We start from the raw sequence: 57,671 nt of genomic DNA, 5'->3' as shown, positions 1-57,671 counted from the left end.
CGTTCTCTGCGCCGATGACCGGAGCCTAACCGGATTGCGGCCTCTCCCACTGCGCCCCCGATGCCGCCGTTTCGCTGGCCGACAGCTAGGCGCCGCGCCAACGCATCACTGCCTCCGCATCGAACGGCCAATCCAGTTCGCGCCCGGTGTTCCCGTCCCGCAGAACCGGCACACGGATTCCGTATTCGGCCTCCAGCGCTTGGTCTTCGTCGATGAAGACGCTTTCGAAGTCGGGCACCCGCGCCGCAGCCAGCACTTCCAGCGCAAGGTCGCAAAGGTGGCAGTCGTCGCGTTGGTAGAGGATCAGGGGCAAAGGCGCATTCCCAAAGACTGTGTTGCGACGCAGGACATCGCGGTAGGACGGACGGCATAGAATAGCGCCCATGGCAGTCAGCACTTTCGACCTTTTCAAGATCGGCATCGGTCCGAGCTCTTCCCACACCGTCGGCCCCATGCGGGCCGCGGCGCGTTTCGTCGCGCGCTGGCTGGAAGAGCCCGGGCGGCTGGACGAGGTGGCGCGCATCAGGGCCGAGGTCTTCGGCTCGCTGGCGTTGACCGGGCGCGGCCACGGCACCGACAAGGCCGTGTTGATGGGCCTGGAAGGCCACATGCCCAACCTGATCGATCCGGACGTCATCCCCGCCGCGCTCGCCCGCATCCGCGGCGAGAAGAAACTGCTGCTGTCGGGCCGGCATGCGGTCGCCTTCGACGAAAAGCGCGACCTGGTGATGAACAAGCGGCAGAAGCTGCCCTTCCACACCAACGGCATGCGCTTCACCGCCTTCGGCGCCAACGACGAAGTGATCGCCACCCGCGACTACTACTCGGTCGGCGGCGGTTTCGTGGTCAACCAGGACGATGCGGCTTCGGACCGGATCGTCGCCGACGAAACTCCGCTGCCTTACCCGTTCCACAGCGGCGACGAACTGCTGGAGCAATCGCGCGTGAGCGGCCTGAGCATCGCCCAGTTGATGTTCGAGAACGAGAAATCCTGGCGCAGCGAGGAAGAGATCAAGGCCGGCCTGCGCGAAATCTGGAACGCGATGCAAAGCTGCGTGGCACGCGGCATCCGCCAGGAAGGCACCCTGCCCGGCGGCCTGCATGTCACCCGCCGCGCACCGGCATTGTTCAACGAGCTCTCCAGTAAGCCGGAAGCGGCGATGCGCGACCCGCTCACCACGCTGGACTGGGTGAATCTGTACGCGCTGGCCGTGAACGAAGAGAATGCGGCCGGCGGCCGCGTGGTCACCGCGCCCACCAACGGTGCGGCCGGCATCATTCCCTCGGTGCTGCACTATTACGACCGCTTCTGCCCCGGCGCGAACGAGCAAGGCGTGTTCGATTTCCTTCTGACCGCCGCTGCCATCGGCATTCTCTACAAGGAAAACGCATCGATCAGCGGTGCCGAAGTCGGCTGCCAGGGCGAGGTAGGCGTAGCGTGTTCGATGGCGGCCGGCGGCCTGGTCGCCGCATTGGGCGGCACCAGCAGCCAGATAGAGAACGCAGCCGAGATCGGCATGGAACACAACCTTGGCCTGACCTGCGACCCGATCGGCGGGCTGGTGCAGATTCCCTGCATCGAACGCAACGCGATGGGCGCGGTCAAGGCGATCAACGCCAGCCGCATGGCCGCGCGCGGCGACGGCAAGCACAAAGTGAGCCTGGACAAGGTCATCAAGACCATGCGCGACACCGGCCGCGACATGCAGGACAAGTACAAGGAAACTTCCCGCGGCGGACTGGCGGTAAACGTCATCGAGTGCTGACGCAACCCGTGCCGTTGTAGGAGCGACGCGAGTCGCGAAGCACTCGGCCGGTCAGACGCGACGTGCTTCGCGACTCGCGTCGCTCCTACATCAAGATGCCCACGGTGGAATTTTCCACCCTCAAAAAATAAAGCGTCCGGGATATCCCGGACGCGTATCTGGTCGCATCGCAAGGAACGGGATCGCTCCCGTTCCTTGCGCGTTTCCATCAGTACAAACCCAGCACCGACACGTTGGCGAACGCGGTCTCGCCGACCACGGTCATGTAGTACGTGCCGGCAGCCGGGCTGGTGATCACCACGGTTTCGGCGTTACCCGACTTGGCCGACTTGCGGTCGTAGTTGGAGGCCGTCGGGATGCGGTCGCGGGCCACGTACAGCGAGACATCGCCGGTGCCGCCATAAGTGCGCAGGTTGACGCTGGTCCTGCCTGCCGGCACCACGATCTTGTACACCAGCGCCTCGCCAGCCGTGCCGCCCTGGCCGGCGAGCACCACGCGATTGGCCAGCAGGGTGCTGGTATCGGCCGGAATGTCCTGGGTCGCGGCATAGACGGCTGCGGCCGCATCCAGGATGCCGGGGCCCTGCGGCTTGCCGAGCGGCGGCAGCACCGTGAACGGCTTGACGGTATTGCGCAGCATGGTCTTCACCTCGGCCGGAGTCAGCGCCGCCTTGCCGGCGGCGACGCGGGCGGACTGCATAAGCGCGACCGTGCCGGCCACGTGCGGGCTGGCCTGCGAGGTGCCGATGTAGCCCATCAGCACATCGCCCGCCGGACTGGCGACCGGCGTGGTGGTGCCGCTGTTGCCGGTCGACCAGATCCAGCGATTGTCCGGATCGGACATGCTGGTGGCATTGCCGCCCGGCGCCGACAGGGCCACGGTTGGACCATAGTTGGAGAAGTAGGAACGGCCGCCGTCGACCCCGCTGGCGCCGACCGTGATCACGCCCCTGCAACTGGCTGGCGAATGGAAAGCGGCATCGTCGTTGTCGTTGCCGGCCGCAACCACAATGGTGGTACCGCGAGCGATCGCGCCATCGACCGCGGCCTGGGTCACCGGATCGTCGCTGCAGGCGCCGTAACCGCCGAGGCTCATGTTGATCACATCGGCCACATTGGCCGGATCCAGGCTGGCCACCCCGGCGACGGTGCCGCCCGAAGCCCAGATGATGGCGTCGGCGATGTCGGAGGTGTAGCCGCCGCCATGGCCGAGCACGCGCACCGGCATCATCTTGGCGCCGAAAGCCACGCCGGCCACGCCCTTGGCGTTGTTGGTCACCGCCGCGACCGTGCCGGCGACGTGGGTACCGTGCCAGGAGCTGGTGCCGCCGCCTTCCCAGTCGCCGGGATCGTGCGCATCGGCATCGCGGCCGTCGCCATCGCCGGCGACCGTGGTGTCGATGATGAAGTCGTAGCCCGGCACGACGTTGCCGTCCAGATCGGCGTGATCGACATAACCGGTGTCCAGCACCGCCACCACCACGCCCGTACCGCTGGAAGTGTCCCAGGCCTTGGGCGCGCCGATACCCACCGACAGATCGGTGAAATCCCATTGCAGGTCGAAACGGGTGTCGTCGGGAATGAAGTCCAGGCGCTGCTTGAGGTAGTCGGGCTGCGCGTAGACCACGTTCGGATCGGCGCGCAGCTGGGTCAGCAACGCCGTGCTTTCGGTCGGGGTCAAGCGGCGCGAAGCGCGCACCAGGTCGGCGCCGATGCCCAGCGTGCGCATGTGGCTGAAGCCCAGGGCGGCAGGCGCGCCCCTGCTGGCCGACGACGTGACCACACCGGCCCGGACCCCGGCGGCGGTGATATTGCCCATCAACGTATTGCGGTTGAGCCTGGCGGTGCTGCCGTCCTTGTACTTGACGATGAATCGATCGAAGCCGGTTTGCGCCGGCGCTGCGGACAGCAGGCTCTTCTTGCGGGTTTGTGCGGCCGTCGCTCGCAACGGAACGCCGACCGAACTGCTGGCGGCGGCGCCGAAGCCAACGCCGATGGTGCCGCTGGTGTTGGCCGCATAGGCGGTGACGGCGGCGATGACGGAAGCGGCGAGGACGCTGGCGGTGAGATTGCGCTTGTTCTTCATGGGTACTTCTCCGAAAGATTAGGGTGATGGACGGGCGTCGTCGGCGACGGCCCGCCGTGCATGGGATCGAGGAAAGAAGTCTGGAATCAGAGGTCGACGCCGAAACCGACGCCCGCCGATTTCTCATCGCTGCTGAAAGCGCCGCCGATGCTGAAGGAAGCGCGGGTGCCGATCTGTTTCGAATAACCGACCGACAACGCGCTCTCGCCGTTCTGCCAACCGGCGCCGACCGCGATGCGGCCGCGCGGACTGCGGCTGCCGGCGGCGTTGATCGACATGTTCATCATCGCCGAGCTCATCGCGCCCATCTTGTCGATGCGGCGGTCCTGCTGGCTGAAACGATGGTCCACATCGTTGCGCAGCGCGGTGAAGTCGTCGTCGAAAGTCTGGAAGCGGCTGTCGGTGTAGGCGTTGGCGGCCGACAGCGTTTCGGTCGCGGTAGCGTCGGTGTAGTCGTTGGCCGAGGCCAGCGTTGCGGCATCGCCGGCCTGCATCTGGCCCACGTTGGCCGCATCGGTGGCGGCGACGCCCGCAGCGACATTGGTGACGCGACGCTCGTTGCCGGCGCTGCCCACCGAGACCGTATTGGCCTGATCGGCCACCGAACCCTGGCCCAGGGCGACCGAACCTGCGCCGGTCACCGTGGCGCCCTGGCCGATGGCGGTACCGGAAGCCGCGGTCACGCTGGCATCGGCGCCTATCGCGACCGAATCGGTGGCGCTGGCGGCGATGCTGCTGTTGTTGCCCACCGCGGTGCCGTTGTCGGCGCCGACATTGGCGCCGTTGCCCACTGCGGTGTCGGTGGTGTCGGTCGCGTTGCTGCCGGTGCCGATGGCCAGACCGTCGCCGGTGCCGGTGGGCGGACCGCCGATACCACCACCGTTGCCCAGATTCTGTTCGATCTGGGTCAGGCGTCCGTTCAATCCGCTGAGCATGCCGTCGACCGCAGCGAACGCATCGCCGACACTGGCGTAGCCGCCGCCCTGGATCGAATAGGTCGGCGCGATCAGCATGCCGTTCGGGCCAAGACTCGCGCCACCGCCGAAAGCGGCGGCGACCGAGTTCAGCTGCTCCACGTTCACCGCGTCGCTGGCCTGGGTGCCGGCGGCCAGGTTGGAAATGGTGCTGCCGTCCGCACCGTCCAGAGTCAGCGTGCTGTGACCGTCGTCGTCGTAGGCGACCGCGTTCTGGGTGAATTCGCCCAGGCTGTCCGCCACTTCGTTCAACTGCGCCAGGTTCACCGCATCGGTGGCTTCGGTGCCGGCGGCCACGTTGGTGATCTGACGGTCGATGGCGGCATGCACGTTGCCGCCGGCATCGGTCCATGCCTGGGCCGCGCCTACCGAAACCGTATTGGCGCGATCGGCCAGCGAGCCTTCGCCCAGCGCGACGCTGTTGCTCGCCTCGGCCGTGGTCCAGGCGTTGGCGCCCAGCACGGTGGCGTGGTCGGCCTGGGCGAAACTGTTGTAGCCCAGCGAGGTGGCCGAACCGCCCACCGCCCAGCTTTCCGCACCGACCGCGGTGGTGTAGTCGCCGACCAGGGTACTGTCCCAGTAAGAGCCGGCATAGGCGCCGGCGCCCAGCGCGGTGCTGTACATGCCGGCAGCGCTCGCCGAAGCGAACGAGCCGTCCGAGAAGCCGCCCAGCGCGGTGCCGAACATGCCGGTGGCCGAAGCGTTCTGGCCTACCGCCGTGCCCGATGTGCCGATGAAGGTGTTCTCACCGGTGGTTTCGTCGTAGAACCAGTAGCCCGACGTAGCGCCTGCGCCGATCGCCACGCCGCCATCGCCGGCGGTAGCGCCGGCGCCGGTGGCGGTGGCGTTGAAACCGGTCGCGTACGCGCCCGAACCGATGGCCGTGGCCTGCCAGCCCGATGCGGTGGAGAATCCACCGATGGCGATCGAGAACGGACTGTCGGCGAGCGCATTGCCGCCGATCGCGGCGGCGAAGAAGCCGTTGGATTCGGCGCCCGCGCCGACGGAAACGCCGTTGGAACCGTTGGCGATACTGCTGGCGCCCAAGGCCACGCTACCGCCGCCATTGGCCTGCGCGCTATCGCCGCCGGCGAAGCTGTCGTTGCCGGCCGCAAATGCGTTGCTGCCGAATGCGCTGCTGTTGGAGCCTTCGGCGATCGCGCCATAGCCATTGGCGCTGCTGTAGTCGCCGATGGCGCTGGCGCCGGTGCCGACGGCCGACGAGCCCGTGCCCAACGCCAGACTGCCGCCGCCCATCGCGGTCGAGTAGTCGCCGACGGCGTTGCTCTGGTAACCGAACGCGCTGCTCTCGACGCCGATGGCCACCGCATTGGCGCCCACCGCACTGGCGTTCTCGCCCTCGGCGATGGCCGCGTCTGTGCCGTCGCCCAGGCCGTTGACGGAGAGATAGTCGTTGGCGTCGCCGACGCTATCGGCTACCGCATTCAACTGCGCCAGGTTCACCGCATCGTTGGCTTCGGTACCATCGGCCACGCCGGTGATCTGGCGGTTCATGCCGGTCCACTCGCTGCCCACCGTCACCGTGTTGGCGCGCGAGGTGACAGAATCGGCGCCGAGCGCGACCGAGTTGTCGCCCATCGCATAGGTGCGGGCGCCGATGGCGGTGGAGTTGTTGGTCCATGCCCTCGAATCCATGCCGATCGAGATCGAATCGATGCCGCCTGCCTGTGCGCCGCTGCCCAGCGCGGTGGCGCCGTCTGCTTGGGTCGTCGCGCCGGCACCCAGCGCGACGCTGTTGATGCCCCAGGCCAAGGTGTTCTCCTCGATGCACATGAAACCGGTGCAGGCTTTGGTGCCGCCGATCGCGATTGCGCCATCGGCACCCGCGGTAGTCCAAAGACCACCCATGGCGATCGAATTCTTGCCGTTCGCCATCACCAGGTTACCTATGGCGATGCCGTGGCTGGCATCGGCGCCGACATAGCTGTCGGTGCCTATGGCGATGCCGCCTATACCCAGCGAAGTGGAATTGGCGCCCATGGCCAGGGAGAAGTCGTTCGTCGCCCAGGCGTTATCGCCGAAAGCGCTGGCGCCGTAGCCGGTGGCGCTGCTCAGCGCGCCGACAGCGGTGCCGAAGTCGCCCGCCTCGCTGCCCGCGCCGATGCCGATGCTGTTGGTGCCGCTGGCCGCGCTCTGCACGCCGATCGCGATAGAGGCCTCGCCCAGCGCCTGGCTGCCGCTGCCTTGGGCGACGGACCATTCGCCGCTGGCGACACTGCCGTAGCCGCTGGCCACGCTCTCGGTGCCCAGCGCGTTGGCGCCAACGCCGACTGCGGTCGAACCACTACCCAAGGCGAGACTGCCGCTGCCCAGTGCAGTCGAATAATCCGCGTCCGCATAGCTGTTGGCGCCATAGGCGCTGCTTTCCACACCGTTGGCCACGCTGTTGGCACCGCTGGCGGTGCTGGATTCGCCCGCCGCCACGCTCATGGCGCCTACGGCGGTGGCGTTGAGCTGCAACGCCTGAGCCTGATCGCCGAGTGCCAAAGCACCGTCGCCGAGCGCGGCGGCTTGATAACCAAGCGCGACCGCGTGGTAGCCGGCGGCGATAGTGGCTTCGCCCGGACCGATCACACCGTCGCCATCGAGATCCACGCCGAGTCCGCCGCCTAGCGCGATGCTGCCATCGCCCACGGCGGTGGAGTAATAGCCCGATGCCAGCGAATAGTTGCCCTCGGCCCAGGCCAGGCCGCCGACGCTGGTGGCGCCTTGGCCGATGGCATAGCTGGAGCCGCCGATGGCCACGCCGAAGTCGCCGCCCAGGGCGCGCGAGTTGGCACCCAGCGCGACCCCGGCTTCGCCATTGGCGCCGCTGCCGAAACCGGCCACCAGGCTGCCATCGCCATAAGCCTGCGCATTACCGCCGATGGCGGTGGAACCTGTGCCGGCAGCGAGGCTGAGCGCACCGATCGCGGTGCCGCCCTGCTCGGCTTCGGCCGAAGCCGAGGCGCCGATCGCGGTATTGCCCAAACCCATGACCGGGCCATCGCCGGAGGCATAGGCGCTTTGTCCGATCGCGACACTGGCGTCGCCGAACGCCATCGCGCCCTGGCCGAATGCGCTGGCGCCCAGACCGAACGCGGCGCTTTCGGCGCCGACCGCGGTGGTGGAGTTGTTCACCGCAAAACTGTTGCGGCCGGCCGCCAGCGCGCCATCGCCGGAAACCGTGGGATCGTCGCTACCATCGCCAGCGCCATCGGCCAGGAAATAGCCACTGCCGATCACCGCATTGATGCCGACATTGGCCTGGTCGAACAAGGCGCAGTCGATCTGCCGGCCCTCGGCCTGGCCCTCGACACGCACGGTGCAGACATCGCCGTCGCGTTCGATGGTGAGCTCCTGCGCTTGGGCCGCCGGCATCGCCATGGCGATGCCGCAGCCCAGCAGCACTGCACCCAGGGTGGCATCGCGCAAACGCGGCCGACCCTCCTTCCTGCCCTGCGCCGACGCCAGCTCGGACGCGACCACCAGCGCTTGCCTGGACCTGCTCCATACCAGACTGAATACCTTGTTCATCCAACCCCTCTCTCACCAGATAGTTTTTTAGGAGCAAAGGACGCCCATCGGCCATGAACGTCCGGACCGAACCGGACGTTGCCGCAGCATCGTTTGCAGTTTTTTTTGAGACCCGCCCCCGCCTTGGGCAACTGTCTGGCTTTCGTGTGGCGTGCCCCGAAAGATCACCGCCTTGGGCCGTGGTCGAAAGTACGGCCCCAGCGCTTCGGTTGTCACGCGCGCTTTCTCACTCGATACTCACGCCATTCTCACCGCCCGCCCGGCGGCTCCGGCAGCCGGCGACGGACGTGCCCGGAGCGCCGCCCCCGCACCCTCCCCGAAGGCCCTTTTCGCCGATGTGGAAGCTCGTACAGAACTGGTTGCGCAGCGCACCGATCACCGACCCGGTGGATCGCCGCAACGCACCGGTCATGCAGCTGCTGCTGCTTTGCTACGGCCTGTTGCTGCCTTTGAACTGGGGCTGGCGCATCCTGGCCCGCGGTGCGCTTCCCACCGAAGGCAGGATGATCATCCTGTTGATGGACGTGGTCATCGCGGCCTTGGCCTGGGTCAGCATCGCCATGATCCGACGCGGCCGGTTCCGGCCCGCGATCATGCTGTTCCTGGCGCCGCAGCTGATTTCGCTGGGAATCGTGTTCTTCCAGTTCGGCGTCCAGCCCGGAGTGATCGATCCGGCGCCGACCATCCTGCCGCTGGTGATCGCCGGCCTGGTCCTGGGCCGCGGTGCGCTGTGGGCCGTGTTCGGCTTGCTGATGCTGGTGTTCGGCATCGGTTTCGTCACCGACATCAGGGCCGACGGCAGCGACGTGGCGGCCATCCGCAGCGCCCTGCTCAATGTACCGGCGGGGCTCATCAGCCATCTGTTGATCACCGCGGTCCTCGACCGCACGATCCAGGCCCTGCGCGAAAGCCTCGACGAATCGATCACGCGCAGCCACGAATTGCAGCGCGAGATGGCCGAACGCGAACGCGCGCAATCGCAACTGGTCCATGCGCAGAAGATGGAAGCCACCGGCCGCCTGGCCAGCGGCATCGCCCACGATTTCAACAACATCCTCGGCGTGATCCTGGGTTTCGCCTCGCAGCGCCATCAGGGCGAACCCGGCGCCGGCGACCGCGCGCGCGCCGACGCATTGGAAGAATCGCTGGAAGGCGTGGAAATCGCCGCCCGCCGCGGCGCCGCGATCAGCCGCAAGCTGCTGCGTTTCGGCCGCCACGAAGTGGCCCGGGTCGAATCCTTCGATGCCGGCCATGCGATCAGGGAACTGCGGCCGATGCTGCGCCAGTTGTTCGATGCCGATATCCAGATGGAAACCCGGATCGATCCGGCGCCGCTACCGGTGCGCCTGGATCGCAGCCAGTTCGAACTGATGTTGCTCAACATCGCCGCCAACGCGCGCGACGCCATGCTCGGCGGCGGGCGTTTCAGCATCAGCGCCGGACGCGTGCAGATCGCCGAACGCGGCCAATGCATCGAAATAGGCTTGGCCGACACCGGCCACGGCATGAGCGAAGAAGTCCTGCGCCGCGCTTTCGAACCGTTCTACACCACCAAGCCCGCCGACAGCGGCACCGGCCTGGGCTTGTCGGTGGTGCGCGATCTTGCGGAAAACGCGGGCGGCACGGTCGAAGTGGTCAGCACCCCGGGCAGCGGCACGCTGTTCCGCATACTGTTGCCGCTGGCGCCGGCCAACCAGGGCGACGCCTCCCCGGCACCCGCTACCGCGCCGGAAACCACCGGATCTATCTGAGCGCGTTCAGCACATAGCCTTCGCCATGCACCGCGATCAGCGGCAGCCGCTCGCCGCAGGCCTCGGCGACCTTGCGCCGCAGGCGATGGATCATCGAATCCAGCCGGTGGGTATCGAAGTCGTAGACGTTTTCGGTGAGCGTGGCGATCAGCGCCTCGCGCGTCACGATCTCGCCCGAAGAATCCAGCAAGCGCTGGAACAGACGGCGCTCGCTCTTGGTCAACGCCACGTTGCCGCCCGAGGGCGCGACCAGGCACCAGCCGCCGCCATCCAACCGCCAACCTTGCGCGGCGGCGGCGGGGTCGTTTTTCCCGCGTACGCGGCGCGCCAGGCTGTGCAGCGTGGCCGCCAGCAGCTCGATTTCGACCGGCTTGGACAGATAAGCGTCGGCGCCTTCGCTCAGCCCGCGCACGCGGTCCGGAGTTTCTCCGCGTCCGGTCAGCATGACGATGCCCAGGGAGGGCGACTGGCTGCGCAGCTGGCGCGCCACCATGAATCCGCTTTGGTCAGGCAAGCCCACATCCAGCACCACGATATCGGTGGGCTGGACCTTCAGGTGCGCATGCAGTTCGGCCGCCGTCTCCAGGCCGCTGACTTCGAAACCGAAATCCCTCAGCCCCGGCAGCAGCACGCGATCGCGCAGCAGAAGGTCGTCCTCCAGCAGCGCCACGCGCAATGCACGGTCGGCATCGATAGACGCGGTCATCTCGTATCACTCATCGCCGCCCCGCGGCTTGCACCGGCATTCTAGCGGAAGCGTGTCCGCGGAGCTGACGTCGGTACCGGAAACTTAAGCGCCGACGCTCAGCACATCGTCCAGCAGCGCCGCCGCCGTCACTTCCGCGCCCGCGCCCGGCCCCTGGATCACCAGCGGCTGCTCGCTGTAGCGGTCGCTGAAAATGGCGACGCGGTTGTCGGCGCCGCCTCCGCCGCAGAGCGGGTGGTCGGCCGGCAGCGCCTGCAGGCCGACGTGCGCGCCGCTCTCGTCGAAACGGCCCAGAAAACGCAGCTTGGCGCCGTTGCGGTAGGCGTCCTTGAAACGGGCCGCCAGCGGCACGTCCAGCAGTTCCAGCCCCTCGTCGATTTCCTGCAACGGAAGCGCCGCGAGCCGTTGCGGCACCAGCGATTCCACTTCCACCGCTTCGGCATGCAGCGGCAATCCCGCCGCGCGCGCCAGGATCAGCAGTTTGCGGCGCACGTCTTCGCCCGAAAGATCCAGGCGCGGATCCGGTTCGGTGTAGCCGAGCTGGCGGGCCTGGCGCACGAAGCCAGAAAAGGGACGCATGCCGTCGTAGTGATTGAACAACCAGGCGAGCGAGCCTGACAGCACGCCTTCGACCCGATGGATGCGGTCGCCGCCGGCCACCAGTTCGCGCAGGCTGCGCAGCAGCGGCAGTCCCGCGCCGACGGTGGCGCTGTCGCCGTAGCACGCGTCGCTTTCCTGTCTTGCCTGTGCGATGGCGCCCGCACGCGAAAGCGCACCGCCGCGCCCCAGCTTGTTGGCGGTGACCACGTGCACGCCGCGCGCCAGCCAATCCGCATGCCAGTCGGCCACGCTCTCGCTCGCCGTCGCATCGACCAGCACGTCGCCGCGACGCAGTGCCTCGGTTTCCGCCCAGGGCGGCAATGCGCCGGCTTCCAGCGTGGAGGCTCTGGCTTCTTCCAGTGCCCGCATGGGCAAATCGCCGCAATACTGCAGCGTGCGCGAGTTGGCCAGCCAGGCGAGCTCCGGCAAGGCATGGCCGGCTTGCTGCAGCCGCTGGTAACGGGCCACGAATGCGGTACCGACCACGCCGGTGCCCAGCAGGGCCAGTTTCGGCGCAGGCGACGAGCGTTGCGCCGTGGCCAGACGCACGACGCTGCTCATGCGTCGACGAGGATGCGTTCGTCTTCGGGCTGGCTGGCGATGGCGCGTTCGGCGCGCAGCAAGGCCAGCGACAGATCCGCGATCAGGTCTTCGGTGGCCTCGATGCCCACCGACAGACGCAACAGGCCATCGGAAATACCGGCCTTGGCCCGCGCTTCGGCGGTCATCGCCGCGTGGGTCATCGTGGCCGGGTGCGCGATCAGGCTTTCCACGCCGCCCAGCGATTCGGCCAGGGTGAAGTACTGCAATCCGTCGACGAACGCGCGCACGGCCTGCTCCTGACGACCATGTACGCCACCATGCAGCTCCACGCTCAGCATCGCGCCAAAACCTTTCTGCTGTCGTGCGGCGACGGCATGGCCGGGATGCGAGGCCAGACCCGGGAAATACACCTTGGAAACCACCGGGTGCTCATCCAGCAACGTAGCGATGGCTGTGGCGTTTTCCTGATGCACGCGCAGCCGCGCATCCAGCGTGCGCAACCCGCGCAGGGTCAGGAAGCTGTCGAACGGCGAACCGGTCAGACCCAGCGCGTTGGCCCACCAGACCAGCTTTTCGTGCGTTTCCGCTTCGCGCGCGACCACCGCGCCGCCCACCACGTCGCTGTGGCCGTTGATGTACTTGGTGGTGGAATGCAGCACCACATCGGCACCGAACTCGATGGGCTTCTGCAATGCCGGCGACAGGAAGGTGTTGTCGACCGCGGTGATCGCACCGGCTTTCTTGGCCGCGTCGATGACGAAGCGCAGGTCGGTGATGCGCAGCAGCGGGTTGGAGGGCGTTTCGATCAGCACCAGCTTGGGCGACTGCGCCAGCGCATCGGCGAACGAGCGCGGATCGGTCAGGTCGGCGGTGATCAGTTCGAAATGGCCTTTCCTGGCCAGTGCATTGAACAGGCGCCAACTGCCGCCGTAGGCATCGTGCGGCACCACCAGGCGGTCGCCCGGTTCCAGCAGGGCATTCAGCACCAGGGTGATGGCGGCCATGCCGGTGGCGGTGACCACCGCGCCGGCGCCGCCTTCAAGTTCGGCCAGCGCTTCGCCCAACAGATCGCGGGTCGGGTTGCCGCTGCGCGTGTAGTCGTATTGGCGCTTGTTGCCGAAGCCGTCGAAGCTGAAGTTGGACGACAGCACGATGGGCGGAGTGACCGCTCCATAAGCGGTGTCCTTGTCTATGCCGGCGCGGACGGCTGAAGTCGCCGAGCTACAGGGAGTGTCGTTGCTGTCGGTATGGCGGCTCATGCGGTTTCTCCGGTTTCGTTGCGGTCGGCATCGCGCAGGGCGGCTACCAGGATGCTGTCGATGCGGTCGGTTTCTTTCAGGAAGGCGTCGTGGCCGTAGGGCGAGCGCAGCACGCGCAGCTGGCCGTGCGTACCGAGGCCTTCGACCAGCGCCACCGAATCGGCCAACGGCACCAGGCGGTCGCCTTCCACGGCGACCACCACGGTCGGCACGCCGACCTGGGTCGGATCCAGGCGATGCAGATCGATGGATTCGGACAGGCGCAGATAGGCGGTGACCGGCGTGCGCGCCACGTATTGCGCGCCGGCGGCGTCCAGATAATCCTCGGCGGCGCAGCGCACGCGGCCATTGATGATTTCCGGAGCCGCGTCGAAACGTTCGTCGAATTCCTCCGGCGTGCGGTAGCTCAGCATCGCGAACTGGCGCGCCAGCGAAAGCCCTTGCGCGTCGGCGCATTGCAGTTGGCCCAACGCCACGGCCTTGCGCTGCAGCGCGCGCCAAGCCGAGGCATAGGGGTGCGCGCGATGGGCGCCGCTCACCGCAATCAGCTTGCGCAGGCGCGCAGGATGGCGTGCGGCAAGCTGCAAGCCGACCAGTGCGCCATAGGAATAACCAACGAAGGCGTGCAGCCGCTCGATCTTCAACGCATCCAGCAGCTGCACGATGGCATCGGCCTGGTCGGCGGTTTCCAGCGGCACGTCCAGCTTGCCGTCGGCGCCCACATAGTCGATGGCCAGCAGCCGGCGGCGTGCAGGGTCCAGGGCGCGGCCGGCTTGCGCCAGCGCATTGGCCCAGCCGTTCTCGGGAAAAATTTCGCTGGCCACCACGTGGCGATGCGCCGAAATTCCACCGGCCACGAACACCACCGGCAAGCCGGCTTCGCCGAGCAATTCGTAGCGCAGGGTGACCTGGCGGACGCCCGCATGCCGCAGATCGAGGCGCAGGCTTATTTCGCCGCGCAGCTCGCGCACGGTTTCGGTCGACGGCTCATAGGCCGGCAACGAATGCGGGGAAGGAACGGCATGCAGGGCGGCGTTGACGAAGCTCATGGCGGTATCCAGTGGAGGAACGTGGACTACAACCATCGAGCTTCGCGGAGCTCGGCGTTCGCCCTGCGCGAGGCAGGGTCGAACCATCTTCCGGTAGACGCAGAGGTCTCCGCAGGATTTGGCACCTGGGCGCCGCTTGCGCGTCGCCTGGCTGCCCCGGCTTCAAAGGGCCTGTCCCTCTGCCGGTCTCGATGGTGGCGCCAGCTTGCCAGCCGTTTTTCGGGATGTCAATCGCTTTATTCGGATAAAGCGATGGATAAAGTCACAATTTGGGTCGCAAGCCCGCCGCCCCTTCACGCATAATTATCAAATGAGACCTTCCCGACTTCTTCTGGGCGCCTGCTTGGCGCTCCTGGCGGCCTGTGCCACCGCGCCGCGCCCTCATACCTCCGCGCCCCAGGTTCCAAAGCCCACGACCACGGTGGATGCGGTGATCTCCGAAGCTTGGGTTTCCACGGAAAGTCCGGAGGACGAACTCGATTCGCTGGCGGTCTGGCCTACCGAGGATGGTCACCTCTGGCTGATCGCGACCGCCAAGTCCAGCCATCGATTGGTGGTCTACGACGCCGAAACCGGCCAGCGCCTGCGCAGCATCGGCGGACCCGGAGAAAGCGTTTCCCAGTTCAACCGTCCCAACGGCATTGCGGTCTACGGCGACCTGCTGTTCGTGGCCGAGCGCGACAACCACCGCGTGCAGGTGTTCGGGCTGCCCGATTTCGCGCCGCTGGGCATCGTCGGCCAGGACGTGCTGCGCGTTCCCTATGGCCTGTGGGTGCGCGAGAATGGGCCAGACGATCTGGAGCTGTTCGTCACCGACAGTTTCATGGCCGATTTCAAGACCGGCAAGTTGCCGCCCATGGGCGAACTGGACCAGCGCGTGAAGCGCTTCGAGGTGCAGGTGGACGGCCAGGGCAAGCTGCAATCGAAGTACCTGGGTGCGTTCGGCGACACCAGCGAGGCTGGTGCCTTGCGCATGGTGGAATCGATCGCCGGCGATTCGGTCAACGACCGCCTGCTGATCGCAGATGAGGATCGGCGGGTCGGTTCGACCTTGCGCGAGTACACCCTGGAAGGCCTGTACCGCGCCCACAGCCTGCCGCTGTTCGATGCCGATGCCGAAGGCGTGGCGCTATGGGCCTGCGATTCCGGAGAAGGCTACTGGATCGCCGTGGACCAGGTGCGGCCCACTGTCTTCCGCGTCTTCGACCGCACCAGCCTGCAGCCTCTGAAGACGTTCTCGGGCCGGGTGGTCGCCAATACCGACGGCCAGGTGCTTTATGCCGCCGGTACGCCCCGCTTCCCGGCAGGCGCGCTGTTCGCGCTGCACGACGACAAAGCGGTGGCCGCGTTCGACCTGCGCGATGTCGCGCACGCACTGCAATTGTCGGACCGTTGCATGCGATGAAAGCCGCCTGCGTACCTGCGGCCTGGTGTTTCGGGCTGGCGCTGATGTTGCTGGGCGCAACCGACGCCGGCGCCGCGCGCCTGTACCGTTGGAAGGACCGCAACGGTGTGACCCAATACGGCGACCAGCCGCCGGATGCCGGCGAACTTCCGGCCAGCGACGTCAATGTGACCCGCTTCCGCAATCCGCCCGGCGCGCTGGTGCGGCTGCGTCTGGAAAACAAGCACGGCCGTTACGAAGCCTGGGCCGACAACCTGCTGCACGGCCCCGTGCAAGTGATGTTGCGCTTCAAGCGCGACCACAATGTCGTCGGCAGCCCCGCCTTGCCCGCCGAAGCCACCGTACCGGCGCGAAGCAGCGTGATGGTCGCCATGCTCACCATCACCGATCCGATCCGCGGAGGCGATTTCGAACTCCTGCTCGACGGTCTTCCCGGCAACCCGGCTGCGAAGCCCGTCGATTACGACTACCGCCTGCCCTTCGATTACGCCCGCGTGCGCGTGGACCAGGGCCCGGGAGGCAGCTTCAGCCACAACGATCCGCAAAACCGCTATGCCATCGATTTCGCGTTGGCCGAGGGCACGCCGATTGTCGCGGTGCGCGAAGGGGTGGTGATGCAGGTCGAGTCCGATTTCGAAAAAGCCGGCCTGAACCGCGAGAAATACGGCGGCCGCGCCAACTTCATCCGCATCCTGCACGAAGACGGCAGCATGGCCGTCTACGCGCATCTGCAGCCCGAAGGCGTGCAGGTACGCACCGGCCAGCGCGTGCGCCTGGGCCAGCGCATCGGCCTGTCCGGCAACACCGGCTTCAGCACCGCGCCGCATCTGCACTTCGTGCTGCAGGTCAACCGCGGCATGCGCCTGGAATCGATCCCCTTCCGCATGTTCGGGCCGCTGGGCGAGCTGAAATTCCCCAGCCGCCGCTGAAGCCGGCCTGCGGAAAAGCGGCCTCCCGGCGCGCAAAGGCTATAATTCGCGCCTTCCTAATCCTTTACGCGCCCGCGCGGGCGCCGTCGCCATGTCCGCTTCCCTCATGTCAAATGTAGCCACCGAAGCCGCGCGCCGCCGCACCTTCGCCATCATTTCCCATCCCGACGCGGGCAAGACCACGCTGACGGAAAAGCTGCTGCTGTTCGGCGGCGCCATCCAGATGGCCGGATCGGTCAAGGGCCGCAAAGCCGCGCGCCATGCGACCTCGGACTGGATGGCACTGGAGAAGGAACGCGGTATCTCGGTCACCTCCTCGGTGATGCAGTTCCCGTACGAAGGCCGCATGGTCAACCTGCTGGATACGCCCGGACACGCCGACTTCGGCGAGGACACCTACCGCGTGCTCACCGCAGTGGACTCGGCGCTGATGGTGATCGACGTGGCCAAAGGCGTGGAGGAACGCACCATCAAGCTGATGGAAGTCTGCCGCCTGCGCGACACGCCCATCATGACCTTCATCAACAAGCTGGACCGCGAAGGCCGCGACCCGATCGAACTGTTGGACGAAGTGGAAAGCGTGCTCGGCATCCAGTGCGCGCCGGTGACCTGGCCGATCGGCATGGGCTCGCGCCTCAAGGGCGTGGTGCATCTGGTCAGCGGCGAAGTGCATCTGTACGAGCAGGGCCGCAATTTCACCCGCCAGGATTCGACCATCTTCGCCTCGCTGGACGACCCGCAACTGGCCGCACGGCTGGGCGAAAACCTGCTGGCCGAACTTCGCGACGAGTTGGAGCTGGTCCAGGGCGCATCGCATGCCTTCGATCTGGACGCCTACCGGGCCGGCAAGCAGACCCCGGTGTTCTTCGGCTCGGCGGTCAACAACTTCGGCGTGCAACCGCTCCTCGACTTCTTCGTCGACCACGCGCCCGCGCCGCAAGCGCACGCAACGACCACGCGCGAAGTGAAGCCGGACGAAACCAAACTCAGCGGCTTCGTGTTCAAGATCCAGGCCAACATGGACCCGATGCATCGCGACCGCGTGGCCTTCATGCGCGTGTGCTCAGGCCGCTTCACCGCCGGCATGAAGAGCTTCCACGTGCGCACCGGCAAGGAAATGAAACTGGCCAACGCGTTGACGTTCATGGCCAGCGACCGCGAAATCGCGGTGGAGGCGTGGCCGGGCGATGTGATCGGCATCCACAACCATGGCACCATTTCCATCGGCGACACTTTCACCGAAGGCGAGGCGATCAGCTTCACCGGCATCCCCAACTTCGCTCCGGAACTGTTCCGACGCGCGCGCTTGCGCGACCCGTTGAAACTGAAGCAGTTGCAGAAGGGCCTGGCGCAATTGAGCGAGGAAGGCGCCACCCAGTTCTTCCGTCCGCTGATGAGCAACGACCTGATCCTGGGCGCGGTGGGCACGCTGCAGTTCGATGTGGTGGCCTACCGGTTGAAGGACGAATACAGCGTGGACGCGAGCTTCGAGCCGATCGGCGTGGTGACCGCCCGCTGGGTGCGCTGCAGCGACGCGAAGAAACTCGAGGAATTCCGCGACAAGAACGCGATGAACCTGGCCCTGGATGCGGCAGGCGAACTGGTCTACCTGGCGCCCACGCGCGTCAACCTGCAACTGGCGCAGGAACGCGCGCCGGATATGCAGTTCATGGCCACGCGCGAACATGCGCACAGCGTGGGCCTGGATTGAACATGCCGGCGGCGGCGGAACCGGGGAAGTTCAAACGGTTCGCGGGCTGGCTGTGGCGCACGCCGCTGGCGCGCATGGTCCATTTCGCGGTGCTGTTGCTTGCGTTCTCGATGCTGGCTGGCGCCATAGGCAGCGCGTTGCATATTCCTTCCAACAGCCTCAAGACCATGGACGCCAATCTGGCTTCCACCGTGCTCGCTGTGCTGCCCTGCGTGCTGGCCTACTGGATGTCGGCGCGTCTTATCGAGCACCGCAAGGTGGATGAACTGTCGTGGCGAAAATCGCCGCAGTTGCTGTGGGGCGTGCTCGGCGCGTTGGTCTTGTTCGCTCTGCTGACCGCGCAACTATGGGTGGCCGGCGTCTACCGCATCACCGGTTACGGCGATGCGCCGCTATGGATCTTGTTCCTGCTCACTGCAGTAACGCCCGGCATCACCGAGGAAATCGTCAGCCGCGGCATTCTGTTCCGACTCACCGAAGAAGGGCTGGGGACATGGATCGCATTGGCGGTATCGGCGCTTTTCTTCGGTTTCATGCATGCGTTCAACCCCGGTGCGACCGTATGGAGCTCGGTGGCCATCTCGATCGAAGCCGGCCTGTTGTTCGGTCTGCTGTATCACGTCACCCGGTCCCTCTGGTGGTGCATCGGCCTGCACGCGGGCTGGAACTTCGTACAGGGCGCGGTATTGGGAATCCCGGTCTCGGGCATCAGGGTCGACGGCTTGTTCGATTCGCAGTTGCAGGGGCCGGACTGGCTGGATGGCGGCGGTTTCGGCGCCGAGGCCTCGGTACTCACCGTGTTGACCTGCGGCATCGTCAGCCTGCTGCTGCTCCGACGCATACTGCGCACCCGCAGCGCCATTGCGCCATTCTGGAAACGTGAACGGCGTACGGATGCAAGGATTGCTGCGTTGCGGTAATTTGCACCGCATGAGCAAGCCACCGTTCGAGGAAAAGATCGATCTGCGCGACGAACTCGTCAGCGCCCTGACCCATGGCCTGGGCGCGGTCGCTGCATTGGCGGGCGGATCGGTGTTGATCACGATGGCGTCGCTGTACGGCGACGCATGGCAACTGGGCGCGTCCATCGTATTCGGCGCGACCTTGTTGCTGCTCTACATAGCTTCCACCCTGTACCACTCCATCCAGCACCCGATCGCCAAGGCGCGATTGAAGGTATTCGATCATTGCGCGATCTATCTGCTGATCGCCGGCACCTATACGCCGTTCACGCTCATCGGCTTACGCGGTCCCTGGGGTTGGGGTCTGTTCATCGCCATCTGGACGCTGGCGGTGTCCGGCGTGGTGTTCAAGCTTTTCTACACCGGCCGATTCAAGCTGTTGTCTACCGCGATCTACATCGCCATGGGCTGGCTGGTCGTAGTGGCGATCAAACCGATGCTCAGTGCGCTGGACGGCTGGACCTTGGGCTGGCTGCTTGCCGGCGGCGTTTTCTACACGCTTGGCACCTATTTCTACCACCGCGAATCGATCCGCTTTTCGCATGCGATCTGGCACATGTTCGTTATCGCCGGCAGTGTCTGCCATTTCGTGGCGGTCACCGCACAGGTCTTGCTGCCCCGACTTTAGCCTGCCGCAGCATGAACGATTTCCGCATGTTTTCGCGGAATCTGAACAAGCGTTTCCTATATTGGAAACATGGATAACGCCGTCCGCGAGCGAACTCCGTTCTTCAAGCGTCCGTTCTTCAAGCGCAGTCCGTCGCGTCGCGCGCAGATCGTACTGGGTGTGCTGCTTGCCGCACTGGTGTTGTTGATCGTGTTGTTCGACTGGAACTGGTTCAAGCGCCCTCTGGAAATGGCGGTGCAAGCCAGCACCGGGCGGCAACTGCGTATCGACGGCGACCTGGACGTGGACCTGGGCAGGGTGACCAGGCTGATGGCCGACCGCATCAGCTTCGCCAACGCGGAATGGTCGAAGGAGCCGATCATGGCCAGCGCGGATCGCGTGGAGGTCGGCTTCGAAATCTGGCCGCTATTGTTCGAACGCGAAGCACGAATTCCGGAGATACGCCTTGCCGCCCCCAAGCTCCGCCTGGAGACAGGCCCGCAAGGCGTCGGCAACTGGGTGTTCGGCGGAGATTCCGATGGCAACCCGGTACAGTTCCGCCGCATCTGGATCGAAGACGGCCGCCTGCAATTCTTCGATACCCCAAAGAAAACCGACATCGATATCGCCGTCAACAGCTTACAAGCACAAGGTAGGAATACAGCGCCACCCATCGAGATCAAGGGCAGGGGCCGCTGGATCGGCAACGCGTTCGATGTTTCCGGTCGCGCCGAATCGCCGCTTGAACTGAGCAACAGCGAAGAGCCTTATCGCATCGATCTGCACGCGAACGCCGGGCCGACCCGGGCGCACGCTCGCGGCAATCTGCTCAATCCATTCGAGCTTCGCTACTTCAATCTGCAATTCACCCTTGCCGGGCGCGACATGGAAGATCTGTATCCGCTGATCGGCATCGCTACTCCCTCCACTCCTCCCTACAAGCTGGATGGCCGCCTGATACGCAAGGCCGACCTCTGGCGCTACCAGGATTTCACCGGCGTGGTAGGCGACAGCGACCTGAGCGGTACCGCCAACGTCACCCTGGGCCGCAAGCGCCCGTTGCTGGAAGCAAACCTGGTCTCCAAACGGCTGGACTTGGACGATCTGGCCGGCTTCCTGGGCGCTCCGCCGCAGGTCGGCGGTAATGAAACCACCAATCCAGAGTTGAAGGCGCAGGCGCTGCAGCTCGCCGCCGACACCCGCGTGCTGCCCGACAAGCCGTACGATCTGGGCAAGCTGCGCTCGATGGATGCGGACGTGCGCCTGAAGGCCCATCGCATCAACGCGCCCAGCCTGCCGCTGGACGACATGGACGCGCACCTCAAGCTCAACGACGGCATCCTGGAACTGGCGCCTCTCAATTTCGGCGTTGCCGGCGGCGACATCCGCTCCACCATCCGCATGGACGCGCGCGAATCGCCGATACGCACCCGCGCGCAGGTGTCTGCGCGGCGCTTGAACTTGTCCAGGCTCTTTCCCGATGTGAAGTTGACCCAGGATGCGGTGGGCCTGATAGGCGGCGATATCGCCATCGCCGGCACCGGCAATTCCATCGCCGCGATGCTTGGAAGCGCCGACGGCGACATCGCGCTGGGCATGGGCTGCGGACAGATCAGCAACCTGCTGATGGAACTGGCCGGCATCGATATCGCCGAAGCGCTCAAGTTTCTGCTCACCAAGGACCGCAAGGTGCCCATCCGCTGCGCATTCGGCGATTTCGCGGTGAAGGACGGACTGATGCAATCGCGGGCACTGGCCTTCGACACCGAAGACACCATCATCGTGGGCCAGGGCAATATCAATTTGAAGAACGAAACGTTGGACCTGGAGTTGCGACCGCGACCCAAGGACCGCAGCATCCTGGCGCTGCGCTCGCCGCCGGTGGTCGGCGGCACGTTCAAGGATCCGTCGTTCCACCCGGATTTCAAACGCCTGGGATTGCGCGGCGCGGTGGCGGTGACGCTGGGCAGCATCGCCCCGCCTGCCGCTTTGCTGGCGACGTTAGAGTTGGGGCCGGGGAAAGACAGCAGTTGCGGCGGTAAGTACGCCAAATAGCCAGCCGCCTGTAGGGCGGGCACTGCCCGCCTCACCGTATCGCCGGGAAGAGCGGCGGGCAGTGCCCGCCCTACGCGTCAAATCGCTTCGCGAGAACAAAAAACTCCTGGACTCAGCCGCTATTCAAGCTGACTTCTTGAATGGGGCTGGTAGGCGCATACAAAAAGGAAAGACTGGGAAGCAATCCGCGCCCCACCTGCTGGATATGAGCGTCCATTTCCCGGAGAGCGGCAGTCTGATTCTCCCAAGACGACCATGAAAAGTCGTTGTCAGGAAGAGCAAGCAGTCGTCGAGTCTCTTTGAGAACGATTAGCAAACCACGGAAGTCCGACATGGCCCCTAACTGGCGATATACCGCTGCAGCTGATCCAATTGAACCTTCTGATCCTCGATCACCGCCTTGACCAGATCGCCGATCGAGATCACGCCGATCACCTCGCCGTCCTCCACCACCGGCAGATGGCGGATGCGGTGGTCGGTCACCAGCTGCATGCAATGCTCGACCGTGTGGTTGGGCCCGACCGTGATCACGTCCGCGGTCATGATGTCGCGGACCGAGGTGTCGGCCGACGAGCGGCCGTGCAGCACCACTTTGCGTGCGTAGTCGCGCTCGGAAACGATGCCGGCCAGGCTTGCGCCGTCCATCACCAGCACTGCGCCCACGCTTTTTTCGGCCATCAGGCGGATGGCGTCTATCACCGCGTCGCCCGGGGCGACTGCGAAGACCTCAGGAGTCTTGTTTCCCAACAGTTGGCGTAGCGTGTGCATCGAGCTCTCCTTTGGTGTCGGGTTGCTGCGATGAGAATACTCCTCCTGCGCCCGGTTGCCAGATATCCACCAGATACAGGGGCCGCTGCTTGGCCTCGTCGTACAGCCGGCCCAGGTATTCGCCTATCAATCCCAGCGCAATCAGCTGGATGCCGCCCAGGAACAGGATCACCACCATCATCGTCGGCCAACCCGCCACGGGGTCGCCGTACAAGGCGGCCTTGACCATGATCCAGACCGCGAATACGAAAGAGAAGGCCGCGGTCAGCAGACCGAAATAAGTGGCCACGCGCAACGGCGCGGTGGAAAAGCTGGTGATGCCTTCCAGCGCGAAGTTCCACAATTTCCAGAGACCGAAATTGCTGCGCCCGGCAAGACGCGCCTCGCGGCGATAAGGAATGGCCGTCTGGTTGAAGCCTACCCAACCGAACAGCCCCTTCATGAAGCGGTGCCGTTCGCGCAGCTGCCGCAAGGCGGCCAGCGCGCGCGGCGACAGCAGGCGGAAATCGCCGGTATCGGCCGGAATGGGGGTCTTGGACAGGCGTCCGATCACCCGGTAGAAACCGGCCGCGGTAGCGCGCTTCAGCCAGCCCTCGCCCTCGCGCTGGATGCGCGTGCCGTGCACATCGTCGTACCCTTCGCGCCACTTCGAAACGAATTGCGGAATCAGCTCGGGCGGGTCCTGTCCGTCGGCGTCGAGAATGAGCACCGCGCCGGTTTCCACCTGGTCCAGAGCCGCGGTCAGCGCCAGTTCCTTGCCGAAATTGCGCGACAGGCGCAGCAGGGAGACGCACGGATCGTGCCGTGCCAGGCGCCGCATCGCTTCCCAGGTGGCATCGGTGCTGCCGTCGTCCACATACAGCACCCGGCCGTCCACGCCATCCAGCTGCAGCAGCGCCGCGGCGATGCGCGGGTGCAGCACGGGCAGCGCCTCGGCCTCGTTGCGCGCGGCTACCACTACGGTAAGGCGGTCCTGATCGTGGGGCATGTTCAATCCAATGACTGCAAGTAGCCCGGCCCGCCGATCTGCCGCGCCTGCCGCTGGATCCAATTGGCGCGCCGCTGCACGAAGGGCCCGGGACGGGCGACACTGTAGCGTCTCGGCGCAGGCAGCACCGCGGCCAGCCGGGCGCTTTCGGCCGGAGACAGGCGGCTGGCATCCTTGCGCCAATAACTGCGCGACGCGGCCTGCGCGCCATAGATGCCGTCGCCGAACTCGGCGATGTTGGCGTAGACCTCCAGGATGCGCGTCTTCGGCCACATCAGTTCGATCAGCAGCGTGTACCAGGCTTCCACGCCCTTGCGCACCCAGCTGCGGCCCTGCCACAGAAACAGGTTCTTGGCGACCTGCTGGCTGACCGTGCTCGCGCCACGCACCTTGCGGCCTTTGGCGTTGTTGGCGCGGGCTTTCTCTATCGCCTTGAAATCGAAACCGCGGTGGGTGGCGAAATTCTGGTCCTCCGCGGCCACCATGGCGACCGGCAGGTTGGGCGAGATCCGCTCGATATCGCGCCAATCGTAGGCCACGCGAAAGCCCGCATCGCCCGCGCCCCACGCCTCGAACTGGCGGGCCATCATGAATGCGGAGAAAGGCGGATCGACGAAGCGCAGCACGGCCACCTGCAGCATGCTGGCCGCGGCGAACAGCAACGGCAAAGCCAGCAGCCAGCGCAGCCAGCGACGGGATCGGGATTTTCGATCGGCCTGTGCGGTGTTTATGGGATTCCCCGGAAGGGCATACGATGAGCCCGAATGTTAACCTTTAGGCCGCCTGGCGTGCATACGGTAGTTACTGCAATGACTTCTACAGAAAATTCCATTGCAGGCCTGATGGCTGAAGCTGCGGAATGGACACGGCGCGGACAGAACGCCAACGCGGTGTCTCTCTGGCAGCGGGTGCTCAGGCTGGATCCGGGGCACGCGCCATCGCTGAACTACCTGGGCGCTTACGCGCTGGCGCAGGGGAATGCTTCCGAGGCCGCCCTCTACCTGAATCGCGCGATCGAATCAGACCCCGGCCTTGCCATTGCGCACGCCAATCTTTCGCGACTGCATTTACAGCGAGGCGACACGGCACGGGCGCTGGAGGCCATTACCTCGGCCATCCATGCAGAACCCACCGCCTGGGGCGCGCACTTCGAAAAAGCCCGTCTGCTGGAAAGCGCCGGACGTATACGCGAAGCGGCGACCGCTTGGGACAACGGGCTGCAATACATGCCCGAGGCCGCGAAGAACTCTCCACAACTGCAGCAGCTGGTGCAGCAGGCGAAGGCCGCAGTGGCCGAAAGCCGGGAACAACTGGCCGAGTTCCTGAGCCAGCGCCTGCACGGATTGCGCGAGGGCCGCACGCATCGTGAACTGGAGCGGTTCAATCATTCGCTGGACATCATCAGCGGACGCAGGAGCTTCGTCACCGCCCGCCCCTTGATGCTGCCGGTGCCACGACTGCCGGCGATTCCCTTTTTCCACCGCGAGGATTTCGACTGGGCGCCACGGGTGGAGGCCGCCTTCCCTTCGATACTGGAAGAACTCAACGGCTTGCTGGCGACCGACGCGGGGTTCGAGCCCTACATTCAAACCGCCGCGGGCGAACCGATGGGGCAGTTCGCGGCGTTGGACAGGAAACCCGACTGGGGCGCGTACTTCCTCTGGAAAAACGGCGAGCGCATCGATGCCCATGCCGATCGCTGCCCCCGGACGGAAGCGGCCGTGGCGCTGGCGCCGCAGATAACCGTGCCCAAACGGGCGCCGGTGATCTTCTTCTCCGCCCTGAAACCCGGAACGACCATCCCGCCCCATAATGGCGCCACCAATGCCCGCCTTACCGTGCACCTGCCGCTGATCATCCCTGGCGATTGCGGACTGCGGGTCGGCGAGGAAACCCATGTCTGGAAGCCCGGAAAACTGGTGATCTTCGACGACACCATCCGCCATGAGGCCTGGAACCACAGCAAGCAACTGCGCGTGGTCCTTATTTTCGATGTCTGGCATCCCATGCTCACCCCGTTGGAACGCGAGATGGTTGCCCACACCATAGAAGGCATGATGGCCTTCTACGGCGAAAATGCCGACCTGGGAGAACTGTGAGCGATACCTACGACCGCCAGACCCGCTTCCTGCTGCCCAAGGCCGGAGTCCGCGGGGTGTGCGTGCGCCTGGAGGGTGCCTGGCGGGACATCCTGTCCCACGCCGACTATCCCGAAGCGGCGCGCGAGCTGCTCGGACAATCCTGCGCGGCCGCTGCGCTGTTCACCGGCCACGCCAAGGTCAACGGCCGTCTGTCCCTGCAGCTGCGCAGCCCAGGCGCGCTGCGCACGCTGTTCGCCGAATGCACCGCGCAAGGAACCTTGCGCGGTATCGCCAAGGTGGCCGAAGGCCAGGACCCGCCGCACGATCTGCGCGAACTCGGCGAGGAGGCGCTGCTGGCCATCACCATCGAAAATCCCGGTCTGGACCCGCGCGAACCGCAGCGCTACCAGAGTCTGGTTTCCCTGCAGGCCGCCGGTCTTTCCGAAGCCTTCGAAAACTACTTCCATCTATCCGAGCAGCTGCCGACCCGCCTGCTGCTGGCCGCCGACGGCAAGACGGCGGCCGGACTGATGCTGCAGAAGCTGCCGGGCGATGAAGGCGACAGCGACGGCTGGAACCGAGCAGGGGCATTGTTCGAGACCCTTCAGTCCGGCGAGTTGCTGGCCGTCCCCGTGGAGGAGCTTCTGCACCGCCTGTTCCACGAGGAGGAGCTGGCGGTCCTGGCCGAACGCCCCCTGCGCTTCGCCTGCTCGTGCTCGCAGCAACGGGTGGCGGCCATGCTGCAGTCCCTGGGAGCAGAAGAGGCCCATGCCGCCCTGGCCGACGACCAGGCCGAAGTGCGTTGCGAGTTCTGTGGTCAGCGCTATATTTTCAGTGCGCGGGAGATCGATGAACTTTTCGACCTGCCGCCGGTCGGAATACGGGCTCCCGAATGGCTTCAGTAGCCCTCCGGAGGCCCCGGGGACTTGTTAAAGAAACATAAATCGAATAGCATCCAATGCCCTTGGGAGGGGAACTCCACCGCGGAGTTGGGAGTCTTAGACAAGCTATGAAACCGCGTCTTCTGCACCTGCCGTTCGCCCTGTTGCTCGCCTTTGGCGTGGCGACCGGCGCGCACGCGCAAGCCAAGAAGCCGCAGGCCTCAAAGCGCGACCCTGCGGTGCTTCCGGTCTGGAACAACACCAGCGGCAAGGTCGAGGCCGTGCTCCTGCTGGAGCCCACCGGCGAAGCCTCGGCCGGCGCCAGCTGGCGCTTGGGCAGCAACACGCTGGGAGCGGCCTTCGGCCTGGAGGCCGGTGACTCCCTTGGCTTGGTCTGCAACCGCCAGAGCGCCAGCAGCATCGGCAGCCTGATCAGCAATTGCGCCGTCGCCGAGCTTACCGACGGCAACGACGGCGGCAGCCAGCGCATCAGCGCCGGCGCTTCGCTGGCCCGTCCCGGGGGCAAGCTGGGGTTGTCCGTCGGCAGCGGCCGCGACACCCTTCCCGCCTGGCTGTCCTCCAACGCCGGCGCACGCGTCGAAGAGAACGATCTGGCCATATTCGGCCAGAAGAACATCGGCCGCGAAGGTTATGTGCGGATCGGCGGCGCGGTAGCCCGGGCACGCCTGGTGCCGATCGCCGATGTACCGGCCATCGCCGACCGCTGGAACACCAAGAGCCTCAGCGTCGGCGGCGGCTACGGCGCCTTCAGCGCCAATATCGTCGGCCGCGTGGTCGATGTCCCCGGCCAGCCGGGCAAATGGGAAGGCCTGGGCCTGGGCCTGACCTGGCGCACCCCCTGGAGCGGCCAGCTGACCGTAGGTGCGGAAAACGTCATCACCCGCGGCAAGAATCCCTTCTCGCCCAGCGATGAAAGTGGCGACGAAGGTACGGTACCCTACGTACGGTACGAGCAGGATCTCTAGAATCCAGCCTTTGTCTGCTTGCGAGTACTGCCGCCGGCAGCAAGCTGAGTGGCATGTAGCTACGCTCCTGACGAGCGCATTGATCAACGGGAGTCCAAGCCCGTTACCATCGGCAATCGTCCTGGCGCCACCACCTCGAACTCCATGGTCAGAATCCCCCTAGAGGAAATTGCAACTCTGTTGCAACAACGGGAGTTCGCGCAGGCTGAAAGCCTGTCGAAAAAGTTGCTGCAGGAATTCCCCACGGATGCCGATCTGCGTCGCAAGATAGCGTTGCTGGCCTCGCAAACCGGTCAACACAAACTCGCTCTGGATTGCATGGCGCAGGCCGCTGCGCTTGCTCCCAAATCTCTCGAGTATCGATTCCAGCTTGGGTGCCTGCTGGCTCATGCAGGCCGTTATGCGCAGAGTCTTCGTGAATTCGAAGAAACGGTTCTGGGTTGGCCGGATTTCGCAAACGGATGGTACTTCAAGGGAATCGCTCTACTGCGGCTAGGACGCGACCACGAAGCGCTCCCAGCGCTGCGCCGCGCTCATTCGCTTGCCCTCGAAGATGCGAAAATATTGCGCGCGCTCGCTAGCCTGGAATTCCGCATCGGTTATCCAGCTGATGCGCTGCCTTTATGGGAACAACTGCATCAACTTCAACCGGACGATATCGAGACCATCTTGAAGAAAGGTGAAACGCTCAGCCGTCTAGGTTCATTGGACCAGGCCATATCCACTTACAGCGACGGCATACGATATACACCGGATTCTCCGGATCTGTGGATGGCGCTCGCTCAAGCCCATGACGACAATGGCAACCGGATCGCAGCAGCAGAGGCTTTCAGCAAAGCCCTGCAGCTGCGCCCCGACTGGCCCTTTCCTATGGCCGGACTACTTGGTCTGCATCGGGACCACGCACCCGAAAGCGTGGTCGAACGCGCCAAATTCCTGCTCGCCTCGAGCAGCATCACCGATCATGATCGATCTCTGCTCGGCTATGAGCTTGGCAAGGTCCTCGATACCCGGGGCGAGTACGCCGAAGCGATGGCGCGCTGGAACGATGCCAATTCGGCACGCATACGCATGACCGGATCCTTCGATCCGGCGCGCCTGGATCGCAAGGCCAACCGCATCATAGAAACCTATACCGTGGAAAGCTTTTCCCGTCCCTTCGCGGATGAACCTTCAGACGAACTTCGCTTCGTCTTCATAGTCGGCATGCCACGCAGCGGAACGACTCTTACCGAACAGATAATCGCCGCCCATCCCTCGGCGTTCGGTTGTGGCGAGCTTCCTGACATCGCCCTGATATCGCGCGAACTCGCGCTTGAGGCAGTGCGGCAGGGTAACCGGGGCGTCCACGATTACACGCCTACTCAAATAGCCGGAGCGATCAGAAAATATATCTCGGCCGCCACTAGGCATGCTCCTGCCGTAGCGACACGCCTGGCCGATAAGGCGCCGCTTAATTTCTGGGATCTCGATCTGATAGCCAGGATGTTCCCGCAGGCGCGGGTGATATGGTGCCGCAGGGACCCACGCGATATCGCAATCTCCATCTACGGCGAGAACTTCGCACTTGACGAAAGGTATGCCACCGATCTCACCTGGATTCTCCATTACGTGGAAACGCAACGGAGGATCATGCGTCACTGGCAAGACGTCTTGCCAATTGCAATCCATGAACTGCATTACGAACAGCTTGCCACTTCCTTCGAAAGCGAGGCTCGCAAGCTGATCGATTTCATCGGACTACCTTGGGACAGCGCATGCTTTCGTTTCCACCTCAACAACGAAGGCGTGCAGTCTCCTAGTCGCTGGCAGGTAAAGCAGCCGGTGCATACCCGTTCTGTAGGACGATGGCGCAATTACGAGAATCTGCAGGATGTATTCTCACATCAGCTCATGGAATCGTCGCCAACCAACTGACCGGGCGCCAGCGGATCAGCCGATGCAGACCATGCGTGGATGGGGTTGCCGTCAACCGCCGCTACCATGCCCCATCCCAGCAGACCTTCTGCTTGAAGGATCACTCGGCTTGTCACCTTCCAGTCGGGTCTGGCTTCGATCAGATACCGCTTCATCGCCTCCATATCGGCTTGGCAAAGCGCGTGCGAGACCATCTCGGCGGTACGCAAAGCCGCAGCCGCGAGCGAGTCGGAATACTGTTCCAGTCGTAAGAGAATCTGGCTGGCGTCGGCATCGGCAACGGCCGCTTCCGAGACTAGCTGGTGGATCGATTGCCGCGCCTCCAATAGGAGATCTGGCACAGGAGTCGAGACGATCTCTTCGCTGATCACGCTCATCGCCAAGTTGTACGCTGCTTTACGGCTCTGTGCCTCCGCCGCGTCCTCATAGCTAAAAATACCCGCTCGCATGGTAGACACCCAGGGTATTACCCGGCGTGCCGACTCGATCAAGCCGCGAGGGCTTGTCAGCAATTCGTGGTTTCGCAGTTCGCTCCGTCCCACGCTTACCAGCACCGAGTCGGAATGGTGCAGGACCAACGCCAGAACGCCCTCGCTGCGGCAGACTCTGAGGCCTTCGCTAAGGGCATCGGGCCATTTTCCGTATTCGATTCCGTACTGACTGACAACCAGATCGAACGACTGGTTCTCGAAGGGCAGCCGCTCCATCCGTATGCCGGAATGGAACCGGATCTGCGGCCATTGCTCCGTCGCATTCCATGCGGGAGCGATTTCTGCAAGATCCACTGCGTCGATGCTGTCTTTGGCTTCCCGTCCACGCAGCCGGGACAGCATCAAGGGCAACGCGCCGTTACCGGTTGCAATATCCAGCACCCGGCTGCTTGCGCCCATGTGCTTGAACACCACACCCCAGAAATCCTCGATAGCGCCGCGATAATTGTCCTGGTAGCTGTTCGCGCAGGAATGCAGGGCGCCGCTGGCCCAATACGTGGACCAGGCAGACCTTCGCTTCAAAGCTTCTTCGTTACGCATCGGCCCATTGTGCGGGTACTGGCAAAAAAAAGAAGGGCCCCGTTGCCGGGGCCCCTCAAGTACATCATGCGCGTCGCTTAGAACTGCTGCGTGTAACGGAAGTACGTGGTACGACCGTACGCGTCATACAGGTAGAAGTTCCACGGACGGCCATCGTACGCAGCCAGCTTCGGATAACGATCGCCGACGTTGGTGGCGCCGATCGAGATGGTGGCGTTCCACGGCGACTTCCAGCTGAACTGGAGATCGTTGGTGGCGTAGCCGCCAACCGGGTTGGCCGAACGGTCCTGCTTGCCGATGAAGTTCGTGTTGAAGTCCACCGAGAAGTCGCCGTAGGTCCAACGGTTAGCCAGAGTGGCGCGCAGATCCGGTGCGCCGCCCAGGCCAAGCTGGTCGATCATGTTGCCGGTCGAGTCCTGGACGTCGTACTTGTTGATGTACGAGACCGACAGCCTGTTTTCCAACTTGCCGATGGTGCCCAGATCGAAGTTGGTGTTGGCACGGAAATCAAAACCGGTGGTTTCCAACAGGCCCTTGTTGGCGTAGCCCGTGTCGATACGGGTGATACGGCCATTCGGGCCACGGACCAGCGAGACGCCTGCAGGGCAGGAGCCGTACGTCGCCGGATCGTTGGTGCAGTTGATCACGTCCTGCGCACTGATCTGATCGATCGTGTCTTCAACCTCGATGTTGTAGTAATCCAGGCTCAGGTCCAGCCAATCGAACGGGTCGTACACGACGCCGAGGCTCCACTGCTTGGACTGTTCCGACGACAGGTTCGGGTTGGCAGCGAAATACGTATCAACCTGCAGCTGGCAGGTTGCCGGCTGGCCCAGCGCGGCGCAGGAACCCGGATCGTTCACCGGCTCGGCCGAGAAGGTCAGCGCCTGGGTCAGGATGTCCAGACCCGGAGCGCGGAAGCCTTCGCCGTACGAGGCGCGGAAGGTCAGGTTGTCAAGCGGCTGCCAACGTGCGGCGATCTTCGGCGAGAAGTCGTTGCCGTAGTCGCTGTAGCTGTCGTAACGACCCGCGACGGTGATGTCGAAGGTGCTGGTGAACGGGAACAACCACTCGAAATAGGCCGAGTAGACTTCACGGCTGCCGGCGGACGAACCACCCGACGAACCCAACACCACGCCGGCCCGCGACAGCGAGTCATAGATGTCCTGGAACTTGTCTTCGCGGTATTCGGCACCGACCACAGCATTGGAGACACCGCCGCCCATTTCGAACAGGTCGAAGTTGACCGAGCCGAAAATTTCGGTGGTCTTCCAGAACGAATCACGGCCAATGGTGGCGGTGAAACCGTCCAGGGTTTCCTGCGACGCGCCAAACGGGTCGGCGAAGATGTAATCGCCGGCATTGGCAGCCGCAGCGGCCAGCGTCTGGATGATGTAACCGCGACCGGTTTCCTTGTAGGTGTAGTTGGTGCGGCGGATACCGAAGTCGGTGCTGATCTTGTCGGTCAGCTGACCCTGGAAGCCCAACAGGAAGTCGCTGTTGGTGGTGTCGGTGAAGTTGTCGCGGTTACCCGCGGCAGCGAAGCGGTGGAAGAAATACGTCGGCAGACCATCGCCCTGCACCACGTCGTTCGGGGTACCGTCTTCGACAGCGACCACACCCGGGACCGGCGCATAACGACCGAAGGTTTCCACCTTGGTCTGGGTGGCGGTCATGTACACGGTCCAGTCGTCGTTGATCTGGTAATCGCCGCGAACGAAGATCGCCTTGTTGTCGACCGATGCTTCGTTGGCGGCAACCGAGTTGAAGTTGAACGAGCACAGGCCGTTACCCAGCAGGTAGAAGCCGTTCGAATCGCAGGAGAAGCCCGGGACCGCTGCAGGTGCGCCGGTATCCCAGTCGTAGTAGTTGTTGCCGTAGGTGCTGACGCCCAGGGCGTTGCCACCGATCTGGTCGCGAGTAAACACCATGCCGCGGCTGGACTTGGACACGCCGCCGATCAAACGGCCGCGGTCGCCGGAGATGCCGAAGACGACGGAAGCGTCTTCCAGATCGCCGCCTTGCACCTTGGTCTGGCCAACGCCGTAACGCAGTTCGGCGCCGTTGAAATCCTTGCGCAGAATGATATTGACCACGCCGCCGATCGCGTCGGAGCCGTACACGGCCGATGCGCCGTCGGACAGGATTTCGATGCGCTCGACAGCTGCCAGCGGGATCGAGTTCAAGTCGGAGCCGCTGGAAGCGGACATCGGGTTGGTCGGGGCGCGGTGGCCGTCGATCAGGACCAGAGTGCGGCCCGAACCGACGCCACGCAGGTCGATCGTTGCCAGCGACTGCGCGGAGCTGCCGGACTGCGGCTTGAAGTTACCGAACGAAGCGAAGGTGCTGTCGCGCAGCACGTCGGCAACGGAGATGTCGCCGCTGGCATCGATGCTTGCGCGATCGATGACGGTAACGGGCACGGCACCTTCGATTTCAGCGCGCTTCAGGCGCGAACCGGTCACTTCAACGCGGTCAAGGGTCTTGGCGTCGTCGGTTTCGGTTTCCTGCGCAACTACGTTGCCGGAAACCAGCGTCGCCGCGCTGGCGAACAACGCGAACTTAATCGCGCCTGGCAGCTTCTTAAGGTTGGTCATTTGATGCTCTCTCTCAAGGTCGAGTTGAAGACCAGGTCGCAAGGACCCAAGCCAAATAAACAGACGCCAAATGGGACTACGCCTGGTGGCCGAAGGATAACGTAATTTTTACGGCGATGGATACAACCGCAACAAAAACTCACTCTTTCGCGATAATACCAATTAAAAACAATAACTTATATTGTTATGAATTGGTGATGCGAGTTCCATTTCCCCTGTTCAAAAACTTGAAGTCACAATTTCAGCTGAACGGTACGCCAAATGCGCTAAACACTGGCACCCATCGAAGTCACTGCAGAGTGCCGAGTACGCTATGTGCTTCGGAGACCAGGGCGGCCGGGGTTTTCTTGCCGTATTCGTCAAGATAGGCGCAGATTTGCTCGAATTCCGCCTTCCAAGCTGAATTATCGAAGGAGAAGAGCTCCGTTAGCTGTTCAAGGGAAACTCCGGCCCCTTGCAGGTTGATATCCGCCGGGTGCGGCTGCAGGCCTATCGGCGACTCGACGGCCCCTACCCGGCCCTCCACCCGCTCGATCATCCATTCCAGCACCCGCAGGTTCTCGCCGAAGCCGGGCCACAGGAACTTCCCGTCCCCGTCCTTCCGGAACCAGTTGACATGGAAGACCTTGGGCAGATGGGCGCCGGGTACATCGAACGACAGCCAATGCGCGAAATAGTCGGCGAAGTTGTAGCCGCAGAACGGTTTCATGGCCATGGGGTCGCGGCGCATCACGCCGACATCGCCGGTAGCGGCAGCGGTGGTCTCCGAACCCATGCTGGCGCCGACCAGCACGCCGTGGGTCCAGTCGCGGGCCTCGAACACCAACGGCACCAGCGAGGCGCGGCGGCCGCCGAAGACGATGGCCGAGATCGGCACGCCCTGCGGATCTTCGGCGTGCGCCGAATAGCTTGGGCACTGGCGGGCCGAAACCGTGAAGCGCGAGTTGGGATGCGCGGCCGGGCCGTTGGCCGGGTCGAAATCGCGGCCTTGCCAATCCTTCGACGGCACCCGGGCATCCAGACCTTCCCACCAAGGCTGCCCGTCGGCAGTCGTCGCGACATTGGTGAAGATGGTGTCGTGCCCGATGGTGGCCAGCGCGTTGGGATTGGATTTCTCCGAGGTCCCCGGCGCAACGCCGAAGAAGCCGGCTTCCGGATTGATGGCGTACAGACGGCCGTCCGCGCCCGGACGCATCCAGCAGATGTCGTCGCCCACCGTCCACACCTTCCAGCCGGCTTGGCGATAGCTTTCCGGTGGGATCAGCATGGCCAGGTTGGTCTTGCCGCAGGCAGACGGAAAGGCTGCGGCGATGTAGTGGATCTCGCCGCGCGGATTCTCTATACCGACGATGAGCATGTGCTCGGCCAACCAACCTTCGCGACGGGCCTGCCAGGAAGCGATGCGCAAGGCGTGGCATTTCTTGCCCAGCAGCGCATTGCCGCCATAGCCCGAACCATAGCTCTTGATGCTCAGCTCTTCGGGGAAATGCATGATGAAGCGGCGATCCGGGTCCAGTTCGCCGATGGAATGCAGGCCTTTGACGTACGTACCGTTCCCAAGCGCGCCCTCGCGTTCGATGCGCGCCAGCGCCGGCGCGCCCATGCGGGTCATCAGGCGCATGTTGGCGACCACGTAGGGCGAATCGGTGATCTCGACGCCGCAACGCGCCAGCGGCGAATCGATCGGACCCATGCAGTAGGGAATGACATACAGCGTGCGGCCCTGCATGCAGCCGGCGAACAAGGCGTCCATCCGCCGATGGCCCTCGGCCGGCGGCATCCAGTGGTTGTTGGGGCCGGCATCGTCGCGGTCGCGGCTGCATACGAAGGTGAGGTGCTCGACGCGCGCGACATCGCTGGGGTCGGAGCGGTGCAGCCAGCTGCCCGGGTGCGTATCGGGATTGAGCGGCAGCAGCGTGCCGTCTTCCTGCATCAATCGCAGCAGCGCGGCGTATTCCTCGTCGCTGCCGTCGCACCAGTGGATCGAATCCGGCCGGGTCAGCGCGGCGGTCTCGGCGACCCAGCGATTCAAGCTCTCGAGTCGGCTAGCAGCCGGATTCTTTTCGTCGAAGTACGAAATCGCTGCGTTCATGCGCGCCCTCCCAGGCCAACCATATCGTTGCGAATGCAACTAAATGGTACTCGTGCCGGCGGGTGCGGTCTTGCTGCAGCGCAGACGCTATTTCCATGAAAACGTTTGTGAAAACGTTATCAGCCGGTCTGCGCACGCCTGTATGGCTGGAACAACTGCAGCAGCCACGGTTTCTGCGCCAACACCAGACTGACCCCGACCCGTTCCTGCGCGCTCAAGGTCGCATCGCGGGCCAGCAGCGCATCGAACTCGCGCGCCAGTTCCTCCAATCGCAGGCGAAGTTGCTTGACGCCTTCGATGCTCAGGCTGCCGCTCAGCAGCAGCAGCGCATCCTGTTCGCCGTCGAAGGGATCGGCGAAGAAATCGCCGAGCAGGTTCAAGCGGAAATAGCGCTCCATCGGTCCATTGGCGCGCCAGCGGAAATTGCGAGCGGTGAGCGGGCGTCCACGGTTGCCCGGCATCAATTCGATGATGCCCAGACGGTCCAGCTTCACCAGCAGCGCGGTCCATTGCGCGATGTTGAAGTCGAACTGCGCCAGCACGTCCTCCTGGCGCCAGCGGTTGATGGTCAGGAACAGGGCGAGCAATAACGCGGGTTCGCTCACCAGCGCCTGTTCCTGCGATTCGCTGAGGTTGGCCATGGCAGGACGGCCGCGCGCGGATTCGGCGCTGAGCTCGGCCAGACCCACATCCAGCGCATCGCAGATCTGCTCCAGCCGCTGCAGGCTCATGGCGCGTTGCGAAAACATCCGCTTGATCGCCGCCTCGCTCAGCTTCAAGCGCGCGGCCAGGTCGCGATAGGTCAGACCTTGCGCGCGCAGGCAGCGCTTCAGAGAGTCGACGAGTTCGATCGATAGGGCCATGGTTTAGGAATCGTATACCCAACCCGCAACATACGGCCACCTGGTAGAAATATGTTGAGTTCCTACAAAGGGTGCGCAAGCTCCGGTCAAACCGAATCCGGAATCGACCATGCCGCGTCTCCACCTCTATTCCCCGATCCTGGCGTTGGGTTTGTCGCTGGGCGCTTTCCCCGCCCCGGCCCGCGCGCAATCCGATCATCTGAGCGATGCCTCGGCAGCCAGCCTGGAGGCCTCTGTCGAAGTTCCCATCGCACTCTACGACGCACTGAAGGCCGGCGCCCACTTCACCGTCACCGGAGTACAGGCCAGCGCACGCGGGACACTGGTGACGATCTCGGTGGCGCCTGCATTCGGTTCCATTCTGCTGGCAGGCTTGGTCGAACCCGATTACAGCCTGCTTTCCGGCTCGCCCAAGACCAGCGTGGGGACGGCATTGGTGGTCTCGGGAGGTTTGTTGTTGATGGTGGGCAGCGCGGCGATCGCCTTCATCCCCGACCCAAGCGCGCGACCGCATATCCATAGCCGGCGGATCCACCCATGAAGCTTTCCGCCTGGTTCCTGGCGCTCTGCCTTGCCTGGCCGCTGGCCGCCATTGCCGGGAGGCAGTGCGAAATCCGGCCGGCTACGCCGCAAAAGCTCGCCGACGCGACCGTCACCGCGATGCGCGTAGTGGCCGCACTGGAAGAAACCGATGCGCCCGTCGTGTTGGTGGCGCGCGTCGGCACCGATCTTTCCAAGCACGGCCTGGTCTACAGCCATATCGGTTTTGCGCTGCGCGATCACAGCGATGGCCGCTGGACGGTGCTGCACCTGCTCAACGAATGCGGTACCGCACGGTCGGCCCTGCATGCGCAGGGACTGGTGAACTTCTTCGCCGACGATCTGGTGAATCAGGACGCCCGCATCGTCTGGCTGCAGCCGGCTCTGGCGCAACGCCTGGCCGATCATCTGCGCGGGCTTCCACGCAACGCCTTGCACGAACAGGCCTACAACCTGATCGCGCGCCCAGGCAGCCGCGAATACCAGAATTCCACCGAATGGGTGCTGGAAACCCTCGCAGCGGTCGCGACCACGCCGGAGTTGGGCGACCGGCGCACCGCCTACGCGTGGGCGCAGCGCGATGGCTTCAAGCCGGACACCATCCATATCGCCTACGCGAAGCGCGTGCTGGGCGGATTGTTCGGCGTCAACACCATCTTTACCGACCACTCCGTAGGCACCCGCCTGTCGGGCGATTATCCGGTGGTCACGGTGCGCTCGATTCTTCGCTACCTGCAGGAACGCGGCTACGCCGTGCATGTGATTGAATGGCGCGATGGCCTCTTGCAATCCATTCCGGGTGCAACCTGACCGCGGCGAAGGATTAAAAGCCCCTCTCCCATCGGGAGAGGGGTTGGGGTGAGGGTACGGCGAAGCAGTGATGTTGAAACAATTACGGTATTTCAGAAATCCCTGTTTCGACGTACCCTCATCCGCCCCTACGGGGCACCCCGTATCAAGTACGGGGCAGGCTCTTCTCCCGTTGGAGAAGGGTAAAGCAAGTGTCTCGCGCGGTCTTTCGCGAGATCACTCCAGCCTCAGCTCCGCATCGCCCGAGAAAGTCTCCAGCCTGATCTCGCCTTCGCCCGTGCCGTAACGGGTGTTGAAGCTGGAACCAGGACCATGTTCGGGTTTCTGTATCTTCGCGCCCGGCGCCTTGAGATCGCCGCTGAAACTTTCTCCGCTGACCTGCGCGGACAGGCTCTTGGGCAACACCAGCAGCAGGTCGCCGCTGACGCTTTCCATGCTGATTTCGCCCTTGGCCGCCAGCTCCGTGCGCACCTGGGCATTGCCGCTGACGGTGCTGGACGAGAATTCGTTCACGCGCTCGCCATTGACGGCGACGTCGATGTCGCCCGATACGGTTTCGGTCTTGATCTGGCCATTCATGCGGCCGCGCAGGACGATACCGCCGCTGACGGTCTGCGCCTGGACATCGCCACTGTTGACGGTCAGCCGCAGGTTGCCGCTGACGCTTTCCACATCGACTTCCCGGGGCGCTGCCGCGAGCAGCACGTCTCCACTGACATTGTCGATGGATAGTTTGGAAGAGGCGACGCCAGACACGTCCACATCCGCGGAAACCGCATCGATGTCCAGGTCCGCGCGCACCGGAACCATCAGCTGCAAATCGGTAGGTCCGGATTTGTTGCCGCCCCAGCCGCCGCTATTGGGGTATTGCACCTTGACTGTCAGATGCTCGGAGTCGCCCTCCACCAGCAGTTTCTCGACCCCATCGCCGAGCGTGCCGGAGATCTTCACCTCGTTGCGCTCCCAGGCGCGCACCTGGATGCGTCCCTTGAGGTTTTCGATATCGACGCGGCCCCGCGCATCCAGCGCGCGGGTCTGGTCGATGGGCGTGGCGGCGCCGGCGGCCGCGGAAAGCGCCAGCAGCGGAACGAAGAACAATGAAGCGGCGGAAACGAAGTTGCGCATGGGAATATCCTCAGGTCATGACCGCGCGCTGCGTCAATTGCAGGCGTCGTGCGTAGGTGCGGCGAAGTTGTTCGAGCAGGAACGTTGCGTTGGGATCGGCTTCGATCGCGCTGAGTATCTGCGCGGCGCTGCGGTCGAGTTCGCCGAAGGCTCCATGCATCTCGGGATGGGTATTGGTTTGCTGCTGCAGGCGGGCGAATGCGCGTTCGTAATCCAGCGCCATGGAGACGGCCTGTTGGCGGATCATCGGATTGCCTGCCGGCGCTTGCGGTTGTGCGGCAGGCATCATCTGCCAGACCACGCCGACGGCCAGCAGCACCGAAGCGGCCATGGCCCAGGGAGCGAAACGACGCGCTCGCGGCTTGCCGGCCGCCACCGCTTGCTGGGGCGCTGCGGCGATGTGCGAGGCGATGCCCGGCCACAGGTCGGCCTGCGGTTCCAGGTCGCGGCGCAGCCCGCGCAGTTGCCAGCGAAGTGTTTCGTCGGCCTGTGTGCCGTCATCGTGTGTGCCGCCATTGTGCGTGTTCATGCTTCACCTCCTAAACGTCCGCGCAGCAACTGCCGCGCGCGGTGCAACTGCGCCTTCGAGCTACCTACCGCCATGCCCAGCTCGTTGGCGATTTCTTCGTGTTTCCAGCCTTCCACATCGTGCAGCACCAACACCGCTCGGGCACGCGGAGGCAACGTGGCGACCGCGCGCTCCAGATCCATCGAAAGCGCGGTGCCGTTGCCGGCCGAATCGGCGACGCCCAAACCATCGAGCGCGTCTTCATCCTCGTCGAAACGCGGGCCGCCGCGCCGACTGCGCAGTTCCATCAGTGCGGTGGTGACCGCCAGCCGATGCAACCAGGTGGAGACAGCGCTTTCGAAACGGAATTTCGGCAATGCCTGCCAGGCGCGGACGAAGGCTTCCTGGGTCAGATCCTCCGCACGCACGCCGTGGGCGCCCACCAGCCTGACGATCACGCCGTGCACGCGTCCGGCATGGCGGCGGTAGATCGACTCGAATGCACCGGCGTCACCCGCCGCGGCCGATCGCGCCAGGGCCGCATCGGTCGCTGCGGCCACCTCGGCGGTGGTCGTGTCGGTCATCGATTCGCTCATGGCAGCGGTCAGCATAGACATTGGGATGCGGCAATGGGCCGTTAGGTTTAAGGCGATCCCTCAATAAAGCAAAACTGGCGCTGTACGGCTCTGGGTTTGCTTTGGTTCGCCCTACCAGCCCCGTGAGACGCGGCAAGCGGGCCGGGATAAACCCCGAAGGGGCGGCGCACAGGGATGTGCGCCGTTTCCGGAGGCGCAGGAGGCGCCTTACGGAAATTCCCGGCCTGCTTGCGGACCCCACGGCTTCATCGTGGGGCGCGGCGTTAGGGCGGCTTTCTTTTGGTTACTTTTCTTTGCCGTTCAAAGAAAAGTGACTCGCGCAACGCGCGAAACGCTTTTGAAGCCTCAGTTCGGGATCAGCGTACTGATCACATGCTCCACGTAAGCCTCGAATTCCTCGTGATGCAAGCGCGGCTGCTGCAGCTGCAGGGCCAGCTGCAGGAACCCCAGATAGGCCGAATACGCCAAGCGCGCACGGTGCTGGGCCTCGGTACGGCCCAGGCCAGCCTGACGGAAGGAAGCGACCAGGTATTCCAGGCGCCGCTGCGAAACCCGGTTGATCACCGGCTGCACGGCCGGGTGGTCCAGCGCCTTCAGCAGCTCGCTATAGATAACGTGTGGTTTGACTTCGTGGGCGACCAGCAGGAACAGCTCGCGCAGGCGCGCCCGGGGATCGGGCACGGCCTCCAGGCTACCGAACACGCTTTCCTGTTCAATCGCCTCCCAACGCTCCAGCGCCGCCTGCAAAAGCGCATCGCGCGAAGGGAAATGCCAATAGAAGCTGCCCTTGGTGACGCCCAACCGGCGTGCGAGCGGTTCCACCGCCACTGCGGCGACCCCTTGTTCGGCGACCAGATCCAGCGCGGCCTGCGCCCAATCCTCAGCGCTGAGGCGTGTGGGTCGGGAGGTGTTGGCCGAAGCCGGTTCGGACGTGTTTGCAGTCATATTTCACATTTAACCATACGCTGAGGTTTGTTGCGGTACGTTTTGCGGCATCACATCGAAGATCCCTGGAATCAGCAGCTTGCAGCAGCAACGGATCCGAGCGGCAGCGCCGAAACCGATTGACTACTCTAAATTGTGAGATCCATACTAGCCCGTATGGTATCTCCTTCTTCCAAGCCTCCTCTTGATCAGCTGCCTGCGCAGTCGCGGACGCTGACCGGCGCAGGCGGTCTTGCCCTGGCCGCGACCGCTTTCCCCACCGCTTCGCCCTTGCAGGCTTCCAACACGCTGCTTTTCGCGCACGGCTTCGGCCAGACCCGCGGAGCGTGGCAGCGCAGCGGCATGGCGCTGGCCGCGGAAGGCTATGCCGGGCTTTCCTACGATGCGCGCGGCCATGGCGAGTCGGCCCGCAATCCCGCCGACCTGCCCTACGCCGGCGAACAACTGGCCGACGACCTGATCATCGTCGCTGGCGAACACATGCAGCCGCCGGTGCTGATCGGCGCTTCGATGGGCGGTCTGTTCGGCATGATTTCCGAAGCGCGCTGGCCGGGCCTGTTCCGCGCCATGGTGCTGGTCGACATCACCCCACGCTGGGAAGAAGCCGGGCTGCAACGCATCCTCGGTTTCGTCACCGCTTTCCCGCAGGGTTTCGATTCGCTGGATCACGCCGCCGACATCATCGCCGCGTACCTGCCGCATCGCCGTGCGCGCAAGACGCCGCAGGAACTGCGCGAAGTCCTGCGCGAAGGCAGCGACGGCCGCTGGCGCTGGCATTGGGATGCGCGTTTGATCGACGATCTGGTACGCGATTGCGCGCAGCACCAGGACGACATCGTCGATGCCGCACGCACGATCCGCTGCCCGGTGCTGCTGATCAGCGGCGGCCGCAGCGATCTGGTTTCGGCCAAGACCGTGGAAGAATTCCAGACGCTGGTTCCGCACGCGCGCCACGCGCATCTGCCGCAGGCCACGCACATGCTGGCCGGCGACGACAACGATGCGTTTACCAGCACCGTGCTGGAGTATCTGGCCGACCTGCCCGCGGCCCGCGCAGACGCAACAGCATTCAACGCCACCGGCGAATCCGCCGTCACCAACGCCGTATCCGGAGCCGTCCCATGAGCATCGTCGCCCCCTTCCTCGCCTTCCTGCTGGTCGGCGCGTTCGCCGCTTACCACCGTATCCGGCTGGCCTACTGGGCCGCGATCACCGCGACCCTGCTGGTGGCGTGTTGGCTGCTGGGCGCCAACCACACCGCGACCATCGCCGCCGCCGTGCTGGTGGCGCTGATCGCGGTGCCGCTGCTGATTCCCGGCATCCGCAAGCCGCTGGTGACCGCGCCGCTGCTGAAGTTCTTCCGCAAGGTGCTGCCGCCGCTGTCGCAGACCGAGCGCATCGCGCTGGAAACCGGTTCGGTGGGTTTCGAAGGCGAACTGTTCACCGGCGATCCCGACTGGAACAAATTGCTCAACTACCCGAAGCCGCAGTTGTCGGCTGAAGAACAGGCCTTCCTGGACGGCCCGGTGGAAGAGCTGTGCCGGATGACCAGCGACTGGGAAATCACCCACGTCTACGCCGACCTGCCGCCGGAACTGTGGGCCTTCATCAAGAAGAACAAATTCTTCGGCATGATCATTCCCAAGGAATACGGCGGCCTGGGTTTCTCGGCGCTGGCCCACCACAAGGTCATCCAGAAGATCGCCTCGGTCTCCAGCGTGGTCAGCTCCACCGTCGGCGTGCCCAATTCGCTGGGCCCGGGCGAGCTGCTTAACCACTACGGCACCCAGGAACAGAAGGACTACTACCTGCCGCGTCTGGCGGCGGGCGAGGAAGTGCCCTGCTTCGGCCTGACCGGTCCGTTCGCCGGTTCCGACGCCACTTCCATTCCCGACTTCGGCATCGTCTGCAAGGGCGAGTGGAACGGCGCCAATGTGCTGGGCGTCAAGCTGACTTTCGACAAGCGCTACATCACGCTGGCTCCGGTGGCCACGCTGATCGGCCTGGCGTTCCGCATGTACGACCCGGACAAACTCATCGGCGACACGCGCGATATCGGCATCACCCTGGCGCTGCTGCCGCGCGACACGGCGGGCGTCGAAATCGGCCGCCGCCATTTCCCGCTCAACTCGCCGTTCCAGAACGGTCCGATCCACGGCAAGGAAGTCTTCATCCCGCTCAGTCAGCTGATCGGCGGCGTGGACAAGGCCGGCCTGGGCTGGAACATGCTCAACGAATGCCTGGCCGTGGGCCGCTCCATCACCCTGCCTTCCACCGGCAGCGGCGGCGCCAAGGCCGGCGCGCTGGTGACCGGCGCCTATGCGCGCATCCGCAAGCAGTTCGGCCTGTCGGTCGGCCGTTTCGAAGGCGTGGAAGAAGCGCTGGCGCGCATCGGCGGCAAGGCGTATGCGATCAGTGCGCTTTCGCAGGCCACTGCGGCTGCGGTCGACCGCGGCGACGTGCCGTCGGTGCCGTCGGCTATCGCCAAGTACCACTGCACGGAAATGGGCCGCGAAGTGTCCAAGGACGTGATGGACGTGATCGGCGGCAAGGGCATCATCCTGGGGCCGCGGAATTTCGCCGGCCGCGCGTGGCAAGCATCGCCCATCGCCATCACCGTGGAAGGCGCCAACATCATGACCCGCAGCCTGCTGATCTTCGGCCAGGGCGCGATCCTGTGCCATCCGTGGGTGATGAAGGAAATGAAGGCCGCCGGCAATCCGGATCATCAGGCCGGCCTGGAAGAGTTCGACCGCAATCTGTTCGGCCACATCGGCTTCGCCATTTCCAACGCGGTGCGCTCGTTCTGGTTCGGCCTGACTGGCGCCAGGATCGGCTCGGCCCCGGGCGACGACTACACGCGACGCTATTTCCGCAAGCTGGACCGCTATTCCGCCAACCTGGCGCTGATGGCCGACGTGTCCATGCTGCTGCTGGGCGGCAAGCTGAAGTTCAAGGAATCGCTGTCCGGCCGGCTGGGCGATGTGTTGAGCCACATCTACATGACCAGCGCCATGCTGAAGCGCTACCACGACGAAGGCGCGCCGGTGGCCGACCAGCCGTTGCTGGCCTGGGCCTTCCACGACAGCGTGCACAAGATCGAACAGGCTCTTTCGTCCGCGCTGCGCAACTTCCCCATCCGCCCGGTGGTATGGCTGCTGTGGCCGCTGATCTTTCCGTGGGGCCGCCGCGCCGTCGCTCCCAGCGACCGCTTGGGCCACCGCGTAGCCGCGTTGCTGATGACGCCCAACGAAGCGCGCGACCGTCTGGGTGAGGGCGTGTTCCTCACCCCGTGCGAGAACAATCCCGGCGGCCGCATCAACAGCTACCTGGCCAAGGCCATTCTGGCCGAGCCGGTGGAACGCAAGTTCCTCAAGGCGCTGAAGAACAGCGACATCGAAGCGCTGGATTTCGCTTCGCAGCTGGACGAAGGCGTGCGCGAGGGTTGGATCACGGCCGACGAACGCAAGCAGCTGGAAGAGCTGCGCGAGATCACGCTGGAAACCATCACCGTGGATGATTTCGACGCGCATGAATTACGGTCGGCCGGTTACTACGACAAACACGGCGCTGGGACGCGGCAGTCGCGCGAAGCGGCTTGATGCTCTGCCCCTCCCCTTGCGAAGTCCCCCAAGGGGACTTCGCAAGGGGCGCAGGGGGAGACTGGGAGGGGGTGCTTTTGGCGCTGACTTTCCAGGCCTTAGGGCAACCGCAACGGCAAGATCAAGAGCAACCCCTCCCCAACCCTCCCCTGCGCCCCGAAGGAAGTCCCCTTGGGGGGCTACGCAAGGGAGGGAGCCAAGCAGAGCCTTTGCCATGAGCGCTTCCGTACTTCAGTTGTACAACAGCATCACCCGCAAGCCGTTCGGCCATTGGCTGTTCTCGCGTCTGATCTGTTTCAAGGCGCCCTACTTCGGCAGCATCAAGCCGCGCATGACCGTGCTTGAGCCCAACCGCGCAGAGGCCACCATCGCCCATCGCCGCAGCGTGACCAACCACCTGGGCACCGTGCATGCGATCGCCCTGTGCAACCTGGCCGAATTCGCCGGCGGACTGATGACCGACGTCAGCATTCCCGCATCGATGCGTTGGATTCCGAAAGGCATGAGCGTGGAATACCTGAAGAAGGCCGTCGGCACCCAGCGCGGCGTGGCTACGCCGGAATTCCCGCCGTACGAGTCAGCCGAAGGTTACGAGCTGCCGGTCAACGTGGTGGTGACCGATCCGCAGAGCGATGCGGTGTTCAAGGCACGCATCTCGATGTGGGTTTCCCCCAAACCCGCGCGCAGCTAGAACCGACCGTGGGAGCGGCGTCCCGCCGCGAGCTCTTGATCCTGGGCTCAACCCATGCGCAAAAAGCTCGCGGCGGGACGCCGCTCCCACGGTGCGCGTGCATCAGACACCGCGGGTCAGACACCACACGGCGATGATGGCGGCGATGGCCGGCACGCCCTGCACGAAAAAGATGCGCTTGCTGACGCTGTAGGCGCCGTACAGCGCCGCGACCAGCACGCAGCCCAGGAAGAACAGGACCACGTTCCACTGCGCGGCGCACAGGAACCAGAGCAAACCCGCGGCAAGGAAACCGTTGTAGAGCCCCTGGTTGGCGGCCAGTACGCGCGTGGTCTCCGCTTTCTCAGGCGAATTGCGGAAAGTCTTCATGCCCAGCGGCTTGGTCCACAGAAACATTTCCAGCACCAGGAAATACACATGCAGCAGGGCGACCAGCGCGGTCAGGATTTGCGCAAGCATCAGCATGTCGGCCCTTTGGCGATTCGGTTCAGACCAGCATACCGGAAGACTGCGCGGGAAAATTCCGGTTCGTGGTGAGCTCCGGATCAAGTCCGGGGCTCGCCACGAACGGATCATTTGCCAGTTTCCGTCTGCACGGGCACTGTTTCCCCCACCTTTTCCACCCGCTTCCACAAGCGCCAGCCGATGCCCGCCGCGGCGAATGCAGCCAGCGCGCTCAGTCCAGCGAAGCCGCCAATCGTCATGCCCAGCGACTTCAGGCCATTCATGCCGGTCGCGATGGCCAAGTCGCCGAAACGCCATACCGCGGTGTCGACCGCGTCCTGGCCCTTGTAGCGCACATTGCGCGGCACACGGGTGTATAGGCTGTGCCGCGCCGGCTCGGCCATGCCATAGGCCAAGCCGCGACTGACGATCAAGGCCAGCACGGTCGGCGCCACCGGTCCAAGCAGCAACGGCAGGGTGAACAACGGCGCATGCGGATCCGGCGAGAACACCACCACCAGCAGCACGGCGATGCTGACCAGCGCCCAGAGCATGATCACCGTGCCCGGCCCGCGCAACGGCAACAGCCAGCGGGTCAAGGTGACCTGCACGATCACGGTCAGCAGGTTCGCGACCAGGTCCACGTCGGCGTGGAAGCGCGTGCGCGCCGCCGCGTCGGCGAAGGTCGCGCCGGAGTAATCGATCATCAGCGCGTAGTTGACCGTGCCGATGCCGTCGGCCAGCAGCAGCAGAACGGCCATGCCGCGTATGAACGGGTCGGCGAATATCTGCTTCAGACCATCCCACATGCCGCCGCCGACCGCGTCCTCGTGACCGACTTCGTGCCGGCGCGCACCGTGCACGCGCGCCCAGCGGTTCAGCAGCATCACGCAGACCGTGGCGATGCCCAGCAGGCTGGCCGATATCAGCAGCAACGGCGCCACGCCGATCACGCTGACCAGCGAGCGGGTCAGCGCTGGCCCGGCGAGCGCACCCAGCGTGCCGGCGACGGCGATGACGGGAAACAGGCGCTTGGATTGGTCCAGACTCCAGATGTCGGACATGAAAATCCAGAACACCGATACCACGATCAGGTTGAACACGCTGACCCAGACGAAGAACACCATGCCCAGCGCGCGCGGGCTGAGCAGGCCCGTGTGGGTGAAGGCCGGCATGAAGGCCAGCAGACAGGCGATGAAGAATACGTACACCACTGGCACCAGCACCCGGCGCGGCCAGCGCGAAGCCAGCGCGGCGAATACCGGCGTCAACACCAGTGTGGCGATGAAGGTCGCGGCGTAGAACCAGGGCAACTGGGTCGAACCGACCGCGGACGACAACTGTTCCCGCACCGGGCGGATCATGTAATAGGCGGCCAGTACGCAGAAGAAGTAGACGAACGAAATAGCGACCCCGCGCCATTCGCCCATGTGGATGCGCCCCTGGTTCGGCTGCATGACCCCGTTCCCGTCCTTTACCGCCACGCCAGCGCGCACGGTATCCGATGCACTGCAACATCGCCAGCGTTGGGAAGCCCGATCCCCACCAGCTTTCAGTCGCTTAGGCGCCACCGCCGCGCGCAGAGCATTTGCTCTACCCCTGGCGGCTAGCTTCGCCGGACTTCCGCAGCAGGCTTGCGCGTGTACGACTACATCATCATTGGCGCCGGTTCCGCCGGCTGCGTGCTGGCCAACCGCCTTTCCGAAGACCCCGCCGTCAAAGTGCTGCTGCTGGAAGCCGGCCCCCGCGACTGGCACCCCTTCATCCACATGCCCGCCGGCCTGGCCAAGCTGGTCGGGCAGAAAGGCGTGAACTGGAATTACGACACCGCGCCCGAGCCGCAGCTGGACAACCGTCGCCTGTGGTGGCCGCGCGGCAAGGTGCTGGGCGGCTCCAGCTCGATCAACGCCATGTGCTACATCCGCGGCGTGGCCGGCGACTACGACGACTGGGCGGCAGGAGGCGCCGAAGGCTGGGACTGGAACAGCGCGCTACCCTACTTCAAGCGCTCCGAACGCAACTCCCGCGGCGCCGACGCGCTGCACGGCGGCGACGGCCCGCTGTACGTTTCGGACCTGCGCTATACGAACCCACTGTCGTCGGTCTTCATCGAAGCCGGGCAGCAGGCGGGTTTTCGCCACAACAGCGACTTCAACGGCTCCGAACAATCCGGCGTGGGCCTGTACCAGGTCACCCAGAAGGATGGCGCACGCTGTTCGGCGGCCGTGGCCTACCTGCGGCCGGCCAAATCCCGAACCAACCTGGACGTGATGACCGGCGCGCTGGTGCGGCACATCCTGCTGGAGAACGGCCGCGCCGTCGGCGTGGCCTACGCCAGCGGCGGCCAGGAGATCCAGGCCCGCGCCGAACGCGAAGTGCTGCTGAGCGGCGGCGCGATCAATTCGCCGCAACTGCTGATGCTGTCGGGCATCGGCCCGGCCGATCATCTGCAGGAACACGGCATCGCCGTGGCCGTGGATTCGCCCTATGTCGGCCGCAACCTGCAGGACCACCTGGATATCTGCACGCTGCAGCATTCCACCCAGCGCGTGACCTACGACCGCGTGGGCGACCTGGCCATCGCCTACCACTACTACCTCAAGCACCACAGCGGCCCGGGCAGCAGCAATATCGCCGAAGCCGGCGGCTTCCTGCGTTCGTCGCTGGCGCCGGACGCGCGCGCCGACATCCAGTTGCACTTCGTCCCGGCGATGCTGGACGACCACGGCCGCAATCGCCTCAAGGGCGACGGCTACACTCTGCACGCCTGTTTCCTGCGTCCGCGCAGCCGCGGCCGGATCGCGCTCAACAGCTCCGATCCGCGTGCCGATGCGCGCATCGAAGCGAACTACCTGAGCGACGAGGAAGGCTTCGACCTGAAGATGATGCTGGAGTGCGCCAAGCTGTCGCGCGAACTGTTCGCCCAAAAGGCCTTCGACGCCTATCGCGGCGCGCCGATCCAGCCGCCGCGCAGCGACCTGACCGATAGCGAATTGGCGGCATTCATCCGCGCCAAGGCCGAAACCGTCTACCACCCGGTCGGCACCTGCCGCATGGGCAGCGACGAAACCGCCGTGGTGGACAGCCAGCTGCGGGTCAACGGCGTGGAAGGCCTGCGCGTGGTCGACGCTTCGGTGATGCCGTCGCTGATCGGCGGCAATACCAATGCGCCCACCATCATGATCGCCGAGCGCGCTTCGGATCTGATCCTCGGAAAATCCTTGCTGGGCTGATTCCGCGCGGGCGGTTCACCCTGTCGAAGGCACCGGGGTGGAAGTCCGGGTAGCCAACCACACGCCCACCGTCGCCAACAAGAAGCCGCCGATCTTCAGCAGCGTCAGATGCTCTCCGAGCAACAGATGCCCGAACACCGCGGTGACCGGCGGCATCAGGAAGAACAGGGCGGCCACACCGGTCGCCGCATCGCGGCGGATCAACAGGAACAGCAAAGCGAATCCGCCGACCGAGTTGACCAGCACGGTCCAGGCCAACGGCCGGTAGAACGCCATGCCGGCTTCGTAGCGGAATCCCTCGGCCAGGGCCAAGGGCAGCAACGCCAGCGTGGCCACGCCGTTCTGGATGGCCAGGCCCAGGCGCAGATCGATCTTCGACGAATAGCGCTTCTGGTACAGCGTTCCCATGCTGATGCCCGCCAAGCCCACCGCCAATGCGATCCACGCCCGCGCGGGGGTTACGCCATCCACGCGGTCGGCCACCACCAGCAACACGCCAGCGAAGCCCAGCAGCAAGCCGCACCACTGCGCAGGACCCAACCGCTCGCTGCCCGCAAGCATGGCCAGGAACGCCACCAGCAGCGGCATGACGCCGATCACCAGGGCCGTCACCCCGGCGCTCGCGCCCCAGCCCATGGCCAGGTAGACGCCGCCGAACTGCATGGACAGCATCAGCATGCCGGCGACCATGCTGTGCAGCACATCGCGGCCGCCGCCGCGAGCTCCCGCCATGAGCGCGAGCACGGCGAACATCAGCCCGGCCAATCCGAAACGCCATATCAGTGCGGTGAAGGGCGCCGCATGGTCCAGCATCAGCTTGCCGGCGATATAACCGGTGCACCAGACGACGACGAACGCCACTCCGAGCACGGACAAACCGCTGCTGCTCCGGGTGGTCGATGGGGAATTGCTCATTGAGTATCCGCGATGCGCCGATGCGCATCATCGTTCGTATCGGCCATGGAGTCATCACGACTTTGGTCGGTCGCGGAGCCATGCGTCATCCGCGTTCGAGCATCGCCGGCAACGGGCAATGCAGCACGCCGCAGATCGTGCGCAGCAGTTCGGACTCGGCCACGCTGACCCGACCGTCGTGGCTGATCGCGGCGGTGATGGCTTCCACCATCACCTGCTTGGCCAGCGGATCCAGCGCATCCAGCCCTTCCCATACGCTTTCCAGCGCCAGCACGCCTTCAGATGGTGGCGCATAGGGAAGATGATCGCGAGGTAGCACACGCTGCAGCCCGCTCAGGTAAGCGTGCTGGGCGGCGATGGGATTGTTGTCGTTCCCGGACTGCGCCCCCACCGCCAGCAAGGTCGCGAATTCCTGCTTTACGTTGCCGGGCTTGCGGCGGCCGAAGCGCGCGTAACGCGCGGGATCCAACGATTCGCGCACCTGTACTTCCAGCAGCTTGCCCAGGCAGTACTCGAACAACGAGACCTTGCCGTCCGCATGCACCACGGCATGGACGGCGGCGAGGAAGGCATCGAGTTCCGGCCGCGGGCGCAGGCGCAGGACCGGAAAGGCCAGCGACGCCAGCGGCAGCCGCAGCATCGGGTGCAAGGACGCGAGCTGCTGGGCGCGCAGCGACCAGGCTTGTGCGGCGACGGCTTCGCCCAGCCGCGCGGTGATTTCGATGCGCTGGTTGGCGGCGATGGCAGGGTCGTCGTCGACCAGCAGGCCCAGCAGCAGCGGCATGACGCCTTCGCGTTGCGCCGCCAGCTGGCGCAGTTCCGGCGACAGTGACTGCGCGATGCTGTCGGCACGGCGGTAGTCGTCCTCGGCCGGCATGCCCACCTGCGCGGCGATCATCGGCGGGGTGACCCTGATTTCCCGCGCCAGCGGCGGCAGCGGCGGCGGTGCAGAAGCCAGACCCAAGGCCAAGTCCTCCTGCATGCCGTCGGGCGGCGCGGTCATCCAGCGCGCGGCGAGTTGTTGCAGCTGCTGTTGGTTGAAAGACAGATCCAGCAGGCGGATGCGCTCCACCAGCGGCGGATGGGTGGCGAACAAACCGGACATCGACAGTCCCTCGCCGAACAGCATGTGGCTGACTTCCTCTGCCTTGGCCTTGTCGGTGAGTTGCGAACCTTCGTGCAGGCCGCCGATCTTCTTCAACGCGCCCGCCAGCCCCTCGGTCTGGCGCGTGAATTGCACCGCCGAGGCGTCGGCCAGCAATTCGCGCTGGCGGCTGACGCCTGCCTTGATCATGCGCCCGAAGAACGCGCCGATGCTGCCGACGATCAGCGCGACCAGGGCCACGCCCAGGATCGCACCGCCATTCTTGCCGCCCCCACGCCCATAAATCAGCACGCGTTGGCCGATGATGCTCAGCATCATGATCCCGAACAGCGTACCCATCAGGCGGATGTTGAGACGCATGTCGCCGTTGAGGATGTGGCTGAACTCGTGCGCGATCACGCCCTGCAGTTCATTGCGGTTGAGCCGGTCCAGCGCGCCGCGGGTGACCGCAATGGCGGCATCGGAAGGCGAATAGCCGGCGGCGAACGCATTGATGGCCGCCTCGTGCTCCATCACGTACAGCTTGGGCACCGGCACGCCGGAAGCGATGGCGATTTCCTCCACCACGTTGCGCAGGCGGTGCAGTTGGAAGTCCGCGGTGTTCTCAGGCACTTCGGTGGCGCCCATCTGCAGCGCGACCGACTCGCCGCCGCCGCGCAGCGAAGCCATGCGGTACATCGAACCCAGACCGATCACCAGCAACGTACCGACCGTGGCGACGAACAACAGCGCCGCAATGCCTCCCGCGCTCCCCACTTGCGCCCCCAACAGCACCAGCCCCGCCAGATCCACCGCCAGCACGATCCCGCCCACCGCCAGCGCGAACAGAACCACCATACGGGTGGAACTGCTGCGTGCCTTGGCTTGGTGCTCGAAGAAGTTCATAGAGGGAGTGATGCCCTGTTGGTTCGCGATTGGTGCCGGATTTCGCTTTATCGCTGTTCGCTTTGCTTTTCTGCTTTGGATCCAATCCCCGTGAGACGCGGCAAGCAGGACGGGATCAACCCCGCAGGGGCGGCGCACAAGGATGTGCGCCGTTTCCGGAGGCGCAGGATGCGCCTTACGGAAATTCCCGGCCTGCTTGCGGACCCGGCGGCTTCATCGCCGGGCGCGACGTTAGGGCGGCTTTCTTTTGGTTACTTTTCTTTGCCGTTCAAAGAAAAGTGACTCGCGCAAAGCGCGAAACGCTTTTGCTCTGATCGGATGGACCACGCCAAGAGCGCCCCCATCCGCCTTCGGCACCTTCCCCCGTAAACGGGGGAAGGGTTGGCAAACTAAAGTCAGCGCGAAGAACTCAGAACTGCACCTTAGGCGCTTCGCGCACCTCGGCCTTGTCCGCCGGGATATCCAACAACGCCGCCGGCGCGAAATTGAACATCCCCGCCAGCAGACTGGACGGAAACACCTCGCGCTTATTGTTGAACGCCATCACAGAATCGTTGTACGCCTGCCGCGCGAACGCCACCTTGTTCTCGGTGGTGGTCAGCTCCTCGGTGAGCTGCATCATGTTCTGATTGGCTTTCAGGTCCGGATAGGCCTCGGCCACCGCCAGCAGCCGCCCCAGCCCCGCATTCAGCTGCCCCTGCGCGGCGGCCAGCTGCGCCATCGCCGCAGGATCGCCGGGATTGGCCTTGGCTGCCGAAAGCCCGGACTGCGCCGCCGAACGCGCGGCGACAACCGCCTCCAGCGTCTCGCGCTCATGGCTCATGTAGCCCTTGGCCGTTTCCACCAGGTTGGGAATCAGGTCGAAGCGGCGCTGAAGCTGAACGTCGATCTGCGCGAACGCGTTCTTGAATGCGTTGCGGGCAGTGACCAACCCGTTATAAATGCCAACGCCCCACAAGCCAACCACCACCGCCAGGCCTACAATCACCAACAATATGAACAAGATGGTCATCGAACCTCTCCCCGTTTGTGCAATCGCAAAAACCGGCGCTATTATCCGGAACAGAGACAGCTTACGCAGGCGCGACACACGATGAAAGACAACAGCAACTCGCGGCCTGCAAGGTCCATCCGCATCGGACTGCTGGGCCTGCTGTTGCCGTTGACGCTTTCCTCCACCGCGCAGACTCCGATCCGCTGGAACCAGACCGCCAGCGTCGCCCCCGCGCCGCAGTACCGGTCGCCCGCACAACCGCAGGCGTACCGCACCAGCCTGGCCAGCCAGCGCGTGATGCCGCTGGCGCAGGGTTTCGACGTGGCGGCCTTCGAAAACATGGCCAACTCGCTGACCGTTGGCGAGCGTGTCCCCGGCCTTGCCATGGCCATCGTGCAGAACGGACGCGTGCTCAGTGCGCGCGGCTATGGCGTGACCGATGTGACCGAACCTCAGTTGGTGGATAGCCACACCGTTTTCCGCCTGGCCTCATTGTCCAAGGCCTTCGCCGGCACCATGACCGGCCTGCTGGTCAACGACGGTTCCCTGCGCTGGGACAGCAAAGTCACCGATTACGTACCCGACTTCCAACTCAGCGATCCGCTGGCGACGCAGCGCGTCACCGTGGCCGACCTGCTCAGCCATCGCGTCGGCCTGCACGCCCACAACGCCTTCGACCGCGACATCGAATCCAACGCCGACTATTACGGCGTCTCCCGCAAGCTGGCCTCCGCGCCGCTCGATTGCGCGCCTGGGCAATGCTATGCCTATCAGAATGTCGCCTTCAGCCTGATCGGCGATGTGGTGTTCGCGGCCACCGGCAGCTTCTACGACCAGGCGGTGGATCGGCGCATCTTCAAACCGCTCGGCATGAACGATGCCAGCATCGGCCTGACCGGGATCGAAAGCAGCCCGCGCTGGGCGCGTCCGCATGTGCGCAGCCGCAACGGCTGGGTGTCGCTGATGCCCAAACCGACCTACTACAAGCTTCCGCCGGCGGCCGGCGTCAATGCCAGCGCAAGCGACATGGCGCAGTGGCTGATCGCACAGACGGGACATCGTCCCGACGTGTTGCCCGCGCCGTTGCTGGCGACCTTGCATGCGCCGCTGATCAGTACGCCGGGCGAAATGCGCGCCGGCTGGCGTCGCGAACGGGTGTACTCGGCCAGCTATGCGCTGGGGTGGCGCGTGTTCGACTATGCGGGGCACCAGGTGGTATTCCATGCCGGCGCCGTGCAGGGCTACCGGGGCCTGGTGGCGTTGGTGCCGGAGCGCGACCTGGGTATCGCCATCCTGTGGAACAGCGACAGCAGCGTGCCCTCGGGACTGTTGCCCACCATCCTGGACCGTGCGATGGGCTTGCCTGCGCAGCAATGGCTGGATACGCCAATCGGCAACGACCTGCTGATGGCCGAATCGGCCGATACCCCCGCCAACGACAGCGGCAGTTCTTCGACCAAGGCTTCGGCCTCGCCCAAGTAAGCCAAATGCAACATCCGCCATCCGGCATGCGCCGGAGGCGGACAGGCACTGTTCTCAACGCGGGCCGCTTTCCAGCACGCCCTTCAGTTTGGCCAGACCCTTTTCGTAGTCCTTGCCGACCATGCGGTCGAGCAGCAATGCGCCGAACAGGCGATTGATCGGGTTGTAGCCGTGTTCGCTATCCAGCGACCAGGTCACCCGGGTTCCGTTGCCATCGGGGGTCAGCTGGAAAGTCGCCTTGGCTTTGCTGCCGCCGAAGTCCAGCGCGTTGACGATCCTGCCGTCCGGCACGCTCTCGATGATTTCCTGGCTGCCGCTGCCGACCGAGCTGTTCCCTACCCAGGCCATCTTGGCGCCGACTCCCGATGCCGGACCGCTGTAGGCGTATTTGGCGGAGGGGTCCATTTCGAACCAGGGCGACCACTCGTTGAACCGGCCGAAGGAATTGAGGGTGGCGAATACTTCCGCGGGTGGACGCTGGATGAGTGTCGACCGCTCCAGGTGGGAGGTGGCCGGAAAGAGCAGCCCGCCTCCGCCGATCAGCACCGCCAGCACCACCATCGTCCACAAAAGCCATTTCAGGATTCTCATGCCCGCTCTCCTCGGTCTGGAGGCGCAGGCTACACCCTGGCGCATAAAAAAACTCCCTCCCCGCTGGGCACCGGGGAGAGAGTTCTATGGCTTACAGGTAATCGGGATTTCTTTTTTTAGATCAGCGGAGCCGGGGTTGGCGGCAGCGCTACCGGAGCCTTTTTCTTTGCCTTTTTGGCAGGCTTCTTGGCGGCTTTCTTGGCAGGCTTCTTCTTGGCAGCCTTCTTGGTAGCTTTCTTGGCGGCCTTCTTGGCCGGCTTCTTGGCTACTTTCTTGGCGGCCTTTTTAGCGGCCTTCTTGGCTGGCTTCTTGGCAGCTTTCTTGGCGGTCTTCTTGGCAGCCTTCTTAGCCGGACGCTTCTTGGCTACTTTCTTGGCGGCCTTCTTCGCTACTTTCTTGGCAGCCTTCTTAGCCGGCTTCTTCTTGGCTACTTTCTTGGCGGCCTTCTTTACGGTCTTCTTCACGGCCTTCTTGGCTGCCGATTTCTTGGCGGCTTTCTTGGCGGGTTTTTTCTTAGCAGCTTTCTTCGTTGCCATGTTATGGCTCCTCGTCAGTGAACTATGGATTGGTGAATCCGTTTACAAAGCCCAGTTGCAATGGAACGCCGCGGGAGTCGGACCCGCAGGCAGCCGCCGTCGCGCCAGGCGCGTCGGAACGGATGGTGGCAAGCCCGGCCGGGGAACGGCCGCGCCTGTTCGCGCCGGTCGGCGCGGATGAAAAAACACCCGCGTCGCATACGGCGCGGGTGCGGTATCGGGAAGGGGTCTGCGTTTTCGTCGGGGAAGCGAAGCCTGCGTCCGTCATGCCGAGGGCGCGGGTGGGGGGCCGTTTTGTTTTGCTTATTGTCGCGATGGTCGGCTCACTTGCTTCCGCAGGAAACGTCTGCTGGGGCGAAACCTAATCACGCTTTTTCGATGTGTCAACAGTTTTGCAAAAATATTTTCGTCCCCGCCCCGACCGCGATCCCGCCGCCCGGACGGAGAGCTTGCGCGCGTCGCGCCGACGCGAGCGCGCCGACTTCCGCATCGCGAGCGCGCCGCATTCAAAAACGCCGCGTTTAATGCGGTTTTTTTAAAGCGGCGCGTTCGCGTCGCCGGATGCGCGCTAGCGATCCGCGCCGCGTCGTCGCGTCGATGCGACGCCTGCCGAGGAATAAACGGAAGCGTTCGCGGCACTGCGGAGAACCGCTCGTTTGGGACTCGCACAAGTCCAAATGCGCGGATTTGCGCAAACTTTTTCGGTCGGCGAACGTCGCGGCCGCGGCCGCGAAGACGAGCGGCGACGCTCGCGCATCCGCATCGCGATGGTCCGATTCCGATTCCGCCAGCGCAGACGAGCTGCCGTTTCCGGTTCCGCAGCGCAGCGGAAAACAACCCGGCCGGCCGGGTTGGCCGCCGTTTGTCGGCGCCAAGCCGAACAGATTCCGCTCCCGGAAAACGCGAATCCCGAAAAGCAAACCGGCCGCACAAGGCGGCCGGTAGCGGGTACGCGAAGCGGGCGCGACGGGATCAGTGATCCTCGTCCTCCAGCAATTCGGCGTAGTCGTCGGGCGCCAGCAGATCGTTCAACTGGTCGGGCTCCTCGATCTCCAGCACATAGATCCAGCCTTCGCCGTAGGCATCTTCATTGATGGTCTCCGGCTTGTCGGCCAGGTCCGAATTCACTTCGACCACCGTACCGGTAAGCGGGCTGTAGACGTCCGAGGCCGCCTTCACCGACTCCACCACCGCAGCGGCGTTGCCGGCTTCGACGCGGTCGCCGACGTTCGGCAATTCGACGTAGACCAGATCGCCGAGCAGTCCTTGCGCATGGTCCGAAATACCGACGGTGACGCGGCCGCTGCCTTCAACGCGTGCCCACTCGTGGGACTTGAGGAATTTGAGGTCGCCTGGGATCTCGCTCATGTTGCTGCTCCGGGGGATCGGGTTGAGGGTGTGCGGATGGCGCTAGTTTAACGAAGGAATCCGTTCCGTGGACAACAACGCGCGCTTATTCCCATGCGCCTATTCCAGCACGCCGGGTTGCGCCTGCCCCTCGCGGACGAACGGGAATTTCACCACCCGCACCGGCACCTCGCGACCGCGGATGTCCACGCGCACGGCGCCCCCCGCTCCCAGTGGAATGTCGCCGGCCGGCACGCGCGCGAAGGCGATGGCCTTGCCCAGCGTCGGCGAGAAAGTGCCCGACAGGATTTCGCCCTCGCCGCCGGCGGTCAGCACTTTCTGGCCATGGCGCAGCACGCCTTTCTCGTCCATCACCAGGCCGATCAACTGGCGCGGCGCGCCGGCGGCGGCCTGCGCTTCCAGCGCGGCGCGGCCGATGAAATCGCGCGGCTTCGAATCGGCGCCCTGGTCCAGCGCCACGGTCCACGCAAGCGCGGCTTCGTAGGGCGTGGTGGTTTCGTCCATGTCCTGTCCGTACAGATTCATGCCCGCTTCCAGGCGCAAGGTGTCGCGCGCGCCCAGACCGGCCGGTTTCACTCCCGCAGCCAGCAGCGCATTCCAGAAAGCGACCGCATGTTCCTGCGGCAGCACGATCTCATAGCCGTCCTCGCCGGTATAGCCGGTGCGGGCGACGAACAACGGCACGCCGTCGGCGGTATGCGCCTCGACCGCTGCGAAGCGGGTCAGTTTGTCGGCGGCGACGCGGTCCGCCTCGCGCAGCAGGCCGATCACGCGCGCGCGCGCGGTCGGTCCCTGCACGGCGATCATGGCGAACTCCGGGCGCTCCTGTACTTGCACCTGGAAGGCCTGGGCCTGCTTCTGGATCCAGGCCAGGTCCTTGTCGCGGGTGGCGGCGTTGACCACCAGGCGGAAGAAATCCTCGGCCATGAAATAGACGATCAGGTCGTCGATGACGCCGGCCCGTTCGTCCAGCATCGCGGTATACAGCGCCTTGCCCGGCTTCTTCAGCTTGTCCACCGAATTGGCGACCAGGTAGCGCAGGAAATCCCGGGTGCGCGGCCCGCGCAGATCGACCACGGTCATGTGGCTGACGTCGAACATGCCCGCATCGCTGCGCACCATGTGGTGCTCGTCGATCTGCGAACCGTAGTGGATCG

45 protein-coding genes, 2 pseudogenes and 1 riboswitch (1 of these 48 cut by a window edge) are annotated in these 57,671 nt (G+C 64.6%); of the genes and pseudogenes, 19 read left to right on the top strand and 28 right to left on the bottom strand.

Annotation, left to right across the window (positions count from 1 at the left end; genetic code table 11):
* Nucleotides 1–85: 85 nt before the first annotated feature.
* Complete coding sequence (locus tag CSC73_RS01165) at nt 86–313, bottom strand: glutaredoxin family protein (RefSeq protein WP_163838629.1); 228 nt, start codon at nt 311–313, stop codon at nt 86–88.
* A gap of 70 nt (nt 314–383) precedes the next feature.
* On the opposite strand from CSC73_RS01165, the gene CSC73_RS01160 reads away from it, so the two are divergent.
* A complete protein-coding gene (locus CSC73_RS01160) occupies nt 384–1,766 on the top strand; it encodes an L-serine ammonia-lyase (protein ID WP_163838628.1) in 1,383 nt (460 codons plus the stop codon).
* Between the two features lie 208 nt (nt 1,767–1,974).
* Here CSC73_RS01160 and CSC73_RS01155 read toward each other — a convergent pair whose 3' ends face one another.
* The 3 genes and pseudogenes from CSC73_RS01155 to CSC73_RS01150 all read right to left on the bottom strand — a co-directional run.
* A complete protein-coding gene (locus CSC73_RS01155; RefSeq protein ID WP_163838627.1) occupies nt 1,975–3,852 on the bottom strand; it encodes a S8 family peptidase in 1,878 nt (625 codons plus the stop codon).
* Between the two features lie 440 nt (nt 3,853–4,292).
* Nucleotides 4,293–4,694: pseudogene (locus tag CSC73_RS18610) on the bottom strand (YadA family autotransporter adhesin); the annotation flags it as partial.
* Between the two features lie 201 nt (nt 4,695–4,895).
* Nucleotides 4,896–8,363, bottom strand: a pseudogene (locus CSC73_RS01150) (ESPR domain-containing protein); the annotation flags it as partial.
* A gap of 335 nt (nt 8,364–8,698) precedes the next feature.
* Between CSC73_RS01150 and CSC73_RS01145 the strand changes: the two are divergent.
* Nucleotides 8,699–10,114 (top strand): sensor histidine kinase, encoded by a 1,416-nt coding sequence (locus CSC73_RS01145; RefSeq protein ID WP_163838625.1) that lies wholly within the window; start codon nt 8,699–8,701, stop codon nt 10,112–10,114.
* On the opposite strand, the gene CSC73_RS01140 is transcribed toward CSC73_RS01145, so the two are convergent.
* From CSC73_RS01140 to metX, 4 genes are all read right to left on the bottom strand, one after another.
* A complete protein-coding gene (locus tag CSC73_RS01140) occupies nt 10,107–10,820 on the bottom strand; it encodes a response regulator transcription factor (RefSeq protein WP_163838624.1) in 714 nt (237 codons plus the stop codon). The genes CSC73_RS01145 and CSC73_RS01140 overlap by 8 nt on opposite strands.
* 84 nt (nt 10,821–10,904) lie before the next feature.
* Nucleotides 10,905–11,981 carry a homoserine dehydrogenase gene (locus CSC73_RS01135; protein ID WP_163838623.1) on the bottom strand — a complete coding sequence of 359 codons (1,077 nt, stop codon included), beginning with the start codon at nt 11,979–11,981 and terminating at the stop codon, nt 10,905–10,907.
* Nucleotides 11,978–13,222 carry an O-succinylhomoserine (thiol)-lyase gene (locus tag CSC73_RS01130; protein WP_163838622.1) on the bottom strand — a complete coding sequence of 415 codons (1,245 nt, stop codon included), beginning with the start codon at nt 13,220–13,222 and terminating at the stop codon, nt 11,978–11,980. The genes CSC73_RS01135 and CSC73_RS01130 overlap by 4 nt, the downstream gene beginning before the upstream one ends.
* Nucleotides 13,219–14,271, bottom strand: coding sequence for a homoserine O-succinyltransferase MetX (gene metX / locus CSC73_RS01125; protein WP_163838621.1), 1,053 nt, complete (start codon nt 14,269–14,271; stop codon nt 13,219–13,221). The genes CSC73_RS01130 and metX overlap by 4 nt, the downstream gene beginning before the upstream one ends.
* 80 nt (nt 14,272–14,351) lie before the next feature.
* Nucleotides 14,352–14,469: riboswitch (SAM riboswitch) on the bottom strand.
* A gap of 232 nt (nt 14,470–14,701) precedes the next feature.
* Between metX and CSC73_RS01120 the strand changes: the two genes are divergently transcribed.
* From CSC73_RS01120 to CSC73_RS01095, 6 genes are all read left to right on the top strand, one after another.
* Nucleotides 14,702–15,676, top strand: coding sequence for an NHL repeat-containing protein (locus tag CSC73_RS01120; protein WP_246197256.1), 975 nt, complete (start codon nt 14,702–14,704; stop codon nt 15,674–15,676).
* Nucleotides 15,673–16,605, top strand: coding sequence for a peptidoglycan DD-metalloendopeptidase family protein (locus tag CSC73_RS01115; RefSeq protein WP_163838619.1), 933 nt, complete (start codon nt 15,673–15,675; stop codon nt 16,603–16,605). The genes CSC73_RS01120 and CSC73_RS01115 overlap by 4 nt, the downstream gene beginning before the upstream one ends.
* 106 nt (nt 16,606–16,711) lie before the next feature.
* A complete protein-coding gene (locus CSC73_RS01110; RefSeq protein WP_163838618.1) occupies nt 16,712–18,316 on the top strand; it encodes a peptide chain release factor 3 in 1,605 nt (534 codons plus the stop codon).
* A 2-nt stretch (nt 18,317–18,318) separates the two neighbouring features.
* The gene (locus CSC73_RS01105; protein ID WP_163838617.1) at nt 18,319–19,236 is read left to right on the top strand and encodes a CPBP family intramembrane glutamic endopeptidase; all 918 of its coding nucleotides are present in this window, start codon (nt 18,319–18,321) and stop codon (nt 19,234–19,236) included.
* 10 nt (nt 19,237–19,246) lie between these two features.
* Nucleotides 19,247–19,906 carry a PAQR family membrane homeostasis protein TrhA gene (trhA, locus tag CSC73_RS01100; protein ID WP_163838616.1) on the top strand — a complete coding sequence of 220 codons (660 nt, stop codon included), beginning with the start codon at nt 19,247–19,249 and terminating at the stop codon, nt 19,904–19,906.
* Between the two features lie 69 nt (nt 19,907–19,975).
* On the top strand, nt 19,976–21,940 hold the full coding sequence (locus CSC73_RS01095) for an AsmA family protein (RefSeq protein WP_163838615.1): 1,965 nt from the start codon (nt 19,976–19,978) through the stop codon (nt 21,938–21,940).
* 339 nt (nt 21,941–22,279) lie between these two features.
* Here CSC73_RS01095 and CSC73_RS01090 read toward each other — a convergent pair whose 3' ends face one another.
* From CSC73_RS01090 to mtgA, 3 genes are read right to left on the bottom strand one after another with little or no spacing between them, the layout of a single operon-like run.
* On the bottom strand, nt 22,280–22,708 hold the full coding sequence (locus tag CSC73_RS01090) for a CBS domain-containing protein (protein ID WP_163838614.1): 429 nt from the start codon (nt 22,706–22,708) through the stop codon (nt 22,280–22,282).
* Nucleotides 22,668–23,696 carry a glycosyltransferase family 2 protein gene (locus CSC73_RS01085; RefSeq protein WP_163838613.1) on the bottom strand — a complete coding sequence of 343 codons (1,029 nt, stop codon included), beginning with the start codon at nt 23,694–23,696 and terminating at the stop codon, nt 22,668–22,670. The genes CSC73_RS01090 and CSC73_RS01085 overlap by 41 nt, the downstream gene beginning before the upstream one ends.
* Nucleotides 23,697–23,698: 2 nt before the next feature.
* Nucleotides 23,699–24,337 carry a monofunctional biosynthetic peptidoglycan transglycosylase gene (gene mtgA, locus CSC73_RS01080; protein ID WP_246197269.1) on the bottom strand — a complete coding sequence of 213 codons (639 nt, stop codon included), beginning with the start codon at nt 24,335–24,337 and terminating at the stop codon, nt 23,699–23,701.
* Between the two features lie 201 nt (nt 24,338–24,538).
* On the opposite strand from mtgA, the gene CSC73_RS01075 reads away from it, so the two are divergent.
* The 4 genes from CSC73_RS01075 to CSC73_RS01060 all read left to right on the top strand — a co-directional run bounded on the left by CSC73_RS01075 (nt 24,539) and on the right by CSC73_RS01060 (nt 29,561).
* A complete protein-coding gene (locus CSC73_RS01075) occupies nt 24,539–25,795 on the top strand; it encodes an aspartyl/asparaginyl beta-hydroxylase domain-containing protein (RefSeq protein WP_163838612.1) in 1,257 nt (418 codons plus the stop codon).
* Nucleotides 25,792–26,682: an Hsp33 family molecular chaperone HslO gene (gene hslO, locus CSC73_RS01070; RefSeq protein ID WP_163838611.1), complete on the top strand. Its 891-nt coding sequence runs from the start codon at nt 25,792–25,794 to the stop codon at nt 26,680–26,682. Before CSC73_RS01075 ends, hslO begins: the two co-directional genes overlap by 4 nt.
* Before the next feature lie 140 nt (nt 26,683–26,822).
* Nucleotides 26,823–27,644, top strand: coding sequence for an XOO1806 family protein (locus CSC73_RS01065; RefSeq protein ID WP_211840789.1), 822 nt, complete (start codon nt 26,823–26,825; stop codon nt 27,642–27,644).
* 48 nt (nt 27,645–27,692) lie between these two features.
* On the top strand, nt 27,693–29,561 hold the full coding sequence (locus tag CSC73_RS01060; RefSeq protein ID WP_211840781.1) for a tetratricopeptide repeat-containing sulfotransferase family protein: 1,869 nt from the start codon (nt 27,693–27,695) through the stop codon (nt 29,559–29,561).
* Here CSC73_RS01060 and CSC73_RS01055 read toward each other — a convergent pair.
* The 4 genes from CSC73_RS01055 to CSC73_RS01040 form a co-directional block, all read right to left on the bottom strand.
* A complete protein-coding gene (locus tag CSC73_RS01055; RefSeq protein WP_163838608.1) occupies nt 29,531–30,592 on the bottom strand; it encodes a class I SAM-dependent methyltransferase in 1,062 nt (353 codons plus the stop codon). The genes CSC73_RS01060 and CSC73_RS01055 overlap by 31 nt on opposite strands.
* Nucleotides 30,593–30,669: 77 nt before the next feature.
* Nucleotides 30,670–33,189, bottom strand: a complete 2,520-nt coding sequence (locus tag CSC73_RS01050) for a TonB-dependent receptor plug domain-containing protein (protein ID WP_163838607.1) — start codon at nt 33,187–33,189, stop codon at nt 30,670–30,672.
* 289 nt (nt 33,190–33,478) lie between these two features.
* Nucleotides 33,479–35,281 carry a phosphoenolpyruvate carboxykinase (GTP) gene (locus CSC73_RS01045; RefSeq protein WP_163838606.1) on the bottom strand — a complete coding sequence of 601 codons (1,803 nt, stop codon included), beginning with the start codon at nt 35,279–35,281 and terminating at the stop codon, nt 33,479–33,481.
* Between the two features lie 119 nt (nt 35,282–35,400).
* On the bottom strand, nt 35,401–36,144 hold the full coding sequence (locus tag CSC73_RS01040) for a helix-turn-helix domain-containing protein (protein ID WP_163838605.1): 744 nt from the start codon (nt 36,142–36,144) through the stop codon (nt 35,401–35,403).
* Nucleotides 36,145–36,253: 109 nt separating this feature from the next.
* On the opposite strand from CSC73_RS01040, the gene CSC73_RS01035 reads away from it, so the two are divergent.
* Nucleotides 36,254–36,685, top strand: coding sequence for a hypothetical protein (locus CSC73_RS01035; protein ID WP_163838604.1), 432 nt, complete (start codon nt 36,254–36,256; stop codon nt 36,683–36,685).
* On the top strand, nt 36,682–37,494 hold the full coding sequence (locus CSC73_RS01030) for a DUF2145 domain-containing protein (protein ID WP_163838603.1): 813 nt from the start codon (nt 36,682–36,684) through the stop codon (nt 37,492–37,494). Before CSC73_RS01035 ends, CSC73_RS01030 begins: the two co-directional genes overlap by 4 nt.
* A gap of 216 nt (nt 37,495–37,710) precedes the next feature.
* Here CSC73_RS01030 and CSC73_RS01025 read toward each other — a convergent pair whose 3' ends face one another.
* The 4 genes from CSC73_RS01025 to CSC73_RS01010 all read right to left on the bottom strand — a co-directional run bounded on the left by CSC73_RS01025 (nt 37,711) and on the right by CSC73_RS01010 (nt 40,668).
* Entirely contained in the window at nt 37,711–38,619 is a 909-nt protein-coding gene (locus tag CSC73_RS01025; protein WP_163838602.1) for a DUF4097 family beta strand repeat-containing protein, read from the bottom strand.
* 10 nt (nt 38,620–38,629) lie between these two features.
* Complete coding sequence (locus CSC73_RS01020) at nt 38,630–39,148, bottom strand: hypothetical protein (protein ID WP_163838601.1); 519 nt, start codon at nt 39,146–39,148, stop codon at nt 38,630–38,632.
* Nucleotides 39,145–39,711: an RNA polymerase sigma factor gene (locus tag CSC73_RS01015; protein ID WP_093284516.1), complete on the bottom strand. Its 567-nt coding sequence runs from the start codon at nt 39,709–39,711 to the stop codon at nt 39,145–39,147. Before CSC73_RS01015 ends, CSC73_RS01020 begins: the two co-directional genes overlap by 4 nt.
* 357 nt (nt 39,712–40,068) lie before the next feature.
* On the bottom strand, nt 40,069–40,668 hold the full coding sequence (locus CSC73_RS01010; protein WP_163838600.1) for a TetR/AcrR family transcriptional regulator: 600 nt from the start codon (nt 40,666–40,668) through the stop codon (nt 40,069–40,071).
* A 156-nt stretch (nt 40,669–40,824) separates the two neighbouring features.
* Here CSC73_RS01010 and CSC73_RS01005 point away from each other — a divergent pair, with 156 nt between their 5' ends.
* The 3 genes from CSC73_RS01005 to CSC73_RS00995 all read left to right on the top strand — a co-directional run bounded on the left by CSC73_RS01005 (nt 40,825) and on the right by CSC73_RS00995 (nt 44,961).
* Nucleotides 40,825–41,793: an alpha/beta fold hydrolase gene (locus tag CSC73_RS01005; RefSeq protein WP_163838599.1), complete on the top strand. Its 969-nt coding sequence runs from the start codon at nt 40,825–40,827 to the stop codon at nt 41,791–41,793.
* Nucleotides 41,790–44,270, top strand: coding sequence for an acyl-CoA dehydrogenase (locus CSC73_RS01000; protein ID WP_163838598.1), 2,481 nt, complete (start codon nt 41,790–41,792; stop codon nt 44,268–44,270). The genes CSC73_RS01005 and CSC73_RS01000 overlap by 4 nt, the downstream gene beginning before the upstream one ends.
* A gap of 214 nt (nt 44,271–44,484) precedes the next feature.
* On the top strand, nt 44,485–44,961 hold the full coding sequence (locus tag CSC73_RS00995) for a hotdog fold domain-containing protein (RefSeq protein ID WP_163838597.1): 477 nt from the start codon (nt 44,485–44,487) through the stop codon (nt 44,959–44,961).
* Between the two features lie 102 nt (nt 44,962–45,063).
* Here CSC73_RS00995 and CSC73_RS00990 read toward each other — a convergent pair whose 3' ends face one another.
* The gene (locus CSC73_RS00990) at nt 45,064–45,426 is read right to left on the bottom strand and encodes a DUF1304 domain-containing protein (protein ID WP_163838596.1); all 363 of its coding nucleotides are present in this window, start codon (nt 45,424–45,426) and stop codon (nt 45,064–45,066) included.
* 107 nt (nt 45,427–45,533) lie between these two features.
* Nucleotides 45,534–46,862 (bottom strand): NTP/NDP exchange transporter, encoded by a 1,329-nt coding sequence (locus tag CSC73_RS00985; RefSeq protein WP_163838595.1) that lies wholly within the window; start codon nt 46,860–46,862, stop codon nt 45,534–45,536.
* 183 nt (nt 46,863–47,045) lie between these two features.
* Between CSC73_RS00985 and CSC73_RS00980 the strand changes: the two genes are divergently transcribed.
* On the top strand, nt 47,046–48,638 hold the full coding sequence (locus tag CSC73_RS00980) for a GMC family oxidoreductase (protein ID WP_163838594.1): 1,593 nt from the start codon (nt 47,046–47,048) through the stop codon (nt 48,636–48,638).
* A gap of 15 nt (nt 48,639–48,653) precedes the next feature.
* Here CSC73_RS00980 and CSC73_RS00975 read toward each other — a convergent pair whose 3' ends face one another.
* From CSC73_RS00975 to CSC73_RS00965, 3 genes are all read right to left on the bottom strand, one after another.
* On the bottom strand, nt 48,654–49,553 hold the full coding sequence (locus CSC73_RS00975; protein WP_163838593.1) for a DMT family transporter: 900 nt from the start codon (nt 49,551–49,553) through the stop codon (nt 48,654–48,656).
* An 85-nt stretch (nt 49,554–49,638) separates the two neighbouring features.
* Entirely contained in the window at nt 49,639–51,543 is a 1,905-nt protein-coding gene (locus tag CSC73_RS00970; RefSeq protein WP_163838592.1) for a M48 family metallopeptidase, read from the bottom strand.
* 409 nt (nt 51,544–51,952) lie between these two features.
* Nucleotides 51,953–52,555 carry a LemA family protein gene (locus CSC73_RS00965; RefSeq protein WP_093282518.1) on the bottom strand — a complete coding sequence of 201 codons (603 nt, stop codon included), beginning with the start codon at nt 52,553–52,555 and terminating at the stop codon, nt 51,953–51,955.
* Between the two features lie 81 nt (nt 52,556–52,636).
* Here CSC73_RS00965 and CSC73_RS00960 point away from each other — a divergent pair, with 81 nt between their 5' ends.
* A complete protein-coding gene (locus CSC73_RS00960; RefSeq protein ID WP_163838591.1) occupies nt 52,637–54,019 on the top strand; it encodes a serine hydrolase domain-containing protein in 1,383 nt (460 codons plus the stop codon).
* A 54-nt stretch (nt 54,020–54,073) separates the two neighbouring features.
* Here the strand turns inward: CSC73_RS00960 and CSC73_RS00955 are convergent, their stop codons facing one another.
* The 4 genes from CSC73_RS00955 to gcvT form a co-directional block, all read right to left on the bottom strand.
* Nucleotides 54,074–54,610, bottom strand: coding sequence for an SRPBCC family protein (locus tag CSC73_RS00955; protein WP_163838590.1), 537 nt, complete (start codon nt 54,608–54,610; stop codon nt 54,074–54,076).
* A gap of 116 nt (nt 54,611–54,726) precedes the next feature.
* A complete protein-coding gene (locus CSC73_RS00950; RefSeq protein ID WP_163838589.1) occupies nt 54,727–55,146 on the bottom strand; it encodes a histidine biosynthesis protein HisIE in 420 nt (139 codons plus the stop codon).
* A gap of 972 nt (nt 55,147–56,118) precedes the next feature.
* A complete protein-coding gene (gcvH, locus tag CSC73_RS00945) occupies nt 56,119–56,514 on the bottom strand; it encodes a glycine cleavage system protein GcvH (protein ID WP_093282538.1) in 396 nt (131 codons plus the stop codon).
* A gap of 99 nt (nt 56,515–56,613) precedes the next feature.
* Nucleotides 56,614–57,671, bottom strand: partial view of a glycine cleavage system aminomethyltransferase GcvT gene (gene gcvT, locus CSC73_RS00940; protein ID WP_163838588.1) — the 3' portion only. The gene runs 79 nt beyond the window's last position; only the last 1,058 of its 1,137 coding nucleotides appear in the window; its start codon lies off the right edge, out of view — the gene reads right to left on this strand; its stop codon occupies nt 56,614–56,616.

It is taken from the genome of Pseudoxanthomonas sacheonensis (assembly GCF_010093305.1).
Lineage (GTDB): Bacteria > Pseudomonadota > Gammaproteobacteria > Xanthomonadales > Xanthomonadaceae > Pseudoxanthomonas_A > Pseudoxanthomonas_A sacheonensis.
This window is presented reverse-complemented; position numbering and strand designations above follow the sequence as displayed.

Coding starts and splice junctions, on each gene's coding strand:
- CSC73_RS00965 (WP_093282518.1), bottom strand. CDS start 52,555: ATGACCATCTTGTTCATATTGTTGGTGATTGTAGGCCTGGCGGTGGTG.
- CSC73_RS01035 (WP_163838604.1), top strand. CDS start 36,254: ATGCCGCGTCTCCACCTCTATTCCCCGATCCTGGCGTTGGGTTTGTCG.
- CSC73_RS01155 (WP_163838627.1), bottom strand. CDS start 3,852: ATGAAGAACAAGCGCAATCTCACCGCCAGCGTCCTCGCCGCTTCCGTC.
- gcvH (WP_093282538.1), bottom strand. CDS start 56,514: ATGAGCGAGATCCCAGGCGACCTCAAATTCCTCAAGTCCCACGAGTGG.
- CSC73_RS01015 (WP_093284516.1), bottom strand. CDS start 39,711: ATGACCGACACGACCACCGCCGAGGTGGCCGCAGCGACCGATGCGGCC.
- CSC73_RS01045 (WP_163838606.1), bottom strand. CDS start 35,281: ATGAACGCAGCGATTTCGTACTTCGACGAAAAGAATCCGGCTGCTAGC.
- CSC73_RS01085 (WP_163838613.1), bottom strand. CDS start 23,696: ATGCCCCACGATCAGGACCGCCTTACCGTAGTGGTAGCCGCGCGCAAC.
- CSC73_RS01020 (WP_163838601.1), bottom strand. CDS start 39,148: ATGAACACGCACAATGGCGGCACACACGATGACGGCACACAGGCCGAC.
- CSC73_RS01000 (WP_163838598.1), top strand. CDS start 41,790: ATGAGCATCGTCGCCCCCTTCCTCGCCTTCCTGCTGGTCGGCGCGTTC.
- CSC73_RS00950 (WP_163838589.1), bottom strand. CDS start 55,146: ATGGCAACGAAGAAAGCTGCTAAGAAAAAACCCGCCAAGAAAGCCGCC.
- CSC73_RS01025 (WP_163838602.1), bottom strand. CDS start 38,619: ATGCGCAACTTCGTTTCCGCCGCTTCATTGTTCTTCGTTCCGCTGCTG.
- CSC73_RS00975 (WP_163838593.1), bottom strand. CDS start 49,553: ATGAGCAATTCCCCATCGACCACCCGGAGCAGCAGCGGTTTGTCCGTG.
- CSC73_RS01010 (WP_163838600.1), bottom strand. CDS start 40,668: ATGACTGCAAACACGTCCGAACCGGCTTCGGCCAACACCTCCCGACCC.
- CSC73_RS01090 (WP_163838614.1), bottom strand. CDS start 22,708: ATGCACACGCTACGCCAACTGTTGGGAAACAAGACTCCTGAGGTCTTC.
- CSC73_RS01075 (WP_163838612.1), top strand. CDS start 24,539: ATGGCTGAAGCTGCGGAATGGACACGGCGCGGACAGAACGCCAACGCG.
- CSC73_RS01140 (WP_163838624.1), bottom strand. CDS start 10,820: ATGACCGCGTCTATCGATGCCGACCGTGCATTGCGCGTGGCGCTGCTG.
- trhA (WP_163838616.1), top strand. CDS start 19,247: ATGAGCAAGCCACCGTTCGAGGAAAAGATCGATCTGCGCGACGAACTC.
- CSC73_RS01160 (WP_163838628.1), top strand. CDS start 384: ATGGCAGTCAGCACTTTCGACCTTTTCAAGATCGGCATCGGTCCGAGC.
- CSC73_RS01055 (WP_163838608.1), bottom strand. CDS start 30,592: ATGCGTAACGAAGAAGCTTTGAAGCGAAGGTCTGCCTGGTCCACGTAT.
- CSC73_RS01135 (WP_163838623.1), bottom strand. CDS start 11,981: ATGAGCAGCGTCGTGCGTCTGGCCACGGCGCAACGCTCGTCGCCTGCG.
- CSC73_RS01145 (WP_163838625.1), top strand. CDS start 8,699: ATGTGGAAGCTCGTACAGAACTGGTTGCGCAGCGCACCGATCACCGAC.
- CSC73_RS01050 (WP_163838607.1), bottom strand. CDS start 33,189: ATGACCAACCTTAAGAAGCTGCCAGGCGCGATTAAGTTCGCGTTGTTC.
- CSC73_RS01115 (WP_163838619.1), top strand. CDS start 15,673: ATGAAAGCCGCCTGCGTACCTGCGGCCTGGTGTTTCGGGCTGGCGCTG.
- CSC73_RS01030 (WP_163838603.1), top strand. CDS start 36,682: ATGAAGCTTTCCGCCTGGTTCCTGGCGCTCTGCCTTGCCTGGCCGCTG.
- CSC73_RS01095 (WP_163838615.1), top strand. CDS start 19,976: ATGGATAACGCCGTCCGCGAGCGAACTCCGTTCTTCAAGCGTCCGTTC.
- CSC73_RS00960 (WP_163838591.1), top strand. CDS start 52,637: ATGAAAGACAACAGCAACTCGCGGCCTGCAAGGTCCATCCGCATCGGA.
- CSC73_RS00990 (WP_163838596.1), bottom strand. CDS start 45,426: ATGCTGATGCTTGCGCAAATCCTGACCGCGCTGGTCGCCCTGCTGCAT.
- metX (WP_163838621.1), bottom strand. CDS start 14,271: ATGAGCTTCGTCAACGCCGCCCTGCATGCCGTTCCTTCCCCGCATTCG.
- CSC73_RS01040 (WP_163838605.1), bottom strand. CDS start 36,144: ATGGCCCTATCGATCGAACTCGTCGACTCTCTGAAGCGCTGCCTGCGC.
- CSC73_RS01110 (WP_163838618.1), top strand. CDS start 16,712: ATGTCAAATGTAGCCACCGAAGCCGCGCGCCGCCGCACCTTCGCCATC.
- CSC73_RS00970 (WP_163838592.1), bottom strand. CDS start 51,543: ATGAACTTCTTCGAGCACCAAGCCAAGGCACGCAGCAGTTCCACCCGT.
- CSC73_RS01005 (WP_163838599.1), top strand. CDS start 40,825: ATGGTATCTCCTTCTTCCAAGCCTCCTCTTGATCAGCTGCCTGCGCAG.
- mtgA (WP_246197269.1), bottom strand. CDS start 24,337: ATGCTGCAGGTGGCCGTGCTGCGCTTCGTCGATCCGCCTTTCTCCGCA.
- CSC73_RS01105 (WP_163838617.1), top strand. CDS start 18,319: ATGCCGGCGGCGGCGGAACCGGGGAAGTTCAAACGGTTCGCGGGCTGG.
- CSC73_RS00995 (WP_163838597.1), top strand. CDS start 44,485: ATGAGCGCTTCCGTACTTCAGTTGTACAACAGCATCACCCGCAAGCCG.
- CSC73_RS00985 (WP_163838595.1), bottom strand. CDS start 46,862: ATGCAGCCGAACCAGGGGCGCATCCACATGGGCGAATGGCGCGGGGTC.
- CSC73_RS01130 (WP_163838622.1), bottom strand. CDS start 13,222: ATGAGCCGCCATACCGACAGCAACGACACTCCCTGTAGCTCGGCGACT.
- CSC73_RS00955 (WP_163838590.1), bottom strand. CDS start 54,610: ATGAGAATCCTGAAATGGCTTTTGTGGACGATGGTGGTGCTGGCGGTG.